44 protein-coding genes (2 of these 44 cut by a window edge) are annotated in these 57,671 nt (G+C 68.8%); 16 read left to right on the top strand and 28 right to left on the bottom strand.

Going from position 1 to position 57,671, the window contains the following annotated elements:
• On the bottom strand, positions 1-11,479 hold the 5' portion of the coding sequence (locus ASG37_RS06985; RefSeq protein WP_055757591.1) for an autotransporter outer membrane beta-barrel domain-containing protein. The gene continues 4,655 nt to the left of window position 1, outside the view; only the first 11,479 of its 16,134 coding nucleotides appear in the window; the start codon lies at positions 11,477-11,479; the stop codon falls past the left edge of the window.
• Positions 11,480-11,840: 361 nt separating this feature from the next.
• On the opposite strand from ASG37_RS06985, the gene ASG37_RS06980 reads away from it, so the two are divergent.
• Positions 11,841-12,839, top strand: coding sequence for an AraC family transcriptional regulator (locus ASG37_RS06980; RefSeq protein WP_055757589.1), 999 nt, complete (start codon positions 11,841-11,843; stop codon positions 12,837-12,839).
• A gap of 46 nt (positions 12,840-12,885) precedes the next feature.
• Here the strand turns inward: ASG37_RS06980 and ASG37_RS06975 are convergent, their stop codons facing one another.
• The 7 genes from ASG37_RS06975 to ASG37_RS06945 all read right to left on the bottom strand — a co-directional run bounded on the left by ASG37_RS06975 (position 12,886) and on the right by ASG37_RS06945 (position 21,852).
• A complete protein-coding gene (locus tag ASG37_RS06975; protein WP_055757587.1) occupies positions 12,886-13,236 on the bottom strand; it encodes a DUF6481 family protein in 351 nt (116 codons plus the stop codon).
• A 114-nt stretch (positions 13,237-13,350) separates the two neighbouring features.
• Positions 13,351-14,250, bottom strand: coding sequence for an SDR family NAD(P)-dependent oxidoreductase (locus ASG37_RS06970; protein WP_055757585.1), 900 nt, complete (start codon positions 14,248-14,250; stop codon positions 13,351-13,353).
• A gap of 20 nt (positions 14,251-14,270) precedes the next feature.
• A complete protein-coding gene (locus ASG37_RS06965; protein WP_055757583.1) occupies positions 14,271-15,845 on the bottom strand; it encodes an AMP-binding protein in 1,575 nt (524 codons plus the stop codon).
• Positions 15,836-17,467 carry a carboxylesterase/lipase family protein gene (locus ASG37_RS06960; RefSeq protein WP_055757581.1) on the bottom strand — a complete coding sequence of 544 codons (1,632 nt, stop codon included), beginning with the start codon at positions 17,465-17,467 and terminating at the stop codon, positions 15,836-15,838. The genes ASG37_RS06965 and ASG37_RS06960 overlap by 10 nt, the downstream gene beginning before the upstream one ends.
• The gene (locus ASG37_RS06955; protein WP_200909711.1) at positions 17,464-18,762 is read right to left on the bottom strand and encodes a spinster family MFS transporter; all 1,299 of its coding nucleotides are present in this window, start codon (positions 18,760-18,762) and stop codon (positions 17,464-17,466) included. Before ASG37_RS06955 ends, ASG37_RS06960 begins: the two co-directional genes overlap by 4 nt.
• A 3-nt stretch (positions 18,763-18,765) precedes the next feature.
• Entirely contained in the window at positions 18,766-21,081 is a 2,316-nt protein-coding gene (locus tag ASG37_RS06950; RefSeq protein WP_055757580.1) for a TonB-dependent receptor, read from the bottom strand.
• Positions 21,082-21,222: 141 nt separating this feature from the next.
• Complete coding sequence (locus ASG37_RS06945; protein ID WP_055758647.1) at positions 21,223-21,852, bottom strand: TetR/AcrR family transcriptional regulator; 630 nt, start codon at positions 21,850-21,852, stop codon at positions 21,223-21,225.
• A gap of 372 nt (positions 21,853-22,224) precedes the next feature.
• Between ASG37_RS06945 and ASG37_RS06940 the strand changes: the two genes are divergently transcribed.
• A complete protein-coding gene (locus ASG37_RS06940) occupies positions 22,225-22,521 on the top strand; it encodes a hypothetical protein (protein ID WP_156349060.1) in 297 nt (98 codons plus the stop codon).
• Between the two features lie 23 nt (positions 22,522-22,544).
• Complete coding sequence (locus ASG37_RS17630) at positions 22,545-22,778, top strand: hypothetical protein (RefSeq protein ID WP_156349059.1); 234 nt, start codon at positions 22,545-22,547, stop codon at positions 22,776-22,778.
• Positions 22,779-22,940: 162 nt separating this feature from the next.
• Here ASG37_RS17630 and ASG37_RS06935 read toward each other — a convergent pair whose 3' ends face one another.
• Positions 22,941-23,855 (bottom strand): LysR family transcriptional regulator, encoded by a 915-nt coding sequence (locus ASG37_RS06935; RefSeq protein WP_055757576.1) that lies wholly within the window; start codon positions 23,853-23,855, stop codon positions 22,941-22,943.
• A gap of 184 nt (positions 23,856-24,039) precedes the next feature.
• Between ASG37_RS06935 and ASG37_RS06930 the strand changes: the two genes are divergently transcribed.
• From ASG37_RS06930 to ASG37_RS06910, 5 genes are all read left to right on the top strand, one after another.
• Positions 24,040-24,345, top strand: coding sequence for a hypothetical protein (locus ASG37_RS06930; protein WP_055757574.1), 306 nt, complete (start codon positions 24,040-24,042; stop codon positions 24,343-24,345).
• A gap of 29 nt (positions 24,346-24,374) precedes the next feature.
• On the top strand, positions 24,375-25,289 hold the full coding sequence (locus ASG37_RS06925) for a pirin family protein (protein ID WP_055757572.1): 915 nt from the start codon (positions 24,375-24,377) through the stop codon (positions 25,287-25,289).
• Between the two features lie 26 nt (positions 25,290-25,315).
• Positions 25,316-25,924: an FMN-dependent NADH-azoreductase gene (locus tag ASG37_RS06920; RefSeq protein WP_055757569.1), complete on the top strand. Its 609-nt coding sequence runs from the start codon at positions 25,316-25,318 to the stop codon at positions 25,922-25,924.
• 16 nt (positions 25,925-25,940) lie between these two features.
• Positions 25,941-26,966, top strand: a complete 1,026-nt coding sequence (locus ASG37_RS06915; protein ID WP_055757567.1) for an Atu2307/SP_0267 family LLM class monooxygenase — start codon at positions 25,941-25,943, stop codon at positions 26,964-26,966.
• Positions 26,967-27,027: 61 nt separating this feature from the next.
• Entirely contained in the window at positions 27,028-27,765 is a 738-nt protein-coding gene (locus ASG37_RS06910; protein ID WP_055758646.1) for an SDR family NAD(P)-dependent oxidoreductase, read from the top strand.
• A gap of 21 nt (positions 27,766-27,786) precedes the next feature.
• Here the strand turns inward: ASG37_RS06910 and ASG37_RS06905 are convergent, their stop codons facing one another.
• Entirely contained in the window at positions 27,787-28,713 is a 927-nt protein-coding gene (locus tag ASG37_RS06905; protein WP_055757566.1) for a LysR family transcriptional regulator, read from the bottom strand.
• Between the two features lie 77 nt (positions 28,714-28,790).
• Between ASG37_RS06905 and ASG37_RS06900 the strand changes: the two genes are divergently transcribed.
• From ASG37_RS06900 to ASG37_RS06890, 3 genes are read left to right on the top strand one after another with little or no spacing between them, the layout of a single operon-like run.
• Positions 28,791-29,417, top strand: a complete 627-nt coding sequence (locus tag ASG37_RS06900; RefSeq protein WP_082448057.1) for a DsbA family protein — start codon at positions 28,791-28,793, stop codon at positions 29,415-29,417.
• Between the two features lie 31 nt (positions 29,418-29,448).
• Positions 29,449-30,264, top strand: a complete 816-nt coding sequence (locus ASG37_RS06895) for an MBL fold metallo-hydrolase (protein WP_055757562.1) — start codon at positions 29,449-29,451, stop codon at positions 30,262-30,264.
• 3 nt (positions 30,265-30,267) lie between these two features.
• Entirely contained in the window at positions 30,268-30,666 is a 399-nt protein-coding gene (locus tag ASG37_RS06890; RefSeq protein WP_055757560.1) for a nuclear transport factor 2 family protein, read from the top strand.
• A 54-nt stretch (positions 30,667-30,720) separates the two neighbouring features.
• Here the strand turns inward: ASG37_RS06890 and ASG37_RS06885 are convergent, their stop codons facing one another.
• The 12 genes from ASG37_RS06885 to ASG37_RS06830 all read right to left on the bottom strand — a co-directional run bounded on the left by ASG37_RS06885 (position 30,721) and on the right by ASG37_RS06830 (position 39,087).
• Positions 30,721-31,332 (bottom strand): NAD(P)-dependent oxidoreductase, encoded by a 612-nt coding sequence (locus ASG37_RS06885; RefSeq protein ID WP_055757558.1) that lies wholly within the window; start codon positions 31,330-31,332, stop codon positions 30,721-30,723.
• A 24-nt stretch (positions 31,333-31,356) separates the two neighbouring features.
• Positions 31,357-32,106: an SDR family oxidoreductase gene (locus ASG37_RS06880; protein ID WP_055757557.1), complete on the bottom strand. Its 750-nt coding sequence runs from the start codon at positions 32,104-32,106 to the stop codon at positions 31,357-31,359.
• Between the two features lie 10 nt (positions 32,107-32,116).
• Positions 32,117-32,677, bottom strand: coding sequence for a YceI family protein (locus ASG37_RS06875; protein WP_055757555.1), 561 nt, complete (start codon positions 32,675-32,677; stop codon positions 32,117-32,119).
• A 13-nt stretch (positions 32,678-32,690) separates the two neighbouring features.
• On the bottom strand, positions 32,691-33,290 hold the full coding sequence (locus ASG37_RS06870) for a cytochrome b (RefSeq protein ID WP_200909710.1): 600 nt from the start codon (positions 33,288-33,290) through the stop codon (positions 32,691-32,693).
• Positions 33,291-33,331: 41 nt separating this feature from the next.
• The gene (locus ASG37_RS06865) at positions 33,332-33,946 is read right to left on the bottom strand and encodes a YceI family protein (protein WP_055757553.1); all 615 of its coding nucleotides are present in this window, start codon (positions 33,944-33,946) and stop codon (positions 33,332-33,334) included.
• A gap of 207 nt (positions 33,947-34,153) precedes the next feature.
• On the bottom strand, positions 34,154-34,642 hold the full coding sequence (locus ASG37_RS06860; RefSeq protein WP_055757551.1) for a hypothetical protein: 489 nt from the start codon (positions 34,640-34,642) through the stop codon (positions 34,154-34,156).
• A 22-nt stretch (positions 34,643-34,664) separates the two neighbouring features.
• Positions 34,665-35,447 carry a 3-hydroxybutyrate dehydrogenase gene (locus ASG37_RS06855; protein ID WP_055757549.1) on the bottom strand — a complete coding sequence of 261 codons (783 nt, stop codon included), beginning with the start codon at positions 35,445-35,447 and terminating at the stop codon, positions 34,665-34,667.
• Positions 35,444-36,649: a DUF3734 domain-containing protein gene (locus tag ASG37_RS06850; protein WP_055757547.1), complete on the bottom strand. Its 1,206-nt coding sequence runs from the start codon at positions 36,647-36,649 to the stop codon at positions 35,444-35,446. The genes ASG37_RS06855 and ASG37_RS06850 overlap by 4 nt, the downstream gene beginning before the upstream one ends.
• A 4-nt stretch (positions 36,650-36,653) precedes the next feature.
• A complete protein-coding gene (locus tag ASG37_RS06845; protein ID WP_055757545.1) occupies positions 36,654-37,220 on the bottom strand; it encodes a carboxymuconolactone decarboxylase family protein in 567 nt (188 codons plus the stop codon).
• 130 nt (positions 37,221-37,350) lie between these two features.
• The gene (locus ASG37_RS06840) at positions 37,351-37,773 is read right to left on the bottom strand and encodes a nuclear transport factor 2 family protein (RefSeq protein WP_055757543.1); all 423 of its coding nucleotides are present in this window, start codon (positions 37,771-37,773) and stop codon (positions 37,351-37,353) included.
• Positions 37,774-37,856: 83 nt separating this feature from the next.
• Entirely contained in the window at positions 37,857-38,501 is a 645-nt protein-coding gene (locus ASG37_RS06835) for an NADPH-dependent F420 reductase (protein WP_055758640.1), read from the bottom strand.
• Between the two features lie 139 nt (positions 38,502-38,640).
• Positions 38,641-39,087: an Rrf2 family transcriptional regulator gene (locus ASG37_RS06830; RefSeq protein ID WP_055757541.1), complete on the bottom strand. Its 447-nt coding sequence runs from the start codon at positions 39,085-39,087 to the stop codon at positions 38,641-38,643.
• A gap of 479 nt (positions 39,088-39,566) precedes the next feature.
• Here ASG37_RS06830 and ASG37_RS06825 point away from each other — a divergent pair, with 479 nt between their 5' ends.
• Genes ASG37_RS06825 through ASG37_RS06815 form a run of 3 tightly spaced genes read left to right on the top strand, consistent with a single transcriptional unit; the run spans position 39,567 to position 47,296 of the window.
• Positions 39,567-42,482 (top strand): TonB-dependent receptor domain-containing protein, encoded by a 2,916-nt coding sequence (locus ASG37_RS06825; RefSeq protein WP_082448174.1) that lies wholly within the window; start codon positions 39,567-39,569, stop codon positions 42,480-42,482.
• A gap of 45 nt (positions 42,483-42,527) precedes the next feature.
• Positions 42,528-43,853, top strand: a complete 1,326-nt coding sequence (locus ASG37_RS06820) for a GntP family permease (RefSeq protein ID WP_055757539.1) — start codon at positions 42,528-42,530, stop codon at positions 43,851-43,853.
• Positions 43,850-47,296, top strand: a complete 3,447-nt coding sequence (locus tag ASG37_RS06815) for a glycoside hydrolase family 2 (protein WP_055757537.1) — start codon at positions 43,850-43,852, stop codon at positions 47,294-47,296. Before ASG37_RS06820 ends, ASG37_RS06815 begins: the two co-directional genes overlap by 4 nt.
• Before the next feature lie 41 nt (positions 47,297-47,337).
• Here ASG37_RS06815 and ASG37_RS06810 read toward each other — a convergent pair whose 3' ends face one another.
• A complete protein-coding gene (locus ASG37_RS06810; protein WP_055757535.1) occupies positions 47,338-47,586 on the bottom strand; it encodes a helix-turn-helix domain-containing protein in 249 nt (82 codons plus the stop codon).
• A 236-nt stretch (positions 47,587-47,822) separates the two neighbouring features.
• Between ASG37_RS06810 and ASG37_RS06805 the strand changes: the two genes are divergently transcribed.
• Positions 47,823-48,500 carry a FadR/GntR family transcriptional regulator gene (locus ASG37_RS06805; protein ID WP_055757533.1) on the top strand — a complete coding sequence of 226 codons (678 nt, stop codon included), beginning with the start codon at positions 47,823-47,825 and terminating at the stop codon, positions 48,498-48,500.
• Between the two features lie 77 nt (positions 48,501-48,577).
• Here the strand turns inward: ASG37_RS06805 and eutC are convergent, their stop codons facing one another.
• The 5 genes from eutC to ASG37_RS06780 are packed head-to-tail and all read right to left on the bottom strand — an operon-like array spanning position 48,578 to position 55,376.
• Entirely contained in the window at positions 48,578-49,330 is a 753-nt protein-coding gene (eutC, locus tag ASG37_RS06800) for an ethanolamine ammonia-lyase subunit EutC (RefSeq protein WP_055757531.1), read from the bottom strand.
• Positions 49,327-50,730 carry an ethanolamine ammonia-lyase subunit EutB gene (locus ASG37_RS06795; RefSeq protein ID WP_055757529.1) on the bottom strand — a complete coding sequence of 468 codons (1,404 nt, stop codon included), beginning with the start codon at positions 50,728-50,730 and terminating at the stop codon, positions 49,327-49,329. The genes eutC and ASG37_RS06795 overlap by 4 nt, the downstream gene beginning before the upstream one ends.
• Positions 50,730-51,617: a proline iminopeptidase-family hydrolase gene (locus ASG37_RS06790; RefSeq protein WP_055757527.1), complete on the bottom strand. Its 888-nt coding sequence runs from the start codon at positions 51,615-51,617 to the stop codon at positions 50,730-50,732. Before ASG37_RS06790 ends, ASG37_RS06795 begins: the two co-directional genes overlap by 1 nt.
• 43 nt (positions 51,618-51,660) lie before the next feature.
• Complete coding sequence (locus ASG37_RS06785) at positions 51,661-52,881, bottom strand: MFS transporter (RefSeq protein ID WP_156349058.1); 1,221 nt, start codon at positions 52,879-52,881, stop codon at positions 51,661-51,663.
• Complete coding sequence (locus ASG37_RS06780) at positions 52,878-55,376, bottom strand: S9 family peptidase (protein WP_055757523.1); 2,499 nt, start codon at positions 55,374-55,376, stop codon at positions 52,878-52,880. The genes ASG37_RS06785 and ASG37_RS06780 overlap by 4 nt, the downstream gene beginning before the upstream one ends.
• 129 nt (positions 55,377-55,505) lie before the next feature.
• Here ASG37_RS06780 and ASG37_RS06775 point away from each other — a divergent pair, with 129 nt between their 5' ends.
• Positions 55,506-57,671 carry the 5' portion of a TonB-dependent receptor plug domain-containing protein gene (locus tag ASG37_RS06775; RefSeq protein ID WP_082448055.1) on the top strand. It continues 708 nt past the right edge of the window, so the window shows 2,166 of its 2,874 coding nt (coding positions 1-2,166); its start codon is at positions 55,506-55,508; its stop codon lies beyond the right edge, outside the window.

Genomic DNA, 57,671 nt, shown 5'->3' with positions numbered 1-57,671 from the left:
TCCGGCCGCTGGTGACGATGTCCGCACGATTGTCGACATCGACCGTGCCGGCCAGGCCGCCCGCGCCGCCCTCCAGCCCGACCGACAGCGCGAAGCCCTGCTTGATCGCGGTATCGCCCGATCCATCCTTCGCCTCGCCGCCGACCACCGACGTACCGCTCAGGCCGCCCGCGCCACCAATCGACTGGGCGACGATGCCGTTGCTGTCGTTCCCGTCGACGACCAGCAGCCCGCTGGCCGTGACCGCGACATTGCCCGCGCGACCGCCCCGGCCGCCCTGACGGCCGATGCCGATCGACAGCAGGTTGTCGGCACCCACGACCGCACCGGTATTGAGCGCGACGTTCCCGCCGCCGCCCGCCATCGACTGCGCGACGATTGCGCTCGAACTGTTGCCCTTCGTCTGGATCGTGCCGTCATGGCGGACGGTCACGGTGTTCGACGTTCCGGCGTCGCCCGCCGCCCCGCCGACGGCAACGGCAAGGCCGTTGATCGTCGACGACTTGCCCGAATCGGGGGCACCCTTCGCCGCCTTCACGACGAGGATGCCCAGATTGACCGCGGCGTTGCCGCCGCCCTTGCCGATCGACTGGGCGAGGATGCCTTCGCTGGCCGCGCCGTTGGTCTGGATCGAACCGACATGGACGACGTTCACCCGCCCGGCATCGCCCGACGTGGCGCCGTCCCCGCCGACCTGGAACAGACCGCCGAACGACGTCCGCTCGGCGGGCGTCTGCGCGAAGCCGAGCGACAGGTTGGTCGCGGCGCTGCCGCCACCGCCGCCGATCGACTGGGCGACGAGCCCGGTCGAGGCGATGCCAAAGGTGTTGATGAGCGACCGGCTGATCGATCCGTCCTCGCGCAGCCCGCGAATGACGGTGACGTCGCCCGCGTCGCCGCCAACATCGCCGCTGCCGCCCACCGCGACGACCAGCGGGCTGTTCTTGAACGCGACCGTGCCGACGAAGTTGAAGCCGCCGTTGCCGCCACCGCCGCCGATCGACTGCGCCTTGATGCCGGTCGACATGCCCTGCTCGGCCCCGGCCGACAGCACGGCATTATTCTTGTCGTCGACCGTGACGACCGTGTTCATCAGGATGTCGCCGGTGCTTTCCACCCGGACGTCGCCCGCCTTGCTGCCGCGCCCGCCGCTGCCGCCGACGCCGATCGCGGCGGTGAAGGAATCGGACTGGCTGTTCCCGCCCTGGAGGCTGATCGCCGAGACGAAGCTCATGCCGCCGTTGCCGCCGCCGCCGGCGATGCTCTGCGCCAGCACGCCGGTGGAATTGAAGCCGTTCACGACGACCTGCCCGTGCTGATACGCCGTCACGTCGCCCGACGAATTGCCGACGCCGCCATCGCCGCCCATGCCGAACACGATGACCGGTTCGCGCCGAAGCGTTTTGAGACCGCCCGAGATGTTGATGCCGCCATTGCCGCCGCCGCCGCCCAGCGACTGCACCGCCAGCCCGCTCGACTGATAGCCGGTGGCGAACAGATCGGCATCGACCCGCGCGACGACCGCACGGCCGAAACCGCCACCGCTGCCGCTGCCGCCGATCCCGGCGACCACTTGCCCCTCGGTCGTGATCCCGCCCGAGACGTTCAACGCGCCGTCACCGCCGCCGCCGCCGATCGACGCGACATAGATCGCCGATTTCTGGTCGCCCGTGCCCTGCACCTGGATGCGCGGCCCCGATATTGCGCCGATGGTCGCGGTCACGTCGCCGGCATCGCCGCCCGCCCCGCCGAACCCGCCGATGCCCAGCACCAGCGCGCTGGCGTTGCCGTCCCCCTTGCTCGGCGCCAGCGCGATGCCGCCGCTGATGTTGATGCCGCCCGAACCGCCACCACCGCCGACCGACTTGACGACGATCCCGCTCGATCCGTTGCGCAAACTGGTCCTGGCACCGAAATCGACCACCTGGTCATCGGCCAGCGTCAGGTCCTCGGGATAGAAGGGCGTCGCCGCGTCGCTGCCCGCCGCCCACACGCTGTCGCGAATGGTGGCGTCGACCTTGCCGGCATTACCGCCAGCACCACCAAAGCCACCCACGCCGATCACGACGCTGGTGCCTTCGCCGTCGAGCGTGCCCGAAATACCGCCCGACACGTTCATGCCGCCCCGGCCGCCACCGCCGCCGATCGACTGCGCGACCACCCCGTCGGACGATGCCTTTTGCGTCACCGTCTGTCCGGTGCGGGTCAGCGTCACGTCGCCCGACGTGCCGCCGTCGCCACCGAAGCCGCCCACGCCCATCGCGACGCTGGTGCCCGCGCCCTTCGACGAGATCGCCAGCGTGCCGGACACGTTGATGCCGCCATCGCCGCCGCCGCCGCCCAGGCTGGTGGCGACCACGCCGGCCGCGCCGACGCCGTCGGTCCGGTACAGGCCGTCGACGCTCGCCGTCACCCGCTTCGCATCGCCGCCGCCGCCGCCGAAGCCACCGACGCCGATCCCGACCGAGGTGGAGCTGGAATCGCCCACCGAAACGCTGACGCCGCCGGTGACGTTCATCGCCCCGACCCCGCCGGCCCCGCCAAGGCTGAGGAACAGCGCGCCATACGCGCCGGCCCCGCTGGTCGACACCGACCCGCGCGTCGTCGCATCGACCGTTCCGGCATCGCCGCCGGTGCCGCCGAAGCCGCCCACGCCGATGCCGATATTGCCCGTGCCGCCCTTGCCGATGGCGACGCCGCCGGTGATGTTCATCCCGCCGGCACCGCCGCCGCCGCCCTGCGACTGGACGAGCAGGCCGTGCGCTTGCGCGCCGCTGGTCGTGATGCTGCCCAGCATCCGCGCGACCACGTTGCCGGCATCGCCACCGCCGCCGCCGAACCCGCCGAAGCCAAGGCCGAACGTGCCCGCCGCCGATGTGCCCATCGTCAGGCTGACGCCGCCGGTGACGTTGAAGCCGCCGATCCCGCCCGCGCCGCCGATGCTCTGGATCGCCGCGCCATAGGCATTGTTCCCGGTCGTCACGATGCCGCTGACCAGCGTAGCGTCGACCGTGCCGGCGTTGCCGCCCGCGCCGCCGAACCCGCCGACGCCGATCATGATATTGCCCGCGCCACCGCTCTTGGTGGCCGCCAGTCCGCCCGACACGTTGAAGCCGCCATTGCCGCCACCGCCGCCGACCGACTGGATCAGCGCGCCGCCGGCATCGACGCCGCCGGTCGCGATGTCGCCGTGGATGCGCGCCTTCACCGCACCGCCCACACCGGCGATACCGCCCGATCCACCCATGCCGAAGCCGAGATTGCCGGCGTCGTCCTTGGCGATCGCGACGCCGGCCGACACGTTGAAGCTGCCGTTGCCGCCCCCGCCGCCCAGCGACTGCGCGACGATCGCGGTCGATCCGTCGCCCGCCGTCGCCGCCGCGACCAGCGCGTTGGTCGGGTCGCTGCTGTGCTGGTTCACGTCCAGCGTCACGCTGCCGGCATCGCCGCCGCTGCCGCCCGATCCGCCGACGCCGATCGTGACGTTGCCCGCGCCGCTCTTGGCGAGCGCGATGCTGCCCGCCACATTGAAGCTGCCGTTGCCGCCGCCGCCGCCGACCGACTGGGCGAGGATGCCGATGCTGCCAGCCCCCGCCGTGGTCGTCCGGCCGGTGATGTCGCCGATGACGCTGCCGGCATCGCCGCCGCCGCCACCCGATCCGCCGATACCGATCGCAAGGCCGCCCGCGCCGGTCGCCGCGCCGCTGATCTGGCCGCTGATATTGAACGCGCCGTCACCGCCGCCGCCGCCCAGCGACTGGACGACGATGCCGCGCGATCCCGCGCCGGTCGTGTTGGCCGCGAACAGGTCCAGCCCGGGGACGATCACCCCCGAATTGACGCGCACCGCGGCATCGCCACCCTTGCCGCCGCCGCCGCCCGATCCGCCGACGCCCATCACGCCTGCGCCAGCACCCTTGCCGGCGAAGGACAGCGCGCCCGACACGTTGAAGCCGCCATTGCCGCCGCCGCCGCCGACCGACTGCACGACGATCGCATCGCTGCCCGCGCCGCGCGTGATCGTCTGTCCGGTGATCGATGCGGTCGCGAGGCCGCCGTCGCTCGCCTTGCCGCCCGATCCGCCCACGCCGAACGCGACGCCACCCGCGCCGGTGCCGGCGATCTGCACGATGCCGCTGATGTTGAACGCGCCATTGCCGCCGCCGCCGCCCATCGACTGCACCACGACGCCGCGCGCCTGATCGCCCGAGGTCAGCGCCGCGACCAGATCGCGCCGGCTGTCGCGGACCGTGGCGTTGATGATCGCCGATGCCGCCCCCGCCGCACCGCCGTCACCGCCCGACCCGCCGACGCCGATCGCCACCGTGCCGGCCCCCTTGCCGGCCAGCGAGATGCCGCCCGCCACGTTGAACGCACCGTCACCGCCGCCACCGCCGATCGATTGCGCCAGCACCGCGTCGCTCTTGAAGCCCTGCGTCAGCGTCGCGCCCTGCACGACCAGCGTCGCCCGGTCGCCCTTGCCGCCGCCGCCGCCCGAACCGCCGACCCCGATCGCGAGGCCGCCCGCGCCCTGGCCCGCGGCATTGAGCTGTCCGGTGACGTTGAACCCGCCGGTGCCGCCGCCGCCGCCCAGCGACTGCGCGACGATACCGCGCGACTCGCTGCCCTGCGTCGATGCCGCGATTAGGCCGTCAGACGGATCGACGATCCCGTAGTTGACCAGCAGGTCGACGGTGCTGCCATCGCCGCCCCTGCCACCGCTGCCGCCCATGCCGAAGCCGAAATTGCCGGCCCCCTGTTTGGCGATGGCGATGCCGCCGGTGATGTTCATCGCGCCCGACCCGCCGCCGCCGCCGACCGATTGCGCCAGCACCGCGTCGCTCGCCTTGCCGCTCGTCGCCGTCCGGCCGCTGATCGCCGCCGCCACCGCGCCGCCGCTGCCGCCGCCGCCGCCCGATCCGCCGATGCCGATGCCGATCGCCGCCGCGCCCTGTCCGGCAAGGCTCAGCCCGCCGGTAACGTTGAAGCCGCCGGTGCCACCGCCGCCGCCGATCGATTGGGCCAGCACACCGCCCGAACGGTCGCCGCCAGTGACGGCCGCCGCCACGTCGGTGTTGGTCGTGATCCCGGTGTTCAGCCGCAGGTCGACCGCGCCGGCATTGCCGCCGCCGCCGCCCGATCCGCCGATGCCGACGCCGATCGCCGCCGATCCGCCGCCCGCCAGCGCGATGCTGCCCGCGACGTTGAACCCGCCGCTGCCACCGCCGCCGCCGACCGACTGCGCCACCACGCCATGGCTGTCGGCCCCCAGCGTCTGCGTCATTCCCTGTACCGACAGGTCGACCGCCTTGCCGTCGCCGCCATCACCGCCGGCACCACCGATGCCAACTGCCACCGCCACGCCCAGCGCCGACGCGCCCGACAGTGCGCCGGACACGTTGAAGCCGCCATTGCCGCCGCCGCCGCCCAGCGACTGCGCAACGATGCCGCGCGACCCATCGCGTTCGGTCGATGCCGCAACCAGCGTAACGGCGGGCACGGCCACGCCCTGGTTGACGCCCAGCCGGACCGCGCCGGCATCGCCGCCGCCGCCGCCCGATCCGCCGATGCCGATCGCGACCGATCCCGATCCCCCCGCCGACAACGCCACGCCGGCCGCGACGTTGAAACCGCCCGAACCGCCACCGCCGCCAATCGATTGCGCAACCAGCGCGTCGCTGCCCGCGCCGGCCGTCGCCGTTCGCCCGGTCACGGTCGCGTCGATCCGTGCGCCGTCCCCGCCGCCGCCGCCCGATCCGCCGATGCCGAACGAGGCCGCTCCGGCCCCGCCCGAACCGATCGCGATCCCGCCGCTGACGTTGAACGCACCGCCGCCGCCACCGCCGCCCAGCGACTGGATCACGACGCCGCGCGATCCCGATGCCTGCGTCGTCGCGGCGAACAGCGCCGCATCGCTCGCATCGGCTCCGTCGTTCAATCGCAGGCGCACCGCGCCCGCCTGACCGCCCTTGCCGCCCGACCCGCCGATGCCGACGCTGCCGGTGCCGCCCACGCCGCCCGCGCCGATCGCCAGCGCGCCCGACACGTTGAAATCGCCATTGCCGCCGCCGCCGCCCAGCGACTGGATGACCACCGCGTCGCTGTTGACGCCGGTGGTCAGCGTCCGCCCCCGGATGGTGGCGTCGACCGAATAATCCTGATCGCGCAGCGCCATGCCCGGCGTCTCCGCGCCCGCCTTTCCGGCATCGCCGCCGTCACCACCCGATCCGCCGATGCCGACGCTCACCGCACCCGCGCCGCCGCCGCTCAGGCTGACGGCCGCACTGACGTTGAAGCCGCCGTTGCCGCCACCGCCGCCCAGCGATTGCGCGACGATCCCGCGCGATCCTTCGCCGGCCGTCGCCGCCGCGATCAACGTCGTCGCGGGGTTTGCCGCCGCCGCGTTGACGGCCAGCGTGACGCTCTCGCCCGAACCGCCCTTGCCGCCCGCGCCGCCGACGCCGACACTGACCGCCGCGTCACCGCCGCCGGCCAGCGCCAGCGTGCCCGAGATGTTGAACGCACCGTTGCCGCCGCCGCCGCCGACCGACTGCGCGATCACCGCGTCGCTCTTGGCCCCTTGCGTCGTCGTCCGGCCGCTGACCTTGGCGACGACCGCGCCCGATCCGGCACCGTCGCCGCCGATGCCGCCGACCCCGACCGCGATCGTCGCGCCGCCCGCGCCCGACAGCGTCGCGCCGCCGGTCACGTTGAAGCCGCCATTGCCGCCGCCGCCGCCGACCGATTGCGCGACGATGCCGCGCGACCCGTCGCCGACGGTCGTTGCGGCGACCAGCGCAGGATCACCCGCCGTCGCGTCTTCGTTGACCTCCAGCCGGACGGTGCCGCCGGCCCCGCCGCCGCCGCCCGCACCGCCGACGCCGAAGCCGATTGCCACCGCCGTCGTGCCGCCCGCCGCGATGCCGCCGGTGACGTTAAACGCGCCGTTGCCGCCACCGCCGCCCAGCGACTGCGCGACGATGCCATCGCTGTTCTTGCCACCGGTCACCGCCTCGCCCGTCACGCGCAGCGTGGTCGCCGCCGCGCCGCCACCGCCGCCGCCCGATCCGCCAAGGCCGAAGTTGAACGCGCCCGCGCCCATGCCGCCCGCTGCCAGCCCGCCCGCGATGTTGAACCCGCCGACGCCACCGCCACCACCGACCGATTGGGCGATCACGGCATGCGACATATCACGCTTGGTCGATACGCTGCCGATCACCGTCGCATCGACGACACCCCCGGCACCGCCGCCGCCGCCCGACCCGCCAAGGCCGACGCCGACCGCAGCACTTTGCCCCACGCCGATCGCGATCCCTGCGCCGATGTTGATTCCGCCGGTGCCGCCCGCCCCGCCGACCGACTGGGCGACGAACCCACTGGACTTCAGCCCCGCGGTCGTCACCGAATGGCCGACGGCGGTGACGGCGCCGCCGTCGCCGCCGCCACCGCCCGCGCCGCCGAAGCCGATCCCGATGCCGATGCCCGCCGTACCCGTCAGCGCCACGGCCGCCGCGACATTCAGGCCGCCGGCCCCGCCGCCGCCGCCGGTCGACTGGACCAGCACGCCGGTAGAATTGTCCCCCTGCGTCGTCACGGTCTGGTCGGCATAGCCCTCGACCTTACCGCCCTTGCCGCCCTTGCCGCCCGATCCGCCGAAGCCGAGCGAGAAACCGCCGCCGATCGCCGCGCTCGCCGTGATTCCGGCCGCGACGTTCAGCGCGCCGTTACCGCCGCCGCCACCGACGCTCTGCACCACCAGCCCCGACGAATCGGCATTGTAGGTCGCGATCGTCCCGCTGCTGCGACCGGTGACGATGCCGCCATCGCCGCCCAGCCCGCCCGCACCGCCGAAGCCGATCGACGCGCCGCCCGCCAGCGTGCCCGCCGCCGTCAGGTTGCCGCTGATGTTATAGCCGCCGTTGCCGCCGCCGCCGCCGGCCGACTGGACCAGCACGCCGGTCGATCGCTCACCGCGCGTCACCACGCCGCCGCCGACCGTGCCCTTGACCTCGCCGCCGCTGCCGCCACCAGCCCCGGCGCCGCCCAGACCGATCGCCACGCCGATCGCGACACGCCCGCCGCCGGCGATCGCGCCCGAGGTATTGGCCCCGCCGTTGCCGCCGCCACCGCCGACCGACTGGATGACGGCACCCGCCGAATCGCTGCCCGACCCGTCGACGTTGCCGGTGGCGATCGAGCCGTCGTACACGACGTCGACATCGCCGCCCGCGCCGCCGCCAGCACCGGTGCCACCCATGCCGAACGCGACGCCCAGCGCCGCGATCGATCCTGCCGCAACCGCGCTGGAGATGTTGTAGCCGCCGTTGCCGCCGCCGCCGCCGACCGACTGCGCCAGCAGCCCGGTCGAGAACATGCCCTGCGTGACGATCGATCCGCCGGTGGTCAGTTTGACGAAGCCGCCATCGCCGCCGCCGGCCCCCGATCCGCCGATGCCGACCGCGATCGCCGCGCCGTCGGCAGGCGTGACCGCGGTCGCGATCGAATAGCCGCCCGCCCCGCCGCCGCCGCCGACCGACTGCGCGTAAAAGCCTTCGCTGTTCGCGCCGGCGGTGAAGATGCGGACGTCGCCGGTGCCGCGCACCTCGCCGCCATCGCCGCCGCCCGATCCCGATCCGCCCAGCGCGACGCTGACCGCGCCGATGATGCCGCCGGTCGCCTGTACCGCGAAGCCGCCCGAACCGCCGCCACCGCCGACCGATTGCAGGAACACGCCGCGCGACCGCTCGCCCGCCGTCGTGATCGTCGGGTCGAGCAGCGTGGCGACGCCGCCGACGTCGATCGACTGTTGCGCGAAATTCAGCGTGGCGGTGCCGCCATCGCCGGCACCCGCGCCCGATCCGCCGATCGCGACGCCGGCGAACAGGCTGAGCGACGTGCTCGACCCGCCGTTTCCGCCGCCGCCACCGACCGACTGGGCGAACAGGCCGTGCGAATCATCGCCCCGGGTGACGATGCTGCCCGAACTGTCGACGGTGACGATGCCGCCACTGCCGCCACCGCCGCCCGACCCGCCGATCGCCAGCAGCATCGCGAAGCCGGTATCGCCGTCGATGCCGGTCGTCCCACCCTCGCCACCGCCGCCGCCGATCGATTGCGCCAGAATGCCGTGCGAACGGTTCCGGTTGGTCGTGATCGCGCCGCTGTTGCCGACGGTGACGTCGCCGCCCTGACTCGCCTTGCTGCCGCTGCCGCCAATTGCGGCCAGCCCCGACCCGTCGCCGCCGGTGCCGCCGCCACCACCGACCGACTGGGCGAGGATGCCGCGCGACAATTGTCCCCATGTCTGGATTTCGCCGGCATTGCGGACCGACACCGCACCGCCGATGCCGCCGCCGCCGCCCGATCCGCCCATCGCCACGACGCCGCCCGACGACGCGCCCGCGCCGCCGCCGCCGCCGACCGACTGGGCGAAGATACCGTCCGCGCCCAGCCCGCGCGTCGTGACGCTGCTCGCCTTCGTCGTCTCGACCCGGACCGTCTGGCCGTTGCCGGCGATCCCGCCGCTGCCGCCAAGCGCTACGACCCCGCCCGATGCCAGCGCGTTGCCGCCGCCACCGCCGACCGACTGGGCGAAGATGCCGCGCGCGTCGGTGCCGTCGCCATCCTTGCCGGTGACGATCGTCGCGCCCGACACGACGTCGACCATGCCGCCATTGCCGCCGACGCCGCCGGTCCCGCCCATGGTGAACACGCCGCCGGTCCCGAAGGCGGTGCCGCCCATCCCGCCGACCGATTGGGCAAAGACGCCGTACGCGCCTTCGCCACTGGTTTCGACATAGGCCCCGTCGTCCAGCGAGACCTTGGCCGTGCCGCCCGATCCGGCGGTGCCGCCGCTCGCGCCGAACGACACGATGCCCCCGGCGATCGCGCCGAGGCCGCCGCCGCCGCCGATCGACTGGCTCGACACGCCGAACGCGAAGTCGCCCGTCGTCACGATGACGCTGCCGGCCCCCGCGCTCGCCTCGGCCGTGCCGCCGTTGCCCGCCCCGCCGCCATCGCCGCCGAACGCGACCAGCCCGCCACCCGCGCCGGCATTGCCGCCGACGCCGCCGACCGACTGCGCCAGCACACCGTGCGCGGCTTCGCCGGCGGTGCGGATCCGCCCTTCGTTGCGGGCATAGGCGTTGCCGCCGTTACCGCCGACGCCGCCCTTGCCGCCGATCCCGACGATGCCATAGCTTTCGCCGCCGGTCCCGGCGCTGCCGCCCATGCTCTGCACGACCATGCCGGCCGCGCCCTTGCCATAGGTGAAAATGTCGCCGTAATTGTACCCCGACGCGACGCCGCCACTGGCCGCCGTCCCACCGCCGCCGCCGGTGCAACCGATATAGCAGCCGCCGCCCGACCCCGCCCGGCCCGCCGTGCTCTGCACCAGCATGCCATGGCTGTTCTCGCCATTGGTGACGACGTCGACGTAATTGTTGCCGCGAACCGTGCCGCCCGCACCCGCAGCACCACCCTGCGCCGCCGGGATGGTGCCATAGGCGGTGCCGCCCTCGCCGCCATTGCCGCCGGTGCTGACGATCGCGATGCCCGGACGCTTGTTGGCGATGGTGGTGACATCGCCATTGGTCGCATCGACCGTCGCGACGAACGTCGGGCCCGCCGCGCCGGCACCGCCGGGCTTGGGATCATAGGCGATCCGCGCGCAGCCGAGCGCCCCGAAGCACACCTCGACGCCGCCGCCATCGCGACCGTTGCCGCCATTGCCGCCCTGCCGGATGTCGGAGAACTGGCCGCGTTCACCCGTCGCCCTGGGCAATGTGAAACTGGTGGCGGAACCCTGGCCACCGCCCGCTGCGGGCGGCGTGTAGTTAACCGGTTTGACGACGGCGGTGGTCGACACCACGTCCGCCGCATCCTTGAGCGTGACGCCGGTGACGCGGCCATCGGTCAGCGACACGGCGGTCACGGTGTATGTCACCGTCTTGGTGCCCGTCGGCGTCGTGCTGGTATCGGGCACCGTCGCGGTAAAGACGTCGCCGACCGCCTGTGCCAGCAGGATGACGTTGTTCTTGTCGGTGCGGACCGAATGGTCGCCGATCAGCTCGATCACCGTTTCGGTGGTGCCCGTCTCCGGGTTGACGACCGAATCGCCCAATACCGGGGCGGCATAGGCGAATGCGGGCGCCGCACCGACGGTTGCCGCCGCCACGCCGCCCAGCGTCAGCGGCGCCAGTTGGCGCAGCAGCCGCTGCAATCGCCTGGCCTGCGTGGCGTTGCCGGAACGGACGTGACCCTGCCGGACGGGACCGGGCGTTCCCAACGCCTGATCCAGCCGTTCCAGCGCGGCCGCAAGCCGTCCGTCATCGTCCGCCAGCGACGGGCGGAGCAGGACGAGTTCGCGGCGGGCCAGCGACCGTTCGGCCGCCGTCAGTTTCGCGAAATCGAACTGGTCCATGAAGCGTTCGAGAACAACGGCGACTGCCGCCCGCGACACGGTGCGTTCCGAAATCATACTCTACCCCCGATACCCCGGCAGGATGATCGCCGTCGAACGAAACCCGTCATTCGCGAAGCAACATCGCCCTAATCCATCACCCATATCCGGTAGGGGCAAATTGACAATCGGCGTCGTGTTCCAAAAAATCGTTACGTCAGAGCATTTTGGAACAGTTGGGACGGCCGGCAATTCCATACGGGATTCTGTGTCGGACCATATCGGACACAATCGCCGGCATCATTTGCCAGGAACCCGCAAATCCCGATTTTTGCGCGTTGCAACATTGGCTTCCGAAGTAAAAGCCGTGGCACGGATAGCTTGCCCGGACCCGTTACTCGAACGATGACACGCGACGCGCAACAATACCGGGTCCGCAATGCACGATGATTCTCACGCCACGATCCCGAAGATCGTCATGGATTCCTCGGTTCTGCCGGAGGCCGAGCAGTTCGCCTATTGGGCGGCGCACTCGCGCGGCGCACGGTTGCGACCGCTTGCGCCGGGACCGTTTCTGGCGCGCGGCGATCTGTGGGACCTCGGCGGGTTGCAGATCACGCTGGTCGAGGTCGATCCGTTCGTGGCGATCCGCGATCAGATGCTCGTCAACGCGGTCGATGCCGATTATCTGCAACTCGTCCAGTTGCTCGAAGGCTCGATCACGTTCGAATCCGATGGCGAGACGACGCTCTTGGAAGCGCCCGTCTCCTTCCTGCGCGACTATGGCCGGCCCAGCACCGCGACCTCGACCCGTATCCGCTGCCTGATCCTGTATTTCGCGCGCGATTTCCTAGAGGAAACGGTCGGGCCGATCGACTTTCAGGGTGCGCTCGCCCCCGTTCCCGACCTGATGTTGCTTCAGACCATCGCGACCCGGATGATCCGGTTCTTTCCGGCGGCATCGGCCGACAGCGCGCCGCTCTATGCGACGATCCTGCGCGATCTTGCCGCCGCCGCGCTGCTGCGCGCCGGCATCCACCGGCGCACCGACCAGTTGTCGCTGCTCGCCATGGCGAAAAACTATGTCGCGGCGCAACCGCCCGGCACCTTGTCGGTCGCGGGCATCACCGCCGCGCTCGGCATCTCGCGCTCGGTCGTCTATCGGTTGTTCGAGCGGGACGGCGGACTGCTCGCCTATGACCGGATGCGCCGCCTGCGGGCGGTCCACCGGGCGATGTCCAATCCGCTGAACGGCAGCACCCTGGTCGAGCTGGCCGCACGCTACGGCTTTCGCGATCAGGCAGCACTTTCCCGAAGCTTTCGCAAGGCGTTCGGATCGGCACCAAGCGACCTGGGCCACGGCCACGCCGCGATCCTGTCGTCGACGGCCAGTGCCATACCCGACCGGATCCGACACGCGCTCGACAGTATCGATTAGCGGGGTTCAGCCATGCGACCGCATCGGCAGCAACCCCGCCGGCGTGTTATTTGCGGGCCTTGCGCGCGGCATAGCGGGCGTCGCGTGCCGCCTTCAGCTCGGCTGCGGTAGGCACCTTCGGACGCTTCGCCTTGATGGCTTCCGCTTCGGCGAGGGCAGCGGCTTCGGCCTCCGCTGCGGCTTGTGCAGCTTGCGCCTTGGCCAGTTCGATCGCCGCCTGCTTCGCGGCCTGGCGCTCGGCCTGCGCGGCCTCCCGCGCCTGACGCGCGGCCTGGCGTGCAGCTACATCGGCGGGGTCCGGCTCGGGCCGTTCGCGATATTGCTTCAACGCCTGTAGTTTGGCCGCTCGGGCAGCAGCAGTGCGCTCATTGAAATCAGGGGTTTTGAATGCCGGCATCAATACGTTCCATTGCAGGGGCGACTCTGCCCCCGGGCCGTATATAAGGCGCAACGGCGTCGACGAAAGAGACAACCGAACACAGGCCTGCTTCGGCGACAGTATATGCCGCGATCATCCAACACTTGCGGCGGCACACCGCGATGCTGCATTCCGCGCGCTGACGACTTCGCGCTCCGCCTGAAAAAATCCGTATTCGGGGACGGTTTCGCCGTTCCGGTCGCGAACCTCGTCCCAGCGTTCGATCAATCGATCGGCCGCATGGGGGCCGTCACCGATATAGACACCATCGGTGAGGGTGACGTTGGCGACGGCGAAATGTCCGCCGCCCGCGCACAGGATCGCGCGCGTCGGTGCGACATCGCCGGTCAGCGCCAGCAACCCGTTGCTGACCAGTGCCGGGTCGAGCCGGGCAAGGCTGTCGTCGGGCAGCACGCCATGCGTCATCTGCGTCGCGGCGGTCGGGGCCAGCGCGTTGACGCGGATGTCGTATTTCGCGCCCTCGATCGCCAGCGTCTGCATCAGCCCGACCAGCGCCATCTTGGCGGCACCGTAGTTCGCCTGCCCGAAATTGCCGTACAGCCCGGACGACGACGTCGTCATGACGATCCGGCCATGCCGCTGTTCGCGCATCGGGTCCCACACCGCCTTCGAACAGATCGCCGCGCCCATCAGGTGGACGTCGATCACGGTCCGGAAATCGGCCATCGTCATCTTGGCAAAGCTCCTGTCGCGCAGGATGCCGGCGTTGTTGACGAGGATGTCGACCCGCCCCCACCGCGCCAGCACCGCGCCCACACCCTCGCCGATCGCCCCCTCGTCGCTCACCGATCCGGCCAGCGCCATCGCCGCCCCGCCGCCATCGCGGATTTCCTGCGCGACCGCTTCGGCCTGCTGCGGCGACACGTCGTTGACCACGATCCGCGCACCATGCCGCGCGAGGAACAGCGCATGCGTCCGGCCCAGCCCGCCGCCGGCACCGGTAACGATCGCGACCCGATCCTGAAGCTGCATCCTGTCATCCTTTCCAAAGTTCATTGGCCATGCTCGGCACGCAGCCGCAGCTTGTCGATCTTGCCGGTCGCGGCCAGCGGCATGGCGGGCAGGCGTACGACCGCGTCGGGAATCCACCATGGCGCCACCCGCCCGCGCAGCGTCGCCAGCAGCGCCTCGTCGCGGATGTCCTCCCCGTCGCGCAGTTCGACGACCAGAATCGGCCGCTCGCCCCATTTGACGTCGCTGCGCCCGATCACCGCCGCCATCGACACTTGCGGCAACGCGCCGACCACGCCCTCGATCTCGGCCGGGTTGATCCATTCGCCGCCCGATTTGATGAGATCCTTGGCGCGACCGGTGATGAACAGGCTGCCGTCCCGGCCGATCCGCGCCAGATCGCCGGTCGCGAACCAGCCCGCCGCATCGGTCGCCGGCGCCGCATGGCCGAAATAACGGTCGACCACCGCCGCGCCGCGCACCTGCAAATGCCCTTCCACCTCGCGCTGTTCGGGCAGGGCGACGCCATCGGCATCGGTCAGCAACAGGTCGATCCCGATCGCCGGCCGGCCGGACGATGCCGCCTGCCGGTCGGCGTCGCCGGGCGGGGCGAAGGTGCCGGCGGGCGACAGCTCGGTCATGCCCCAGCTCGTCTGCACGGTCACGCCCAGCCGCCGTTCGAGCCGCTCCATCAGCGCAGGGGGCATCGGTGCGCCGCCGACGATGATCCGCTTCAGGCTCGGCACCTCGCCACCGACGCTGTCGAGATGCTCGACCAGCCCCAGCCACACCGTCGGCACCCCGACCGCGATCGTCACCCCTTCGGCGGCGATCAGCCGGGCGAGGCTCGCGCCGTCGGTCGTCCGCCCGGGCAGCACCAGCGTCGCGCCGACCGCCGGCACCGCGAACGGCAGCCCCCACGCATTGGCATGGAACATCGGCACCGCCGCCAGCACCCGGTCGGCGGCGGTGATCGCCATCACATCGGCCTGCAAACTGCGCAACGTATGCAGGAAACAGGCGCGATGGGTATAGGTCACGCCCTTGGGCCGCCCGGTCGTGCCCGAGGTGAAGCACAGCCCCGACGGCATCCGCTCGTCGAACCCGCCCCATATCGCCGACGCCCCCGGCTCGACCAGCGTGTCGAGCGCGTCGACCGCCGCCGGCCCGTCGATCGCCAGCAATGCCGGCGGGTGGTCGAGCAACGCCGCCGCCGCCTGCGCCAATGGGACCAGGTCGGCGCTCACCACCATGATCCTCGCCTGCGACTGGTCGAGCATGTCGGCCAGTTGCGCGGGCGTCAGCCGGGGGTTGAGCGTGTGGCACACAGCGCCGATCCCCATGATCGCATACCACGTTTCGACATGCGCCCGGCTGTTCCATGCCAGCGTGGCGACATGGTCGCCAAGGCCGATCCCCTTGGCGATCAGCGCCGCCGAGATCGCCCGCGACCGCCGCTCCAGTTCGGCATAGCCGATGCGCTGCACCGACCCGTCGGGCGTGGCGGCGACCACTTCGGCATGGGGGTGCCATTTGCCGGCATGGGTCAGGAAGCGGTCGAGCGTCAACGGGAAATCCTGCATCGCCCCCGGCATCACCTCGGCGGTCATCGGCATGCCTCCGTCCCGGCGAGCACCGGCGAGGCGACGCCGACATTCCAGTTCCACGGCTGATCGCCCGCCGCGCGGCGACGACAGGTCGCGGCTTCGTGCAGCGCGTACATGTTGGGGAACAGGTACGCGCCCGGGCGCGGCTGGCCCGCGAACGCCATGAACCGCGCGCCTTCGCCATATGCCGGCCATGCCGGCGCATCCTTGGCCTTCGGCACGCCGGTCTTGGCGAACGATGTCCAATAGCCGATCATCGCCGCCGACAGCGCCCGCTCGCGCGGAGTGTCGGGCACGACCGGCCACGACGGCGGCATGTCGCGCGCGGTGCCGAACACATAGGGGATTTCGGCGGCGTGGAAGGCGTGCAGCCCGTTGTCGTCGGCCGCCGGGTAGCCATGGTCGAAATAATAGAGATAGGCGTCCTGCCCGGCCGCCGTCTGGCGCAGCGCGAGCCGGGTCGAGGTCCAGCCGTACATCGCGTCGCGCGTCGTCGCCAGCATCGACTCCGCCATCGTCGCGGCGGGATACAGCTTCAGGAACGGCGCGGCGAGATCGCCATAGCGCGCACTGATCGTCGCGACATAGGCTTGCGCGTCGGCCGGGGCCGGCGGCAACAGGAACCGCAGCGAGCGGATTTCGCCGGCGTTGAACCCGGTCAGGATCGGCACCTTCGCCTGTTCGCCGCGATCGAACGTCTCGACCAGTTGCCGCCGCAGCCACACGCCATCGACGCTGCCCCACGGAATATAGCCCGACGCCGCCGCCTTCTGCACCAGCGTCGCCGCCGGCATCGCGCGCAGCGCGGCAAGGTTGCCCGCCCCAACCGCCGCCGCAACGCGCACGCCCTCGGCCTCCGCCGATGGCGTGCCGTGCGCGGTCGCGCGCAGTTCGGGGGTCGAGATCATATAGGCACTTTGCGCGATCGCCTTGTGGAACAGGCCGCGTGCCGCCGGCGACGCCATCAGATACAGGGTGCTGAGCGCGCCCGCCGACTCGCCCGCCAGCGTGACATTGGCGGGATCGCCGCCGAAACCGGCGATATTGCGCTGGACCCAGCGCAGCGCCGCGACCTGATCCATCAGCCCGTAATTGCCCGACAGGCGCTGTTCGTTTTCCGCGCTCAGCGCGGGATGCGCCAGATAGCCGAGCACGCCGAGGCGATAGTTGATCGACACGACCACCAGCCCCTGTTCGGCGAGCTTTCGTCCGTCGAACATCGCCTCATGACCATAGCCCGCGATCAGCGACCCGCCATGCACCCACACGAACACCGGATGGTTGCCCGGCCTGCGCGGTCGCCAGACGTTGAGCGCGAGGCAATTCTCGCTCATCCGGCGCGGCGGATCGGCATAGATGCTGCCCATGCGCGGTGCGGGCTGGACACAGGCATCGGCGAACTCGGTCGCCTTGCGGATGTCGCTCCACTCGGCCGCCGGCACCGGTGCGCGCCAGCGCAGCTCGCCGACCGGTGCCTTGGCGAAGGGGATGCCGCGAAACACATCGGTTTCGCCGAGGCGGACCCCCTCGACCCTGCCCGCCGGCAGGGTGGCGACCGGGCCGGCGGCGACCGCCGCACCGGTCGTCAGCAGCGCGGCGATCGCCGCGCCGAATGCGAAAGCGCGCGTCATGCGACCTCTCCGGCAAGCGTCTCGCGACCGATCGCCCGGGCGAGCGCGAGGAACAGCAGCACCGCCACCGCATAGAAGGGGAGCAGCGTGTAGAACGCCATCTGCAACGGCCTGGCATGCCCCGCGCTCGCGAACCAGTCGCTCGCCGCGCCGAGATAGGTGGGACCAAGGCCGAGGCCGATCAGGTTCATGACCAGCAGCAGCAGCGCGCCGGCCATCACCCGCTGCGCGGGCGGCACCGATTCCTGCACGAACGCGACGGCGGGCGAGAGGTAGAAATAATTGAGCCCCATCGGCAGCACCAGCAGCACCATCGCCAACTGCCACCCCGGCGCGGCGATGAATCCGGCGAAAAACGGCGCGGCGACGACCAGCGCGACGGCGGGGATATAGGCATAGGCCCGCCGGTCGCGCGGCACGAAGCGATCGACCATCCGCCCGGCGAGGAAGATGCCGCCGCCCATCGAAACCAGCACCAGCAGCGCGTACCACACCGCGACCTCGTTCAGCGTCATCCCCTTTTCTTCCATCAGGAACAGGGTGATGAAATTGGCGGCGGCATAGGTGATGAACTGGTTGGCGCCGGTGGCGAGCGCGGTGAGCAGCAGCACGCGACGGGTGAAGAACATGCGACAGGTCGGCCAGAACGGCGCGCGTTCGGTGGCGATGCCGCTCGCTCCGTCCAGTCCGCCGCGCTTGGGCTCGCGGACCGTCAGGAATACGACGATCGCGGTCGCGACGCCGACGATGCCCAGCGCCATGAAGGCGTCGCGCCAGCTATAGGCGGCGGCGATCGACGCGCCGAACGCCACGCCCAGCGCGTTGCCGATCGGCGGCCCCAGATTATAGAAGCCAAGCGCGGTGCCGCGCGTGCCGGGGCGGAAATAGTCGGAGATGATCGCATAGGACGGCGGCACGCCTCCCGCTTCGCCGACCCCGACCATCATCCGCGCGCCCGCCAACTGGCCGTAGTTGCCGGCAAGACCACAGGCGGCGGTCGCCGCGCTCCATAATGCGCAGGCAAGCGCCACGACCCGCACCCGGTTGCTGCGATCGGCGAACCACGCCACCGGAATCGACAACACGCAATAGAACAGCGCGAAATACAGCCCGCTTATCAGCCCGATCTGGCCATGCGTCAGGCCCAGTTCGTCGCGGATCGGCTTGGCGAGGATCGCCAGCAACTGTCGGTCGAGGAAATTCAGCACATAGACGAAGCACAGGATGGCAAGCACGAACCACGCGCGGCGGTTGGCGGGCGGCACGGCGGCACCGGCCGCAGCGATCGTCGCCACCGCTCAGAGGCCCTTTGCCAGACGGATGCCGATCGTGCGCGGGCGCAGCGTTCCGAACCGGCTCGCGAAAAAGGCTTCCGGGTGGATGTACGTCACCGAATGATCGTCGGTGAGGTTCTCGACATAGAGCTGCCCGAACCAGTCGCCATGGCGCAGCCCGGCGGCAAGGTTCAGGTTCACATATTCGTCGGTTTCGCCAAAGGTCGGCAGGCGCGCGCGCGGATTGCCCGGCACGTTCGGGAACGAGCTGTTGTACGACCCGACATATTGCGCGTTGACCGCGACGCTGGCGTTCCACTCGGGCGCCACGTCGAAGCCGTAGGTGATCGACGACGATCCCTGCAACCGCGGGGCCGACAGCCGGTGGCCGAGCACCGCGCCCGAAATCGCCGCCTCCGCCGCCGTGAGTTGGGTGATCTTCGCATCGTTATAGGCGACGTTGAGGCCGAGGAGGAAGCCGGTGGCCGGGATCACGCCCATCTCGACCTCGAACCCCTTGCTGCGCGCCGCGCCGACGTTGGCGGCGAACTGCACCGAATCCGAGATGCGATTGGCCTGGACCTGGATGTTGCTCCAGTCGATGACATAGGCGGCGGCGTTGATCGTCACCCGTCCGTCGAGCCACCGTCCCTTTGCGCCGACCTCGTAACTCTTCAGGTCGTCCGACGAAGCCCCGTCGGGAATCACCAGATCGCTCGGATTGACCGTGCTAACCCGTCCGGCGAACGCATTGACCACCGGCCCGCGATACCCGGTCGCGAACGTCGCATAGGTCGTGATGTGGTCGACCGGCTTGAAGCTCGCGCTCGCCTTGTACGACGGCTTCGATCCCCGCGCCTCGCGTCCGGTCGCCTCGGCGTACGGCGTCAGCGTCAACGGCCCGCGCCGCCCGGTCAGCGCGGCGACGAAATAATTGCTGCTGTACCCGCCCGCCTCGGTAAAGGCCTGCGCGGTGATCCGGCCATAGCGCATGCCCCCGGTCAGCCAGAATCGGGGCGAGAAGCGATAGGTCACTTCGCCGAAACCGGCCAGTTCGCGGTTGTTCTGATAGGTATATTGCTTCTGATAATATTGATCTGGCAGCCCGGTGATCCCGCGCGCCTGCAGGAACGGCAACGACGAGCGGTAGAAGAAATCGACGTCGCGACGACGATCGAGATAGAAGCCGCCGAGCACGAATTGCAGCGGCCCGTCGAAGCTGGAGGCAAGCCGCGTTTCCTGCACGAACACCTTGTCATAGGCATTGGCGTCGAGGCCGAACGCGATCGCGCCGCCGAAGGTATTGGCGAGGTCGGCGTAGAATTTCTGGTCGAAATCCGAATAGGTGCTCGAACTGGTCAGCCGCGCGAAATCGAAGTCATAGTCGATCGTCGCATTCAGGATCGTCTGAACGCCGGTGAAGCGATCGGGCTGATCCGACACGCGCTTTTCGCGACCCAGCGACGGACTGGTCAGCGACGAATCCTTGGGATCGCTGTTCTCGTAGGAGGCGAGCAGGCGGACCGACAGCCGGTCGGTCGGCTTGGCGAGCAGGATGACGCGACCGCCATAATCGATCAGCGTGTTGGAATTCTTCACCCCGGTCCCGACATTGTCGAGATAGCCTTCCTCGTCGCGGTAGAAACCGACCGCGCGCACCGCCAGCCTGTCCTCGACGATCGGCATGTTGACCATCGCGTTGTAGCGCTGGCGGAAACTGTCCTTGCCGGTCAGGCCCAGATCGACCACCGCCGCGGTATCGACGTCGTTGAGGTCGGGGCTTTTGGTCAGGATGCGCATCGCCCCCGACAGCGATCCCGATCCGAACAGCGTGCCCTGCGGTCCGCGCAGGAATTCGACGCGCTCGACATCGAACAGATTGGGGTCGACCACGGTCGTGTTGCCGATCGTCGAGACCGGCAGTTCGTCGATATAGATCGCGACCGTGCTTTGCAGATTCGCGCCATAGCCGTTGGTGGCGATGCCGCGCACCGTGAAGTTGTTGAAATTCTGGGTCGGGCGATTGAGCACCACGCCCGGCGTTTCGCGGGCGATCCCTTCGAACCCGACGATGCCCTTGCGGGTCATCTCGCCCTGCCCGAACGCGGTGACGCTGATCGGCACGTCCTGGATGCGTTCCTCGCGGCGGGTCGCGGTGACGACGATCTCGGCGGCGGGATCGTCGATGTCCGCCGGGGCACGACCGGTGCGTGCCGTCTGGCCCGACGGGTCGGACGTCCGTTCGCCCGACGGCGGGGCACCGTCCTGCGCATGGGCCGACGACACCGACATGACGGCAAGGGCGCCGGCGCATGCCGACGCATACAGGGAAACCCGCATGCTCACTCTCCTGAGCGAAGCCGGCTGTTCGCGCCGGTCCTCGATCAGCCGATCATCGCAGGTCCGGCGGCAATGTCAACGTTCACTATCGCGACCGTTAGTATTATTGCAGCGCCTGTCGCCATGAGGATATTTGCCGCTCTACAGCGACGTGGGGCCATCGCTGATCGCGCGGAAACCGGCGGCCATGAAGCGCGCCATGCGCTGTTTCACCGCGACGAAATCCTCCGACCGGCACAGCCCGCCCGACAATTTGTCGATTCGCCCGGTCCGGGCCAGCGTCAGCATCAGCGAGCCGGTCACGAAGTGATAGCCCCAAAAAATATCGGTCCGGCTGCAATGCGGCATCGCGCGCTGGAGAATGTCGATCAGCCGCAGGACCACCGGATCGAAATAATCGTCCATCAACTCCGCGCCCCATTCGGGCGTGTTGGCGACCTGCGCACCCAGCGCCGCATAGTTGCGCCACCCCGCCCCGCCCTGGATATACAGGTCGAGATCGGTATCGAGGAACGCCTGCAACACGCCCTCCACGGTCGGGGCATCGCCCGCGGCGCGTTCATAATCGTCCAGCGCGCGCATCCGCGTCTCGCTGGTGACGACCGCGCGACGGGCGAACACCCGGTCGAACAGCTCTTTCTTGTCGCGGAAATAATAGCTCAGCAGCGTGCGATGCACGCCGACCTGCTGCGCCACATCGGCCAGCGTTACGCCGTACAGGCCGTGTTTCGAAAACAGCGCCTCGGCCACGTCGAGGATCTGTTCGATCATATCGGCACGTTGTTCGGCCTTGCGCGAGGCGCGTTGGGTCGGTTTGGCGGTCGTCACGCCCCTGTCCTGTCAGTACCGCCGATCCGTCGTCAAGCGGCGCTGGCCATCCGCGCCGCCCGGCTCGCGCTTCGGCGACACCATCCCGCACCTTGTCCAACGCTGCCACCCCGCCGCCAACTAGTCGAAAATATCGAACGTATCTTTCGATCTTATTCGTCTGTTTCGATCGAAGGGATTGACCCATTTCGGTCCTGCACCGACGGCCAGCCCGACTGGCGGAAAGGGACCTTCATCATGGCGTTTCTCGATCTCGCACGCGATCTTCCCCGTTCCGCCCTTGCGGACGTCGCGATCCCGCCGCGTTCCGCGACCGTGCCGCTCGTCGCCCCGATCGAGCGCCAGGTGATCCTGGCCGCGAGGGGCGACAGCCGCCGGAGCCTGCGCGCGCCGGGCCGGATCGACCGGGCATTGGGGTGGCTGTTCGGCTGGAAGCCGGCCAACCGCCTTGCCGACCCGCGGCTGGAAGCGCTGCGGCGGTATGTCGTGATGGCCCGGCTGCGCGGCGACCGGTTGCCGATCGAGGAAACCGCCCGCCTGATCGCCGCCGGCTTCGTGCGCGGCGCGATCGACGAAATCCGCCGGATGGTCCCGGTTCGCAGCGCCTGCTGATACCTGCGTCGAGGAGTGAGACAATGCGTGCGATTCCCCTTCAGGCTACGCCACGACATCGCCATCGGCCGGGCGACATCGACCCCGTTCCGTTGATCGCCAATGTCCTTTGCCTCGTCGCCGCGCTGGGCGCCGCCATCGGCATCTATCGCTGGATGCTGGACGTCCTTGGCGATCCGATACCGGCGGCGATCGTCACGCTCATCGTTGCGATGGCAATGCTTGTCCTTACGAACGGGAAAGCGCGCCGGCGGTGACATTGGCCGCTCCTTGCGATGGTGCCCGGCATCGGAACGTCGCAGGCGACGCAAGGCAACGATGGCCGAACGCGATCGATCGGCCGGGCGCGGCGTGTCCGTACAGGCGATCCTGATCCTGAAGCCCGCCTGAAACCGCGCCGGTGCGCGTTTCCAGACAGCCTATCTCATCGATACTGCGTCCGGCGTCTGCGTCCTGAGCCGCTCGATCAGCCACGCCGCGGCAGGACCGGGCAGGGTGTCGCTGCGGTGGATCGCGTGCATCGCATAATCGCCGGACGGCGCGTCGGGCATGTCGAGCAGCACCAGCCGCCCCGCCACCAGATCGTCGCGCACCATCGGTTCGGGCATATAGCCCCAGCCAATCCCGGCGGCGAGCAGCATGTGCTTCGACGCCACGTCCGCCAGCCGCCACGTCCGGCTGCTCATCACCGCGAAATCGCGCCCCTCGGTCAGCGGCGACCGGTCGGTCAGCACGAGCTGGATATGCGCGCGCCCGGCCCCCGGCGGGTTGCGCCCGGCCAGCGCCAGCGGATGCGTCGCCGCCGCGACCGGCACCAGCCGCACCGCGCCGATCGCGATCCGCTCGATCCCGTCCATCGTATCCAGCGGCCCGCTGACGCCGATGCTCGCGCGGCGGGTCATCACCAGTTGCGTCACCGCGCCCAGCGTCTCGATCGACAGGTGCAGCGAGACCGTAGGAAAGGTCGCGAAGAACGCGGTCAGCGCATCGACCACCCGCTCCTTGGGCAGAAACGTGTCGAGGACGACGTGCAGTTCGGATTCCAGCCCCTGCAACAGCCCCTTCGTCTTGGCGCGCAGCGCGTCGATGCCGCTCCCCACCAGCCGCGCCTCGCCCAGCACCATCCGCCCGGCGTCGGTCAGTTGCGGCTTGCGCGTCGATTCGCGGTCGAACAGCCGCACGCCCAGTTGCGCCTCAAGATTGGCGATCGTGTAGCTGATGACCGAGGTCGCGCGGTTCAGCTTGCGCGCCGCGCCCGCGAAGCTGCCCACATCGACCACCGTCACAAGCACGCGCAACTGATCCAGCGTCGGGATGCCGGGTTCCGAACTCATGGTGCCTCCATCCTGTACCGCGCGTGGCGCAGGCCGGATTAGGCGATCGGCCCCGCGCCGCCAAGTGCGGCCATGCCAAACATGTCGATTTCATCGAACGAACCGATCGAAACTTGGCCGGTTTTTGCGAATGCCGTGCCGGCATATCTCGGGGTCAACGCAACGCACCACACCGGATCGTCCCATGACCCGCCAGCCCGACCTGCCGCCCCTGACCACCACCGAATGGTCCACCGTCGCCGCCGCGCTGGCGCTGGACGAAGATGCGCCGGTGCCGTTGTTCGCCACGGTCACGCGGATGGTGCGTACGGTCCTCACCGGCAAGGCGCCGGCGGCAGCGCCGGTCGATCCGCGCACCGCCGCGATCCGCGCCTTCCTGCAAGACACGCGGCGCTTCCGCCGCCCGGCCGATGCGATCGCGCCGACGCTGATCGCGCACGGCTTCAACCCGCATCAAGTTGCCGCGCTGGCGGCACTGTCGATCCACTGATCCCCGATCCTTTCCACCGGAGACCCCCGATGACCTTCGCCTCCCAGACCGGTCCGGTCGAACAGATCATCCTGCCCGCCACGCGCGACCTTGGCGACTTCTCGGTCCGCCGTGCGCTGCCGTCGGCGAAGCGGCGGATGGTCGGGCCGTTCGTGTTCCTCGATGCGTTCGGCCCGGTCGTGCTCGGCCCCGGCCAGGGCGCCGACACCCGCCCGCATCCGCATATCGGGCTGAGCACGCTGACCTATCTGATCGCGGGCGAGAGCGAGCATCGCGACAGCGCGGGTTATGCGCAGACGATCCGCCCCGGCGAGGTCAATCTAATGACCGCGGGTCGCGGCATCGTCCATTCCGAACGCAGCGGACCCGAAGCCCGGGCGCGGACCGAAACGATGTTCGGGTTCCAGGCGTGGCTCGGCCTGCCGCAAGCGCTGGAGGAAACCGATCCCGGGTTCCAGCATGTCGCGGCGGGCGACGTTCCGGTCCTGAGCGATACCGGCCTCGAACTGCGTCTGCTCGCGGGCAGCTTCGGCGGACGGACCGCCCCGACCCGGCTGTTCTCCGACACGCTCTATGCCGATGTCATATTGCAGGCGGGGCGGCGGTTCGCGGTCGACAGCCGCCACATCGAACGCGCGGTCTATGTCGTCGAGGGCCGGATCGCGGTTCAGGGCCAGACCGGCAGCTTCGGCAAGGACGAACTAGTCGTGTTCCGCCCCGGTGCGGAGATCGTCCTCCACGCCGACGGCCCCACCCGGCTGATGCTGATGGGCGGCGAGCCGCTCGACGGGCCGCGCCACATCTTCTGGAACTTCGTCTCCAGCCGGCAGGACCGCATCGACCAGGCCGCCGACGACTGGCGCCACCGCCGCTTCCCCGGCGTGCCCGGTGACGAAGTCGACTTCATTCCCCTCCCCGAAACGCCGCTGCGCCGCGCCGCCTGATCCACCTTCTTCAAAGGACCCACGCCATGAACATCCTGCACATCGATTCGAGCATCCTCGGCGCCTATTCGGCCAGCCGCCAGTTGTCCGCCGCCACGGTGGCGCAACTGACCGCCGGCCGCGACGACCTGCACGTCACCTATCGCGATGTCGCCGCCGACCCGATCCCGCATCTGTCGGGTGGCTATCTGGCGGCGCTGCGAAGCGCGGAGGCGGATCACACGCCCGAGGTGCAGGCCGATATTGCGCTGGGCGCGGCGGTGCTGGAGGAATTTCTTGCCGCCGACATCGTCGTGATCGGTGCCGGCCTCTACAATTTCGGGATGCCCAGCCAGTTGAAGGCGTGGATCGACCGTATCCTCGTCGCCGGCAAGACGTTCAACTATATCGACGGCAAGCCGGTCGGGCTGGTGCCGGGCAAGCGCATCCTCCTGACGATCGCGCGCGGCGGCGTCTACAGCGGCGACTCGCCGATCGCGTCGTTCGAACATACCGAGACGCATCTGAAGACCGCGTTCGGCTTCATCGGCCTGACCGCCGAGGCGATCGTCGCCGAAGGCCTGTCGGTCGGCCCGGACCAGCGCGCGGCCGGGATGGCGCAGGCCGAGGCGGCGATCGCCGCGCTGACCGCCTGATCGGGAGGGACACATCATGGAAATCGGCATCGACAGTTTCGCCGCCACCTCCGCCGCGCTGGGGGAGGAGCCGCCGATCTCGGACGCGGACCGCATGGCGTTCCTGCTCGATGAGATCGTCGCGGCGGACCGCGCCGGGCTGGACGTGTTCGGCGTCGGCGAACACCACCGCGCCGACTATCTCGACAGCGCGACCGCGGTGATCCTCGCCGCCGCGGCGGCGCGGACGCAGACGATCCGGCTGACCAGCGCGGTCACCGTGCTGAGCGCCGCCGATCCGGTGCGCGTGTTCCAGGAGTTCGCGACGCTCGACCTGATCTCGCGCGGCCGGGCCGAAATGGTGGTCGGGCGCGGATCGTCGGTCGAGGCCTATCCGCTGTTCGGGTTCGACCTGAACGATTACGATGCGCTGTTCGCCGAGAAGCTCGACCTGCTGCTCAGGGTCCGCGAGCGCGCCGGCATCCACTGGTCGGGCAAATTCCGCGCGTCGCTCGGCGGACAGGGCATCTATCCGCGCCCGCAACAACCGGTGCTGCCGGTCTGGCTCGGCGTCGGCGGTACGCCGCAGTCGTTCGTGCGCGCCGGCACGCTCGGCCTGCCGTTGATGATCGCGATCATCGGCGGGGAGATCGCGCGCTTCCGCCCGCTGGTCGACCTGTATCGCCGCGCCGGGGCGGCGGCGGGGCACGCGCCGGAGGTGCTGAAGGTCGGGGTCCACGCATTGGGCTTCGTCGCCGACAGCGATGGCGCGGCGCGCGACGCCTTCTTCCCCGGCTGGCAATATATGTTCACCAAGGTCGGCGCGGAGCGCGGCTGGCCGCCGGCGACCCGCGCGCAATACGACCAGATGACCGGGCCGCGCGGCGCCTTCCTGATCGGCAGCCCCGACACGGTGGTCGCGCAGTTGCAGCAGGCCGACCGCGATCTGGGCGGCATCGACCGGGTGACGTTCCAGATGAGTTCGGCCGCGCGCGACCAGCCGGCGATGCTGCGCTCGATCGAGCTGCTCGGGCAGGCGGTGCGACCACGGCTGCACGGTTAGCGCGTTTTCCGATCGCTTCGACCGTTCCGAACGATCTCCCCTCGCCTTGAAGGAACATATGATGAAACCAAGCCACGAAGGTCGCGTCGCCATCGTCACCGGTGCCGCGCGCGGCATCGGCCAGGCGATCGCCATCCAGCTCGCCGAGCGCGGCGCCAGGCTCGTCCTGCTGGATAGGGAGGCGGCGCATGAAACCGCCGCGCTAATCGGCAGCGAAACGCTGATCGCCACCGCAGACGTGTCGTCGCCGGCGGACTGGGAACGCATCGACCAGCAGGTCCGTGCCAGGTTCGGCCGGACCGACATCGTCGTCAACAACGCGGGCATCGGCGCGCCCAAGGCGATCGACGATCTCGACTATGCGACGTGGCAGCGGATGTTCCGGATCAATCTCGACTCCCATTTCTTCAGCGCGAAGCAGTTCGTGCCACAGATGCGCGCGAACGGCTGGGGCCGTTTCGTCAACATATCGTCCAACTCGATCGGCCTCGCGATCACGGGCATGAGCCATTACATGGCGTCGAAGATGGGGGTGATTGGCTTCGTGCGCGGGCTGGCCAACGACGTCGCCGATTCGGGCATCACCGTGAACGCGATCCTGCCGGCGATCACGAACACCCGGTTGACGCAGGACATGCCCGAGGAAGCCAAACGCCAGACCTGGCAGCATCAGGCCATCAAGCGGTTCGCCGAGCCGTCCGACATCGCGGGATCGGTCTGTTTCCTGACCAGCGACGATGCCGCCTTCATCACCGGACAGGCGCTTCCGGTCGATGGCGGGCAGTACAAGATTTCCTGAGTCCCTGCCGCCCGGCCGGCGTCAGCGCCGCCGTTCGCGCTCGGCCAGGATGTCGAGGAACGCGGTGACGCGCGCGGGGCGGAAGCGCGTCCCCGGCATCACCGCATGGACGCCGCCGCGATCGAGCTGCCAGCCGGGCAGCAGCCGCACCAGCCGTCCGCTCGCCAGATCGCCCGCCACCGCGAAATCGGGCAGGATCGCGAGTCCCGCCCCGTCGCGCGCCGCCTGCAGCACGCCGATCGTCGCGCTGATCGCCAGCGTCGTCGCGAAGCGCACCGCCTGCGCCGCGCCACTATCCGACCGGAACGTCCAGCCGAGCGGATCGCCGAGGTTGCTGTTGGCGACGAACGGCAGCGCCGCGAGGTCCGCGGGCGTCGCGTCCGGCGCGACCCCATGGTCCGGGCCGGCGACCAGCACCTGCCCGAACGTCCCGATCCGCCGCGCGCGAAGCGCGCTGTCGGTCAGCCAGCCGACCCGGATCGCGAGTTCGATGTCGCTGCCGACCGGATCGAGCGTCGCATCGCTCAGCACCAGATCGACGGTACAGGCCGGGAAGCGTTCGCGGAATACGGCGATGGCCGGCACCACCATCGCGACGCCGTAATCGAGCGGCGCGGTCAGCCGCAACAGCCCAGTCGGCGCGCCGTCCCCCGCCACCAGCCCGTCGAACGCCGCCTGCGCTTCCGACAGGATCCGGGCGCAGCGTTCGTAGAAGATCCGCCCTTCCTCGGTCGGCCGGACGCTGCGGGTCGTGCGGACCAGCAGCGTGGTTTCGAACGCCTGTTCCAGCCGGGCGACCTGGCTGCTGACCACCGCCTTGGTGATTCCCAGCCGCGCGGCCGCAGCGGTGAACGACCCGGTTTCGACCACCTCGGCGAAATAGGCGAGCCGTTTCAGGTTGTTGATGCCGTGATTGGCGGCAGCGCGTGGATTGTATGCTGCTGGCATATGGTGATGGATAGATCGTCGATCTAGCGCCGGCAATCGGTTGCGCGCATATCTCCACCAGCATGGAGAACCGTCACATGACGACCCGTTTCCTTTATCTCTTCGACCCGATGTGCGGCTGGTGCTACGGCGCATCGGATGCCATCGCGACGCTGGCCGCGCAGCCCGGCGCGGCGGTCGAGCCGCTGCCCACCGGCCTGTTCGCCGGTGCGGGCGCACGGACGCTCGACCGGGGCATGGCGACGCACATCCTGACCAGCGACCGTGCGATCGGCGCCGCCACCGGCGCGACGTTCGGCGACGCCTATCGCGCGCGCATCACCGGCGGCGACGACGTGCGGCTCGACAGTGGCCCCGCGACGCTGGCGCTGACCGCGGTCGCGCGCACCGCGCCCGACCGCGAACTCGCGCTGCTCGGCCTGATCCAGCGCGCGCGCTATCGCGACGGGCGGAATATTGCCGACACCGGCGTGCTGGCGGACCTGCTGCGCGCCGCCGGGCTGGAGCCGGCGGCGGTCGCACTGGTCGCGGACGCGCCCGACCTGCGCGCCGCCACTCGCCAGCGGCTGGAGCGCGCCGGCTCGATCCTGCGCGCGCACGGCCTGCGCGGCGTCCCCGCACTGTTGCGGATCGACGGCGACACGCTGACCCCGATCGACACGAACCTTCTGTACCGCGACCCGTTGTCGCTTCTCGCCGCCTGACCCGCTTTCACATCCTCACCGGAGACAGACCATGACCGACACCCTCCACTGGCAATCCTTTCCCGCCGGCGAGCACGGCTTCTTCCGCGCGCCGGTGCTGCTGTGGGGCGCGACCGAGGCGGTGCTGGTGGATGGCGGCTTCACCCTGCCCGACGGACGCGCGCTGGCGGAGGCAATCGCCGCGACGGGGCGGACGCTGACCACCATCTATATCAGCCAGAGCGACCCCGATTATTATTTCAGCCTGGCACCGATCAAGGCGGCGTTCCCCGACGCGCGCGTGCTGGCCGCGCCCGAGACGATCGCCGCGATCGAGGCGAACGTCGAGAAGAAGCTCGCGACCTGGGGGCCGCAGCTCGGTGACAACGGGCCGAAGACGCTGGACGATGTGGTCATGCCGACGCCGTTCGCCGACACCGCGCTGACCGTCGATGGCGAGCGGGTCGAGATCGTCGCCGCCGACGGCCTCGCCAACCGGCGGTATCTGTGGGTGCCGTCGCTGTCGGCGATCGTCGGCGGGGTGCTGGTGTTCTCGGGCGTCCATGTCTGGACCGCCGACACCAACAGCGCGGCGGGGCGCGCCGCGTGGATCGCGCAGCTCGACGCGATGCTGGCGCGGGATCCCGCGGTCGTGGTGCCGGGGCACATGACCCCCGACGCGCCGACCGGGGCGGCCGCGCTGACCTACACCCGCGATTACCTGCGCGCGTTCGAGGAGGAACTGGCCAAGCAGCCCGACAGCGCGACGCTGATCGCGGCGATGACCGCGCGCTATCCCGATGCCGGAATGGGCGTGGCGTTGCAGGTCGGCGCGAAGGTCGCGACCGGCGAAATGGCGTGGGGTTGAACCATGGCGAGCAACAAGGACATCATCCGCGCCACCTATGAAGGCTCATCCGAGGAAAACGGCGCGAACCTGAAGGCCGCGCTGGCGCCGCACGCGACCTGGACCGAGGCGGCGGGGTTCCCCTATGCCGGCACCTATGTCGGCTACGACGCGATCGTTGCGGGCGTGTTCCACCGGCTCGGCACCGAGTGGGAGGGGTACAAGGCCGAGGTCCACACCTATCTGGAGGACGGCGACCGCGTCGCGGCGTTCGGCGTCTATTCGGGAACGTACCGCGCCACCGGCAAGGCGATGACCGCGACCTTCGCACACCTCTATCGGCTGGAGGGCGGCAGGATCGTGACGATGGAGCAATATGTCGACAGCGCGACCGTGATGGCGGCGCTGTCGCCGGATCGCTGAGGGGCGGACCGGCGGCCGCGATGCCGCCGGTCGCCTGTCGTATCGGCCGCCCGTTCAATACCCGACCGTAAAGCGCTGCCGGACATGCGCGGGGCGTTCGATCTCGTCGACCAGCGCGATGGCGTAATCCTCGAACGAGATGCTCGAACCCCCGTCGTTCGTAAGCAGCGTGTCCTTGCCCAGCCGGAACACGCCGGTCCGCTCGCCCGCGACGAACATCGCGGAGGGGGACAGGAACGTCCACTCCAGCTCCGTCTCGCCGCGCAGCAGGTCGAGGAAAGCCGCGCCCGCGCTCGCCTCCGCCCTGTACGCCTCGGGGAAGTCGGGCGAGTCGATCAGGCGGACGCCGGGCGCGACCTCCAGGCTGCCGGCGCCGCCGACCACCAGATAGCGCTTCACCCCCGACGCCCGGACCGCGCCGATCAGCGCGGCGGGATCGGTGACGGAGAAATGCACCGAGCTGACCACCGCGTCATGTCCGCGCAACAGCGCCGCCAGCGCGCCGCCATCGGCCACGTCGCCGCGCTGCGCGGTGACGTTCGGCAGCGCCGCGATCTTGTCCGGGTGGCGCGCGATCGCGGTGACGTGATGCCCGCGGTCGGACAATTCCTGCAGGATGCGCGAGCCGGCCTGTCCCGATGCGCCGATGAGTGCGACCTTCGTCATGATGTCAGTCCTTGTGGTTGAAAATCAGTGCGCCGCGCCGTTCAGCCGCTCCAGCGTCGCCGCGAACCGGTCGTCGCGCCCGGCGAAGCGCAGGGGATGGACGCGCTGGACGAGGATCTCGGCCGGGGTCGGCTCCTGTGCGAACAGCGCCAGCACCTCGTCGGCGAAGTCGTCGAGCGGCTGATAGCCCTCGCGCGTCGACTGGCCGGGGGTGAGTTCGGTCTGCACCGCGGGCGGGGCCAGTTCGATCACCTCGACCTTGCCCGCCAGCGCATGGCGCAGCGACACGGTATAGGAGTGCATCGCCGCCTTGGTCGCCGAATAGGTTGGCGTCGTCACCAGCGGCACGAACGCGAGGCCCGAGGTGACGTTGACCACCAGCCCGTCGCCGCGTGCGACCAGATGGTCGATCAGCGCGTCGGTCATCCGGATCGGGCCGAGCAGGTTGGTGGCGATCGTCGCCGCCGCATCGGTCAGGTCGCGCGCGGTGTCGAGCGGCTCGACACGCATGATGCCGGCATTGTTGATAAGGACGTTCAGCGCGGGGAAGCGCGCGGTCAGGTCCCGCGCGAACGCCGCGATCGCGGCGGGATCGTCCGCGTCGAGCGTCGTCGTGTGGATGTTCCCGCGCCCTGCCGCCGCGTCGTCGAGCGCGGCCTGTCGCCGCCCGGCGATGATGACGGTATCGCCACGGTCGTGGAACCGGTGCGCCAGCGCCGCGCCGATGCCCGATCCGCCACCGGTGATGAGGATGGTGTTGCCGCTCTGCTTCATGACGAAGTCCTCACCCTGCCTTGCGGGCATGGATCGCGATGTTGATCCTCACGTTCGCCGCGACCGAATCCGGGCTGGCGAACTGTCCCTGCCCGACGCCGAACCACCGCCGGTCGATCGTCAGCGTGCCCCGCATCTGCGCGACATTGCCGGCGATCACGAGCTGGAACGGCAGCACCACCGGCCGCGCGACGCCGCGGATCGTCAGCGTGCCCGCCGCCTGGTAGCGGTTGCCGCCGAGGTTCTTGAACGCCTTCGATGCGAAGGTCGCGCGCGGGAACGCCTTGACGTTGAACCAGTCGGGCGTCGGCAGCGATTGATCGCGCGAGGCGTCGCCGGTGGTGGCCGACGCGGTGTCGATCACGGCGGTCACGCTCGATCCGGGCAGGTTGGCGGGATCGAACGCGATCCGCGCGTCGAAGCGTTTGAAGCTGCCGTTGATCGCCTGCCCGCCCATGCTGGCGACGAAGCCGACCTGCGATCGGGTCTTGTCGATCGTCCACGACGGGGCGGGCGCGGCGACCGCCGGGGCGGCGATCAGGGCGATGGCGGCGAGAGGAAGGTAACGCATGGGAGAGGCTCCTTCAGAGCGAATGGGGCGTGCTGCGCAGGCCCGGCACCATCCGGCCGAGGACCCCGTCGCGCGCGATGAACTGATGCTTGAGCGCGGCGGCGACGTGCAGCGCGATCAACGCCGCGCCGCCCAGCGCGAGGTACAGGTGGATATTGCCGCCGACCGCCTCGACCCGCGCCTTGCCGGCAGCGTCCATCGCATGGAGGAAGCCGATATGCGGCCACGGGATGGTTTTCCACAACAGGGTCGGGATGTTGTACGGGCTGACCGACACCATCGCCCACCCGGTCAGCGGCATGCCGATCATCAGCGTATAGAAAAACCAGTGGGTGGCATTCGCGACCCGGTGCTCCCACGGCTTCATCGGTGCGACCGACGGCGGCGGCGGGTTGAGCAGCCGCCACGCCAGCCGCGCCACGCTGAGCACCAGCACGGTGATGCCGATCGACTTGTGCAGTTGGAACATCGCGAACTGGTCCATGCCAGTCAGATACCCCATCCGCCAGCCGAGCAGCAGATTGGCGAGGATCAGCACGGCGATCACCCAGTGAAGCAGGATGGCGACGACGGAGTAGCGGGTGCGCATGGCGAGGCTTTCGAGCTGGCCCACCCCGACCGGCCGCGCCGGACGGGGTAGGGTTGAACGGGAAATCAGGATTTCAGTTCGAACGCGGCGCTGATCGTCAACGTCGTCTCGTCACTAACGAGGGGAGCGTATTTGCTGACGCCGAACTCGGTCCGCTTGATGACGCCGGTTGCCTTGAAACCCAGCGTATAGGCCTTGCTCATCGGGTTGGTGGCCGCGGCGTTGAACGTCGCCTTCAGCACGACCGGCCTGGTCACGCCGTGCAGCGTCAGCTTGCCCGCGACGTTGGCGGTCGCAGGGCCGGTCCGCGTCACCCCGGTCGACACGAAGCGCATGGTCGGAAACTTCGCCGCGTCGAGCCAGTCGGCGCTCACTAGTTCCTTGTCGAGTGTCGCGTTGGTGGTCGATACCGTCGCCACCGGCACGGTCACGTCGAGTTTCGTGGTCGCGAGGTTCTTCGGATCGATCGTCAGCGTGCCCGTCGCACCGGGGAAGGTGCCGAAGAATTCGTTGATGCCGAAGTGGTTCACACCGAACCGGACCAGCGTGTGATAGGTTTCGACGGTGTAGGTGCCCGCCTTCACCGTGGCGGGGGCGGCGGCAGGCGCGGTCTGCGCGATGGTGGCCGATGCGGCGGCGAGCGCAACCATCGACAGCGCTGCGGTGATGACATGCTTCATGACTATTCCCCTTCATCCGGCCCGCCGTCCGATCGCGGAACCGTTGCTGCACCTCAAATGATCGTTCGGCTGCGTCCCGACCACCCGATTAGTTTCGACCGATAGGTTCGATATAATCGAATGGTGTCGGCATCCGCCGGTGCCGGCGTGTTCGGGGACGGGCCATCCGATGACCGAGGCCATGCGGCACCGGGGGAACGGCACCCGTCAGATATGGCGCTGCAACCGCCCGATCATCGGCGCTATGTCAGCGCAATGTCGCTGGAAGACGTCGAACGCCTCGGCCATCGCGACGGCATGACGGGCCACCTCGCTTTCCTTGTCCTGGCTTTCATCGATGAGGAAATCGAGCGTGATCGCCAGCCGGGTCATCAGGTCGTGCAGTTGGAACCGAAGCTCGTCGTCGCCGACCTCGAACATCGCCTCGCGGTTGCGCTCGTATAATTCGACCTCGCGGCGCGCGGACCGGATCAGGCGCATCGTCAGCCGCCCGAACGGATCGCCCCGATCATGGACGTCGTTGAGCAGGACGACGACATGCTGCAGCGAGGCGAGCACCTCGCGCCCGATCGTTGCCGCGAACCGCGCGCGGCGACGTTGCTCGACCCTCGCGGCCAACCGGCCGGAAATGAACCCGCCGGTGGTCGCGAGGATCGCGCCGACCGTGACGCTGAGGAGTGGCAGATACGGGGTCATCGCGTCGCGACCGACAGGCTGGTCACTGCATGAACCATCCGTGGCTGACCACGATCGACTGCCCGGTCAGCGCGTTCGTCGGGAAACCGGCGAGGAATACCGCCGTTTCCGCGACATCGTCGACGGTCGTGAACTCGCCGTCGACCGTTTCCTTCAGCATCACGTCGCGGATCACCGCGTCCTCGCTGATGCCCAGTGCCCTGGCCTGTTCCGGAATCTGCTTTTCCACCAGCGGGGTGCGGACGAAGCCGGGGCAGATGACGTTGGCGCGGACACCATGTTCGGCACCCTCTTTGGCGACGACCTTGGCCAGTCCGATCAGCCCGTGCTTGGCGGTCACATAGGGGCCTTTCAGCTTCGATGCCTCCTTCGAATGGACCGACCCCATGTAGAGGATGCTGCCGCCGCGTCCCTGCGCATACATGTGGCGCAGACAGGCGCGTGTCGTCAGGAAGGCACCGTCAAGATGGATGGCGAGCAGCTTCTTCCAGTCGGCGAAGGCGAACTGGTCGATCGGCGCGACGATCTGGATACCGGCGTTCGACACCAGCACGTCGATTCCGCCGAACCGGGCGGCGACCGCCTCGATACCGGCGTCGACCTGCGCTTCGTCGGTGACGTTCATCGCGACGCCCATCGCACGGGTGCCATCGGGGTCGAACTCCAGCGCGGTGGCATTCGCCGCGTCGATGTCCAGGTCGGCGATCGCGACCTTCGCGCCCGCCTCGAGGAAGCGCTTGGCAATATCCTTGCCGATGCCGCTGGCGGCGCCAGTGATGACGGCGACCTTGTCCTGAAGAGTCATGTCGGATCTTTCGCTGTTGCGGAACGGGGCTGCGCCCCGGCCCGGGGGGTCAGGAAATCATGGACCGCGACGCCGGGCGGCTCGGTCGGCGGCACGAGTATTTCGGGATGCGCGAGCGTGGTCAGCGCATTCTCGTATCCGGTGCGCCAGTGATCCTCCATCGTCTGGCGCGAGAATTCATAATCCTTCGAATCACCCTCGTACGTCGGCGAGCGGTAGACGAGCTGGACGATGCTGTACGCGGCCGGGTCCGATGCCGCGGCCAGCAACTGCGCCTCGGGACTGTTCTTCAGCGCGTCCGGCAGATGGTTGAACAGCGTGTTGAACGCCGCGCGATAGGTCTGCAGTTCGCGGAACGTGTCGGTCGCGGCCCGCGTGCGACTGGAAAACTGGATTTCCTTCATCCGCACCGCGACCGAGGCGAGATCGCGCGGCACGAGACCCGCCGCGCTCCACAGGTCGACCTGAAAGATCAGCGTGTCGAGATCGGAGGGCGCGGACAGCACCCAGTCGAGCGGCGTGTTGGACACCATGCCGCCGTCCCAATATTGCTCGCCGTCGATCTCCACCGCCGGAAACCCCGGCGGCAGCGCGCCCGACGCCATGACATGGTCGGCGCGGATCGTGTCGGTGGCATTGTCGAAATAGGCGAAGTTGGCGGTGCGGACGTTCACCGCGCCGACGCTGAAGCGCATGTCGCGCGAATTGATCCGGTCGAAATCGATCAGCCGCTCCAGCGTCGAACGCAGGGCGCTGGTATCGTACCAACTGGTCGCGCCAGCGGTGCCGGCGGTCTGAAACGGCGGCGGGGGAAAGCGCGGCGCGAAAAAGCCGGGCACGCCGTTCATCACCGTTCCGCCCGCCGCGATCTGGTTCACCCAGCCGCGAACATGATGGTCATGGACCAGATGCGGCATCCAGTCCGCCCAGCCGCTCGACCCGCCCGACACCCCTTCCCAGAAGGCGCGCAATCGATCGATCCGGTGTTCGCGGGCGTTGCCGGCAATGATCGCGCTGTTGATCGCGCCGATCGAGATGCCCGCGACCCAGGTCGGTTCGATCCCGTGTTCCGACAACGCCTGATAGACGCCAGCCTGATAGGCACCGAGCGCACCGCCCCCCTGCAACAGCAGCGCGATGCTCGGGAACGGCGTCGCCGTGGCGCAGGCGGTGGCGGCCGGCGCGCGCGTCCCGTGCCGCATGCCCCTACTCACGTTCGGGCACCGGGACATTGAAGCCGTTGAGCGTCGTCGAGACGAGGCTGTACAACCCGACGAGATAGATCAGCTCGCTGGTGCCATGCTGGCCGAAGGTCTGCACCGCCAGGCGGTAGAGCGGTTCGGGCAGGACGCCGCCACGGACGAGCGCATAGGCGAAGTCGTACGCGATGCTTTCGTCGGGCGCGAAGTCGGTCGGCTTCACGCCGGCGACCAGCGTCGCGAGCCGTTCGAGCGTCATGCCGTTCCGCTCCGCGACCGCGATATGCGCATAGATTTCGTACGCGGCATCGAAGCGCGCCCCGACGACGAGAATGGCGACCTGCCGGACATTGTCGGGCAGGCTGGCCTCGGCGGTCATCGCCAGCGTCAGGTCCCAGATCGCCTTGCCGATCCGCGGCTCGTGAAGCCAGGGATTCCACGGACCCATCAACGCCCCGTCGTCGCGTTCGACCAGGAAGGCATTGAAGTTGCCGGCGATCCCCTTTCGCATATCGTCATAGAGCGGCCGCTGTTCGGACGTCAGGTCGCTCGGCGGGATCAGGGGAAGTCGCATGAAACGGATCCTTTCACAAACACCCCGACCATCGCCGATGCCGCGTTGGCGCAGCGTGACCCGGGCGTGAAGCTTCGGTCATCATCGGCACCGGCGACGACGCATCGCGCCGCCGCCGGTGCTGTCGCGATCAGCCGCCGAAGCTGGCGCCGCTCATCGCCGTCATGAACGCCTGCGGATTCCAATATTCCCGATAGCTGACGATCCGTCCATCGCGGAACGTGACGAAGGTCGCATAGCGCATCTCGTACGGATTGCCGTTCGACAGAACCTTGCCCGAGGCGCTCCATTCGGCGATCGCGACGTCGGGATCGTCGGTGGTGTAGATCTTGAGCGTCGGCAGCGATTTGATGTCGATCGCGTCGGGATAGCCGCGCAGATATTCATACAGCGCCGCCTTGCCCTCGATCCGCGCAGGTGAACCGTCGGGCGCGAACGGGAATTCGGCGACGACGTCGTCGGCGCACAGGTCGGACCAGCCCTTCATGTCGTGGGCGAGGAAGGTGTCGAGGCTCTTGCGAAGCCGTTGGGCGGCGGTCGGGGTCGTGGTCATGGGGACTATCCTTGCGGGGTACGGGGGGCGCCCATCGTCATGCCGCCGCGCTGCGACGACGCGATGACGACGGGCAAGGCCGGTCAGATGCGGACGAAGTTGTGCGTGGCAAGCGGCCCGAACGGCAGCGAGGCGAGCGGGCCGCCGACATCGAGCGTCCCCAGATCGACCGGCAGGAAACCGGTCGCCTCTAGGATCGCGCGGACCTGCGCCTTGGCGTCGGCATCGTCGCCCGAATAGAACAGCACGCGCTGGCCGCCGGCGGCTTCGGGATGCGGCAGGACGTTGACGTCGAGATGGTTGAACGCCTTTACCAGCCGCGCACCGGGCACCAGATCGGCGACGATCGCGCTCGAATGGCGATCACCGATGTCGACCGCCTTGATGCCATAGGCGGCCAGCGGATTGCCCGGATCGTTCGCCTCGGGCGACGCCGGATCGAGGAACAGGACGGGATTGGTGCCGTCGATGACGATGCGGTTGTTCCAGTCGGGCAGACCGGCCAGCACGTCCTCCAGCGCGACCCACGGCATCGCCAGCACGACGATGTCGGCGGCGGCGGCCTCGGCGACCGTGCCGGCGGTGATCGTGCCGCCGAGGTCGGCGACGAGATCCCGGAGCGATTCCGGGCCGCGCTTGTTCGCGATGATCGCCGACTGCCCCTTGTTGGCAAGGGCGCGCGCGACGTTGGAACCCAGAGCGCCCGAACCGATGATACCGATGGTCATGATGAAATCCTTCTTGTCACCGGGGTTGCATGGAATGACGGAACGATGCCCCGGCACCGGCCCGTCAGCGCGCCGATGCCGGCACGCCTATAATGTCGATATGTCGCTGATACTATGACATATCAGGCAAAAACCGATGTCACCACCGCAGCGGAATGGTGAACTTGCCGAGCCGTGCGACCTCGGCGGCGACCTGTTCGATCGTCACTTCGGCCAACACGTCCTCCATCGCCTGGCGCGCCTTGTCGAGCGTGGGGCGCAGCGCCTCCTGGATATTCCCGCCGACCGAACAGCCGGCAAGCGGCGGCAGGCGATGGAACGTGAACAATTCCGTATCCTCGACAGCGCGGTACACATCCAGAAGCCGGATCTGTGCTGCTGGCTTGGCCAGCAACGCGCCGCCGCCCGATCCCATTTGCGAGGACGTCAACCCGGCCTGTCCCAGTCGCGACAGCAGGCCCCGGATCACGACCGCGCCGGTATTGGCGGAATGCGCCAGATCTTCCGACCGCATCGGCGCATCATCGCCCACCGCAAGCGCGGCGAGAACATGGACGGCGACGACGAAACGACTGCTGGTTGGCATAGGCTGAACCCTCTGTGTGTCACCGTCACTATGACATATAATCCGGGTCGTCAACGGCTTTTTTGCGATCGGGGCTCCCGTCGTCGCGGTTCCGGTTGCAACCGGACCAGAAACCCTTCCGCCGCCGGTGCCGGACCATTCCAGACCGGGGCGAATCGGGCGCGTGCAACGCCGTTTCATCCAGATACGCCATATCGTTCAGTGCCTTAACCGCCCGAGGTCGAACATCGACCATAAGGCCGTCGACAAGGTCCATGCCCGGGATCAACACTGGGAGCACAGTCGACGGCCGAGGGTGTCGACGGATGGAGCGCAAGGCCGATGGGCAACAGGTCCGCGGCCGCTTCCGCCATGCCCTCGTCGCGTCCAACGACATATATTCACGGGGGGATACTGTGCTCGACAAGGCGAAACAAACGCGGTCCGTTCACGGATTGAGGCAGACAGCGAGCGGCACCGCGCTGGCGATCACCCTGTTGATGGCCGGGGTCGCCCATGCGCAGACGGTCGCGCCGCCGGCCGTGGACCAGCCGGCGACCGACCAGACCGACGCCGACACCCCCGCCGCCGATATTGTCGTCACCGGATCGCGCATCACCGCGAGCGGCTTCACCGCGCCGACCCCGACGCAGGTGATCGGCGAGGCCGATATTGCCCGTTCGGCCCAGCCCAACATCTTCAACGCCATCACCCAGTTGCCGTCGCTGATGGGCAGCACCGGCCGCGCGGTCGGCGTGGCCACCACGTCGAGCGGGACGCAGGGGCTGAGCTCGTTCTCGCTGCGCGGCCTGGGCGCGATCCGCACGCTGACGCTGCTCGACGGCCAGCGCTTCGTCGGCGCCAACGTCACCGGCGTGCCCGACGTCAGCCAGTTCCCGCAACTGCTGGTCCAGCGGGTGGACGTGGTGAACGGCGGTGCATCCGCTTCCTACGGATCGGACGCGATCGGCGGCGTCATCAATTTCGTCACCGACAAGCGGTTCACCGGGTTCAAGGCCAATCTCGAAGGCGGCGTCACCACCTATGGCGACGATGCCAGCGTCACCGCGCAGGCGGCATGGGGCGGCAGCTTCCTCGAAGACCGGCTGCATGTCGTCGTCAGCGGCGAATATGGCCGCGAGGGCGGGGTGCCCAATCCCGGCTTCGGCATCACCGGCGCCAACGGCCGCGACTGGTATGTATCGCCCGCGTTTCAGGTCCGCAGCATCGCGGGCACGCCCGCCGGCCAGCCCCAGATTTCGGTCATCCAGAATGCGCAGCAGTTCCAATATGCCAAATACGGCCTGATTACCTCGGGTCCGTTGCAGGGCACGGCGTTCGGCCTCAACGGCGCGCCATTCGCGTTCCAGTACGGATCGAACGGCACGCCGACCGGCACCGGTGCCGTGACCAACTGCATCACGCCGTTCTGCGTGGGCGGCGACACCAGCGGCGTGGTCGGCGCGGGTACGACGCTGGCATCGAAGCTGGAACGCCTCGTCGGCTATATCCGGACCGGCTACGACGTCGCGGCGGACAACGAGATCTATGCCACGTTCAACGCCGCGCAGGTCCGTTCGGAAAATTCGCCGAACGCTGGTGCGGCCAAGAACGCCAATCTGACGATCCAGTGTTCCAATCCGTTCGTGCCCGCATCGATCCAGGCAGCCTGCGTCACGAACAACATCACCAGTTTCCAGTTCGGCACCAGCCTCGCCAACTTCCCCGATTTCATCTCGGTCAAGCCCAAGCGGACCAATCTGCGCGGCGTGATCGGCGCGACCGGCAAGTTTCCCGCGCTCGGCACCCGGTGGAGCTATGACGCCTATTACGAATATGGCCACAACTACACCGATCTGCACGTCTCCAACATCTCGCTGAACCCGCGTTTCAACGCCGCGATCCAGGCCGTCCGCGCGGCCGACGGCTCGATCGTGTGCGCCAGCGCGGCGGCGCGCGCGTCGGGTTGCGTACCGTTCAACGTCATCGGCAACGTAACCAACAGCCAGGCCGCGCTCGATTACATCATCCCCAAGGTCGGGCCGTTCCAGCACACCTGGTCGAGCCAGCACGCCGCCAGCGCCAGCATCAACGGCCAGCCCGCATCGACCTGGGCCGGCCCGATCTCGCTGGCGTTCGGCTACGAATATCGTCGCGAATGGTACAAGGTCCGCTCGGACCCCTATGGCAACGGCATCTATCCCGAATCGCCCAACAGCGCCGACTATCCGGCCGATCCGCTGATGAACACCGTATCGGGCAACAACTGGTATGCCGGCAACTATCATTCGGGCGGCGGCAAGTACGACGTGCATGAAGGGTTCGCCGAAGTCGATGTGCCGGTGCTCGATTCGGACGATCTGGGTCGGGCGAACCTGAACGCCGCGATCCGCGAGACGCATTACAGCACGTCGGGCTGGATCGCGAGCTGGAAGGTGGGCGGCACCTGGGAGACGCCGGTCGAGGGCGTGCGGCTGCGCGCCGTCACCTCGCGCGACGTGCGCGCGCCCAACCTGTCGGAGCTGTTCGCCGCCCCCGCGATCACCAACAACGTCGTCAACGATCCGCGCGTCGCCGGCGGCCGCACGGTGACGGTGACGCAGACCAACCTCGGCAACCCCGGCCTGCGCCCCGAAGTCGGCCGCAACACCACCGGCGGCATCGTCGTGTCGGGCAGCAACTGGCTGCCCGGCTTCAACGCCTCGATCGATTATTACAGCATCAAGGTGAAGAACGTCGTCTCCGCCTTCGCCGGGCAGCAGCAGGTCGACCTGTGCCTGGTCAGCAGGATCCAGCAATTCTGCAACTCGATCTTCCTCGACAGCAACCAGCCGAACGGCAATTTCGTCAACGTGCAGGCGTTCAACCTCGCATCGATCTATACCAACGGCTTCGATATGGAGGCGAGCTATCGCCGGCCGCTCAGCGGCATCGGCCTGCCCGGCACCTTCACGCTGCGCGCGCTGGCGACGCATGTGATCCATTATCGCAGCACGTCGGGCATTCCCGGCACGATCTCGACCGAGCTGGCGGGCGTGAACCAGGGATCGATCCCCGACTGGAAGATCCTGGGCGTGCAGAGCTGGGATACCGACCGGTTCAGCCTGTCGCTCACCGAACGCTGGTTCAGCGACGGCGTGTACAGCAACGAATTCGTCGAATGCCGGTCGAACTGCCCGGCGCCGACCGCGATCCATCCGACGATCGACACCAACCACATGGCCGGCGCCTTCTATCTCGATGCCGGCGGGTCGTACAATGTGACCAGCCGGTTCACCGCCTATTTCAAGATCGACAACCTGCTGAACCGGTCGCCCGAACCGTCGCCGCAGACCAACGTCACCTATGGCTTCAATCCGCTGCTGTACGACGTCCTTGGCCGTACCTTCCGCGCCGGGTTGCGCTATGGCTTCTGATGCGGAACGGACCGCGGGGGATGCCATGATGAACGGACCGACGACATGACGCTGCTGACGATCGCGGCGGTCATCGCCCTGCTCGTGGTGCTGGTGGTGGCGGTACGCATCCCCCCGTTCGTGGCGTTCATCGTCACCGCGCTGGTCGCCGCGATCCTGCTCGGCATACCCCTGGCGGCGATCCCGGCGACGATCGAGAAGGGCATCGGCGACATGCTGGGGCCGCTCGCGGCGATCGTGGTGCTGGGCGCGGTGTTCGGCAAGCTGGTCGCCGACAGCGGCGCGGCGCAGCGGATCGCCGAAACGCTGGTCGCATTGCTCGGCGAAAAACGGTTGCCGCTGGCGATGGCGGCGACCGGGTTCGTCGTCGGCATCCCGTTGTTCTACAACGTCGGCTTCGTCCTGATGGTGCCGCTGATCTTCTCGGTCGTGCGGCGGACGGGGTTGCCCGCGGTCTATGTCGGCATTCCGCTGCTGGCGGGCATGTCGATCGCGCACGGCTTCCTGCCGCCGCACCCCTCGCCCGCCGCGCTGGTGCCGCTGTTCGGGGCCGATATGGGACTGACGCTGATCTACGGCCTGATCGTCGGCGTTCCGACGCTCGCCATCGCCGGGCCGCTGTTCGCGCGGACGCTGCGGCATATCCGCGCGGTGCCGGCCCCGCTGTTCGCGACACCGGCGGGCGACGACCTGCCGCTGCCCGGTGCCGCGCGCAGCATCGCCTGCGCGCTGCTGCCGGTGGTGCTTATCGCCGGCGCGACCGGGCTGGCCCATCTGTCGCTGCCCCCCGGGGCGCATGCCGTCGTCACCTTCACCGGCAGTCCGCTCGTCGTGCTGCTGCTCTCGATCGTCGTCGCGCTGCTCGCGCTGCGATCGGCCCGGGGAATATCGCTTGCGCAGGGCATGGAAGGATTCGTCGTCGCGATCCGCGACATCGCGCCGATCCTGCTCATCATTGCAGGCGCGGGCGCCTTGAAACAGGTATTGATCGCCAGCGGGGCCGATGTCGCGCTGACCGGTGGCCTGTCGGGCCTGCCGGTGCCGCCGCTCGTCACCGGCTGGCTGGTCGCCTGCATCATCCGCATCGCGCTGGGATCGGCGACGGTCGCCGGGCTGACCGCCGCCAGCCTCGTCCATCCGCTGGCGACAGCGGCGGGGACCGATCCCAATCTGATGGTGCTGGCGATCGGCGCGGGCAGCCTGATGTGCAGCCACGTCAATGATTCGGGTTTCTGGATGTTCAAGGAATATTTCGGGCTGTCGCTGCGCGACACGTTCCGGTCGTGGTCGCTGATGGAAACGCTGGTCGGTATCTTTGGCCTCGTGTTCGTCCTGCTGCTCGACATGGCGCTCAGGGGGATTGCGTCATGAAGACGATGGGGAGCGCGATCCTGCTGTCGCTGCTGGCGGGGACGGCGGCGGCGCAACAGGTCGACTGGCCCTCGCCACGCCTCGCCCGGCCGAAGATGGATGTGATCGGCCCCTATGACGCGGTGTTCATCGCCGGGGCCGATACGATCGCCCGCCCGGCGCAGGGCTATGCCGAGGGAGAGACGCTGCCCGCCAGCCCGCAATGGACGCTGAGCGCATGGATCAGGCCCGCGCGTATCACCGCCGGTCGCGCGATCGTCGGCGGTATCGGCCCGGCCGCCGGGCCGCGCTCGCGTGCGCTGGCGCTGGTCGACGGGCGGGCCGCGCTGCTGGTCGGCGACACGCTCGTCCGGGGCGGGCCGGTGCTGGCCGCCGGTCGCTGGCATCACCTGATCGCCATCGGCGACGGCGACCGCATCCGCCTGCTGCTCGACGGTCGCGAGGTCGCGGCCGGGCGGGCGGCGATCGAGCCGGCGCCCGCGCTCGTCACGATCGGGCCGCGCCTGCCCGGCCTGCCGTTCTTCACCGGCCATGTCGCCGCGCTGACCTTCACACCGAAGGTGCCAACTCCCGCCGAAATCGCCACGGCGGCGCGTGCCATCCCCGACGAGGCGCTGATCCGGTTCGAGGATGCCAGCCCCACTTGGCCGCTGACCGTGCGCAACCAATATGGCGAGGCGGTACCGCAACGCGCGTGGACGCTTCCCACGGGCAACGCGCCCTTTTCGCCGCCACGGGCGATCCCCGTCCCATCCGCCGCCGCGCTCGTCCCGGCGGGCGGCGGGCGGTTTAGCGTCAACGGATGGCGCATGGCCGAAGGACCCACGGTCGCCGCCGGTGGCCCCGCGCTGTCGACCCCCGGTTTCGACGCCGCGCGCTGGCACGTCGCGACCGTGCCGGGCACCGCGCTCACCACGCTGGTCGATCGCGGCGTCTATCCCGATCCGGGCATCGGGCTGAACAACATGGCGATTCCCGAACGCTTGGCGCGGCAGGATTACTGGTATCGCACCGAATTCGTGCCGCCCGCCGATCTGGCGGGCAAGCGGCTGACGCTGCGCTTCGACGGCATCAACTATGCCGCCGAGATCTGGGTCAACGGCACGGCGGCCGGGACGATCAAGGGCGCCTTCATCCGCGGCGCGTTCGACGTGACCGACATGCTGGTGCCGGGACGCAGCAACGCCGTCGCGGTGCGCGTCTCGCCGCCGCCGCACCCGGGCATCCCGCACGAACAGTCGATGACCGCCGGTCGCGGCGAGAACGGCGGCGCGATGATGATCGACGGGCCGACCTTTACCGCATCCGAAGGCTGGGACTGGATTCCCGCCGTCCGCGACCGCAACACCGGATTGTGGCAGGGCGTCGAACTGGTCGCCACCGGCACCCTGACGCTGGGCGATCCGCAGGTCGTGACGACGCTGCCGAACGGCGACACCAGCGTCGCCGATGTCGCAATCGCGGTGCCGGTCACGAACCACGGGCCGGTGCCGCTCGACACGACCATCCGCGCCACGTTCGACGACGTCACCGTGACCCGAGCGGTGCGCGTTCCCCCGGCGGCGACGGTGACGGTCGCGCTGACGCCCGCGAGCCACCCCGCGCTTCGCGTCGCCAATCCACGGCTGTGGTGGCCGAACGGCTATGGCGATCCGACGCTGCACGACCTGCATCTGGGCATTACCGGTCCGAACGGCCTGTCGGACGAGGCGCGGGTGCGCTTTGGGATGCGGCAGGTAACGTACGAACTGTCGTCGCTCGACAGCCACGGCGATTTGCGCCGGATCGAGGTCGACCTCGCCCGTGCCCGCCACCTGGGTACGCCGGTCATCGACGAACGCCATGCCGGGCTGCGCAAGGTGCCCGGCGGCTGGGCCAATTCGCTGTTCCCCGGTGCCGAACGATCGCCGGCGGTACGGACCATCACCGGCGACGAGGGCCTGTCGCCGCACCTCGTGCTGCGGGTCAACGGTGTCCGCATCGCCGGGCGCGGCGGCAACTGGGGCATGGACGACATGCGCAAGCGGGTCGGGCACGACCGGCTGGACCCCTATTTCCGGCTGCACCGCGATGCGGGAATGAACATCATCCGCAACTGGATGGGGCAGAGCACCGAAGCCAGCTTCTACGACCTTGCCGACCGCTACGGCATCATGATCCTGAACGATTTCTGGGAATCGACGCAGGACAACAACGCCGAGGCGGAGGACGTGCCGCTGTTCCTCGCCAATGCGCGCGACACGGTGCGGCGGTTCCGCAACCACCCCTCGATCGTGATGTGGATCGGCCGCAACGAAGGCGTGCCGCAACCGATCCTGCAGACCGCGTTGCAGGACATGGTGTGGGCCGAGGACGGCACCCGCATGTACAAGGGCAATTCGCGGATCATCAATTTCGCCGGGTCCGGCCCGTACAACTGGCGCGAGCCCGCCGGGTATTTCACCGATTTCGCCAGGGGTTTCGCGGTGGAGGTCGGCACCTACAGCTTTCCCACGCTGGAGGCATGGCAGCGGGCGGTGCCCGCTGCGGACCGGTGGCCGATCAACGACACCTGGGCCTATCACGACTGGCATCAGGAGCGTGCCGTCGCCGTGACCAGCTTCATGGACGCGATGGCGACCCGTTTCGGCCCCGCCACCGATCTCGCCGATTTCGAGCGCAAGGCGCAGATGCTGAACTATGAATCGCACCGCGCGATCTTCGAGGGAATGAACGCCGGCCTGTGGAAGACCAACAGCGCGCGGATGCTGTGGATGTCGCACCCGGCGTGGCCGTCGACCGACTTCCAGATTTATTCCTCCGACTATGACACGCATGGCTCGTTCTACGGCACCAGAAAGGGTGCGGAGCCGGTCCATGTGCAGATGAACCTGCCCGACCGCCGGGTCGTGATGGTCAATACGACCCGCACACCGCTGACCGGGGTTCTGGTGCGCGCGCGGATCGTCGGCCTCGACAATCGCGAATGGTCGGTGAAGGAGCGACGGATCGACGTGCCCGCCAACGGCATCGTCGATGCGTTCCTCCTCGATCCGGCGGCGGCCGGCACGGCGCCGGTCCTCGTCCGGCTGGAGGCGGAACGCACCGACGGGACGCGGCTGTCCGACAATTTCTATTGGGATGCCGCCAGCCCCGCCGCGCTGCGTGCGCTCGTCGCGATGCCGGCGGGCATGGTCACGGCACGGGCGACGCCGGGGATGGCGGGGGACGAACGCAGCATCACGATCGATCTGGCCAACACCGGCCGGGTTGCGGTGCTGCAGACCAAGCTGACCCTGTTCGATACCGCCGGACAACAGATACTGCCGGCCTATTTCACCGACAATTATGTGTCGCTGCTGCCCGGCGAGACGCGACAGGTGAGCGTTCGATATTCGGCGGCGCGCGGCCCGGCACGGGTGCGCCTGCGCGGCTGGAACCTCGCGCCCGCCGACGTGCCGTGATCGGGTTCACCCGACAGGGGTATCGCGACGACGATAAGCGTTCAGTCGTACAGGCGCGCGGGGGACGCGGCGATCGCCCGTGCCGCCTGCGCGACCTGCGCGCGGTTGCTGACCTGAAGCCGGCGCATCAGTTGCGTCATATGCGCTTTGACGGTTGATTCGGCGATACCCAGATCATAGGCGATCTGCTTGTTGAGGAGGCCCGAATGCACGCCCTGCATGATCCTGACCTGCCGCGGCGTCAGCGGCGGAGCGGGCGTGACGCGGTATTTTTTCGCGATGGCGGCCATATGGTTCGGACGTACCGGCACGGCGTCTCTCCTCCTCCGAAAACTGCCGATGGTGTGACGGCATCCGGTGCCGCCCCCATCGATCCTGTCATGCCAATCCGGGCAACCAGTGACCGTCTGTCTGACAGATTTCGGTATACTGCCAGTTGTCTTGACCAATCAAGAGGGATTCAGGCGGCCATGTCGCGATTTTGGTCAGACAGATTTCACGGTGGCCGACTGCGGCATTCCGTACCATGAGCGACAGCCGGCTTACCGATCGCGCCTATGCCGCGATCGTCGGGATCATCATCGACAACAACCTTCAGGTCGGCGACCGGTTGCCGTCCGAAAACCGGCTGGGCGAGCAGTTCGGCATGTCGCGGCCGATCGTGCGCGAGGCGCTGGTACGGCTCGGATCGGACGGCATCACCCTGTCGCGGCGCGGTGCCGGTTCCTATGTCAAGCGGCGGCCGTCGCCCCGGCTGGGCGCGCACATCCCGCTGGCCGGGCTGGCGGCGACGCTCGGCACGTACGAAGTGCGTCTGGTGCTCGAAGCCGAGGCGGCACGCCTTGCGGCGCAGCGGCGGTCGGACGAATCGATGGTCATTCTGGAAGAACGGTTGCGCGCGCTGCGTGCGGCGCTGCTGTCGGACGGTCCGGCGCATGACGAGGACTGGCAGTTGCACCGCGCCATCATCGAGGCGACGGGCAATACCGCTTTCCTGTCGGTGTTCGACCATCTGTACGACGACGTGTCGCGCATTCTGAAAGCCGGTGTCGACATCTCCCGCACGCGCCCGCCCCGCGCGATCGAGGCGATGATGGCCGAGCATGAGGCGATCGTCGAGGCGATCCGGGCGCAGGACCCCGACGACGCCGCGCTCGCCATGCGCTGGCATCTGAGCCAAGGGCGCAAGCGATTGATGCCGTGACATAAAATACCTTGTCGATAGCGCGGGCTGACGCTGGTGCCGCCGCCGCCGGACCACGGCGGCGGCACCAGCGGACGTCACCTGTCGCCGGTCACCAGACCCGACTGGCGCAGATCCTTCAGGGCCACGCCGCTCCCGCCACGCCGCCGCGCCTCGCGCAGCAGCCAGACGATCGTGTCGCGGGCGTCGGCATGGGACAGGCCGTGCGGCGGGCGGATGTTCGACACGCAATTGCGGTCGCTGTCGTGCCGGCCGACCATTGGTGCCCAGGTGAGATAGGCGCCGAGGCTGTCGGGCGAGCTGAGGCCCGGCCGCTCGCCGATCAGGACCAGCACCATCGCCGCGTCCAGCGCCGCGCCGATCGCATCGCCCAGCGCCACCCGCCCCTGTCGCGCGATCACCGGCACGGCGATCCGCCAGTCGGCCAGCGCGGCCATGACCAGCGTCGCCACCGCCGCGCCATGCGCGTGCAACGCCGCGGCCGACAGCCCGTCGGCGAGCACGATCGCCAGATCGCATCCCTCTTGCCGCTGCGCCGCCAGCGCGGCCGCCGACGCCGGGGCAAGGCGGCGCCCCAGATCGGGGCGGGTCAGATAGGCGGCACGATCGGGCGCGCCGCTGTCCACCACCACCGCCGACCCGCCGAGCGCGGCGGTGACGGCGGCGACGTCGAGCGGGGTGTGGACCGCGTCCCTCGCGCGGGCATGGTCGAGCTGGAACGCCAGCATCGCCGCCGTCGGCATCCCCCGTCCGGCGCGACCGAGGCCGATCCGCGCCTGCGTCGACCGGGGGCCATGCGCGACCGGATCACGGGCGGCATCGTCGCTCACGGTCGGCCCGCGCGATCGGCATCGAACAGCAGCGGCAGCCGCGCCGCGCCATCGGCCAGCGTGGCGCAGGCCGGCGCGCCCGCCGCATCGACCAGTCCCATCGACCGCAGCCACCCGGCGAATTCGGGGGCCGGCCCCTGCCCCAGCAGATGGCGGGCATAGAGCGCGTCGTGAAAGCTGGTCGATTGATAGTTCAGCATCACATCGTCCGATCCGGGCACGCCCATCACGAAATTGACCCCGGCGACGCCGAGCAGCGTCAACAGCGTGTCCATGTCGTCCTGGTCCGCCTCGGCATGATTGGTGTAGCAGATGTCCACCCCCATCGGCAGGCCCAGCAGCTTGCCGCAGAAATGATCCTCCAGCCCGGCACGGACGATCTGCTTGCCGTCGTAGAGATATTCCGGGCCGATGAAGCCCACCACGCTGTTGACCAGAAACGGGTCGAACGCGCGGGCGACGGCATAGGCGCGGGCCTCCGTCGTCTGTTGATCGACGCCGTGATGCGCCTCGGCCGACAGCGCCGATCCCTGCCCCGTCTCGAAATACATCACCTGCGAACCGATCGTGCCCCGGTTCAGCGCGCGTGCGGCATCCAGCCCTTCGGCGAGCAGGGCAAGGGTGATGCCGAACCCGGTGTTCGCCGCCTGCGATCCGGCGATCGACTGGAACAGCAGGTCCACCGGCGCGCCGCGTTCGATGGCGGCGATGCCGGTGGTGATGTGCGCCAGCACGCAGCTTTGCGTCGGGATCGCATAGCGGTCGCGCACGCCGTCGATCAGGTGCAGCAGCTCGATCATCGCCGCCGGATCGTCGCGCGCCGGATTGATGCCGATCATCGCATCGCCACAGCCCATCAACAGCCCGTCGAGCATCGCCGCCGCGATGCCGGCGGGGTCGTCGGTCGGGTGGTTGGGCTGCAACCGCACGCCCAGCGTGCCCGACTGTCCCATGGTATTGCGGAACCGGGTGACGACGCGGATCTTCGCGGCGATCGCGATCAGATCCTGATTGCGGCACAGCTTCGACACCGCCGCCGCCATTTCGGGGGTGATCCCCGCCGCGACGGCGGCGATCGTCGCGCCATCGGTTTCGTCGGCCAGCAGCCATTCGCGAAACCCGCCGACGCTCAGATGCGCGATCGGGGCGAACGCGGCGGCATCGTGCCGGTCGACGATCAGCCGCGTGACCTCATCGACCTCGTACGGCACCACCGCATCGGTCAGGAACGCGGTGAGCGGCAGGTCGGCCAGCACATGCCGCGCCGCGACCCGTTCGGTGGCGTCGCGCGCGGCGACGCCGGCCAGTACGTCGCCCGAGCGATGGGGAGAGGCGGCGGCCAGCAACGCGGCCAGACCATCGAATCGATAGCGCGTGCCGCCAAGGTCCACCGCCAGCATCACCGCGCGCGCGCCACCGACGTCAGGAAATCGATCAGCACCGCGAAATACGCCTCGGGTTCCTCATAGAAGGGCATGTGCGAGCTGTTGGGAAACACATGGATGCGCGAATCGGGCAGCGCGCGGTGCATCCGTTCCGAACACGCCGGGGTCAGTTCGTCATGCACCCCGGTCAGCACCAGCGCGGGGGCGGCGATGGCGCCCATCGCCGGTATCCGGTTCCAGTCGGTCATGTTGCCGGTAAAGGTGAACTCGTTCGGCCCCTGCATCGTGTGATAGGGGCCGGTGTTCCAGTCGGCGAGCGCGGTGACGAGCGGTTCGGGCCATGTCTTCAACCGGCAGACATGGCGATAGTTCAGGATGGTCATCGCCGCCTGATATTCGGGATGGTCCATCGTCCCCGCCGCTTCGTGCGCGGCCATCATCGTCACCGTTTCGGTGCCCAGCCCCAGCTTCAGCCGCTTGAGTTCGGCCACCAGATGCGGGATGTCGCACGCGCCGTTGGCCAGGATCAGGCTGGCGATCCGGTCGGGATGGGTCAGGGCATATTCGGTGCCGAGCCACGTTCCCCAGCTATGGCCGAGGAAATGGACCCGGTCGACGCCGAACGCCGCGCGAACCTCGTCCGCCTCCGCGACATAGCGCGCCAGCGTCCACAGCGCGGGATCGGTCGGGCGGTCGGATGCGCCGCACCCCAGTTGGTCCCAGGTGACGACGCGAAATCCCGCCGCCACCAGCCGGGCGTGCGGCGCGCGCAGATACAGGCTCGGCAGACCCGGGCCGCCATTGGCGAGCATCACCGTTTCGGCCCCCTCGCCGTACCTATAGCCGGTAACGCGGTGGCCGTCCGACAGGGGAATGTCGACGATAACAGGCTCGAAGGTCATCGGCGGAGACTCCGGCGAAGGGACGGGCAAGGGTGCGCGCGCATCATCGCGCGGGCAAGGGGGTGATCGCGGTAGCCCGACGCCGCGCGCGCCAGACCAGCACGACCGGCAGCAGCAACAGGCACGCCAGCAGCGACGCCCCGGCATCGGTCGTCAGCATCGCGTGCAGCCCGCCGCGGTCATAGGCCTGTCCGTCGAGCGCCTGCATATAGGCGATCGGCAGGCAAGTCGCCGCCTGGAGGAACGCGAACTGGGTGGCGGCCAGCGGATTATCCTCGCCGATGCTGCGGAACACGATGGTGCTTTCGACCGCGAAGGCCGCCGCCTGAAAGATGTTCTGCCCGATCAGCGCCAGCGCGAACACCGCCGGGGTATGCGGCAGCGCGGAGAGCGACAGGGTGAAACAGGCGCCGGTCGCGCCGATCGCGAGATAGATGAACAGCGGTTCGATGCGCCGGACCAGCGCCGGCACGAACAGCGTGCCGAGGATCGCCGAAGCGGTGACGCCGATGCCGGCGACGACCGACACGAAGCGTTCCGACGCGCCGAATTCACCGCCCAGCCCGCCAAGGCTGTTGGTCAGCGCGAAGGAGGCGGCGGGCAGGCAGAACAGGAACAGCGTGCGCCGGACGACGGGGCGACGGATCAGCAGCCCCAGTTCGCGCAGCAGCGTGGCATAGCTTTCGCGCGCGCCGCGCCGGGTGCCCGCCGGCGCCGGAATCCATGCCAGCAACACCATCGGCAGGGCGATAGCGATCGCGCAGGCCAACGGCCCGACGACCGGCGGCAGGCCGCGCAGCAGCGTCATGAACAGGATCGCGCCGATCCCGAACCCGGCGACGTTGCCGACGGTAAAGCTCGCCGCCAGTCGCCCTTCCTGCCCCTTCGGCACGATCGTGCCCAGCCATCCGCCGAGCGCGTTGTAATAGAGATTGGCCGCCAGAAAGCCGGTCACGAGCAACGGCGTCAGCACTTCGGGCGAACCCAGATTGCGCATCGCCACGAAGGCGATGACGGCGGCGAGCAGCCCGAAGCAGATCGCATAGGCGCGACGGCTGAAGCGCACATCGAGGATCGGCGCGACCAGGAACCCGCAGAACGTCGGGACCAGCGCCAGCGCGGTGATCGACGCGATCGTCACCTGCGCCACGCCGCGCGCCGCCAGCAATTGCGGCACCGTCATCAGGCACAATGCGCCATAGGCACCGAAGGTCAGGTTCGCGAGGCCCATCAGCGCCACGGGCAGCGTGCGTCGCGCGGTCATCGCGCACCCGCCGTCGCGGTGGCGGGTGCCGGCTGCGCGAAGGGCGGCGGGGCCGCGACCGGCGGCGCGAACGGCGGCGGTGCCTCGTCGAGCAGGTTGCGGACGAAATAGTCGCGCATCTTGCGCCAGTAGAACGGCCGGTTCGGCCGGTGCGAGCTGTTGGGCAGGATCAGCAGGTCGACATCGCGTCCCGATTGGATCAGCGCATCGGCAAGCCGCATGGTTTCGGTGACCGGCACATTGTCGTCGATGTCGCCATGCCCGAGCAGCAGCTTGCCGCGCAGATTGCCCGCGACCGACAGGTTGGAATTGCGGTCCCATGTCGCCTGGTCGGCATAGCCCATCGACACTTCGGGCCACCATGCCTTGTCGAGCCGCAGTTCGTGGTTGCCCGCCCATGCCACCGCGACCTTGTAGAATGCCGGGCGGCGTAGCACGAACCGCGCGGCGTCATAGCCGCCCGCCGACCCGCCATAGACCCCCACCCGGCTCACATCCATATAGGGGTAGCGCGCCGCCATCTGGCGGATCAGCGCGATATGATCGTCCAGCCCGACCTCGCCCAGATTGCGATAGGCGGGCAGGCGGAACGCTTGTCCCCGCCGCGACGTGCCGGTGCCGTCGACCGACACGACGATCGCGCCCACCTGCGCCAGCGACGCCTGTCGCGCCGCGACCGCGCCGGTCCATGTCGTCGGCACCTGCGTCGTGGTCGGGCCGGTATAGACTTCCTCGATCACCGGATAGGACCGGGTGGGATCGAACCCGACCGGTCGCCAGATCATGCCGTAGATCGGCGTGCGCCCGTCGGCGGCCACCCCCCGGAACGTCTCGGGCATCACGAAGCCGGTGGCGCGCAGCGCGCTGTCGTCGGCGCGCGCCAGTTCGGCCACGATCCGCCCGTCCGCCGCGTCGCGCACCACGGTGCGGGTGGGAATGGTGGGAGCGGACATCGCGTCGACCATCCATCTGCCGTCCTTCGACACGGCGACGTCATGGTCGAGCGGTTCGGGGGTCAGCAGCACCGGCGGCGACGCGCCGTCGCTGCCGACGCGATAGGCGGCCCGGTAATAGGGATTGCGATCCCCCTCGCGCCCGACCCCGGTCAGCAGGATGCTGCCGCGCTTCGCATCGACATGCTCGATGCCGATCACTTCCCATGCGCCGGTCGTCAGCGCGGTGCCGCCATCGGGCGCATCGGGCTTCACCAGATAGAGTTGCGCCCAGCCGCTGCGTTCGGACACGCTGAGCACCCCGCCCAGTTCGGGCGCGGCGCGAAAGAAGCTGCTCGTCACCGTCACCAGCGGGCGCACCGCCTCGCGCGCGATCATCCGCGCCGCGCCGGTTTCCGGATCGGCGCGATAGACGAGGACCTGGCCATAGCCGCGCTCGGTCCACGCCATCTGCGGCTTGCCGTCGTGCCAGCCCAGATCGGGCGGTATCGGATAGAGGATCGATTCGGACGGGATCGCCAGCGGCACCAGCCGCGCCCGCCGCCGCTTGAGCGCGCGTTCGACATCGACCGCGAAGCGCGTCGCCTGCGGCAGTTTCTCGGCCCCCGCCAGCGGATAGATATATTGGAACGAGCGCGGGTAGAAACTGCCCGGCGGGTTTTCCTGCGTGATGCTCAGTTTCTTCACGCCGCGCGTGTCGAGCCGCCACGTCACGATGGTGCGGCTGTCGGGCGACCATGCGACCGATACCGGCATGACCGGGTCTTCGGTCCCCGCCTTCAATATGTCGGCCAGTTGCGGGATGCTGCGGCCATAGGGTTGCTCGCGCGTGCCGTCGGTGGTCAGCGCCACCTCGCGCTTCGATCGGCGATCTCGGGCGAAGAGGTTGAAGTCGCGCGCCACGATCTCGAACCGGCCATCGGGCGATACCGCGCCCTCGCCGTCGGGCGCGCCGGTCGCCGCTTCGGCCAGCGTGCCGTCGGGCGCCAGTTGCCAGCGTTTGTCGAACGCGCCGAACCGCAACACGCCCTTGGCCGACTCGAATACCGGGTCCTCGATCGACAGTTCTTCGGCATCGACCGGTTTGGCGATCGCCGCCGCCAGCAACCGCGCCAGCGTCGCCTCGTCGGTCAGCGGGGCAAGGGTTCCGGTCGCCAGTTCGAGCCGCCGCAAGGTGCGGCGTCCCGGAACGCCGGTCCAGTAGAGCAGGAACCGGCTGTCGTCGGTAAAGGTCGCGCGGACATCGCCATCGGCGAACAGCGCGTTGGCCGCCGGACGCTGGAACCGGTCGGCCAGCGCATAGCGTTCGGCGATCGACGCCACGGGTCGCGGCGCCCCGGCCGTCGCGCGGACGCCGCTGCCCGATGGCCGCGCCGGTGCCATGGTCGCCGTCGCGAGCGCCAGTCCGCCCAGTGCCGTCCCGCACAGCGTCCGCGCCATTGCCTGATACCCGCCGCCTGTCACCGTCTTGATCCCCTTCGCCACGTCGCATGATCCGATCTTGCACCCCTTCGTCGGGGCATGGATATTGCGTTGCACCATATTCCTATTGACATAAATACAGTTATGTATTCTGTATACGAAATACATCTGGGGGACAATATGAATAGGAAAGCGACGTTTCGATATGCCTTGTTGCTCGGGGGAGCGACCGTAGGAACCTTGCCGACGATGGCGCTGGCACAGGCGCTGCCGGTCGCCGACGACAAGGCGACGGTCGACGACAAGGCGGGCGAGCAGGGGGAAATTCTCGTCACCGGATCGCGCATCCGCCGCATCGCAGCAGACAGCCCGTCGCCCGTCGCGGTCGTCGATGCCGACCAGATCCGGGCGACCGGCGCGACGCAGATCACCGATGTTATCAACCAGTTGCCAGCGCTGGCGATCACCCAGACCAACCAGACGAGCAACCTTGCCGGCAATGCCGGCGTCAACGCGCTCGACCTGCGTGGCATGGGGACGCAGCGGACGCTGGTGCTGGTCGATGGCCGCCGGCAGGTGCCGTCGATTCCCGGCACGTCGGCGGTCGATCTGTCGAACCTTCCCGCCAGCCTGATCGAACGGGTCGAGGTCGTGACCGGCGGTGCCTCGGCGCTCTATGGTGCCGACGCCGTCGCGGGCGTCGCCAACTTCATCACCAAGCGCGATTTCCAGGGGGTCGACGCCAACCTGCGCTACGGGGCGTCGACCCGGGGCGACATGGACATCTACAGCATGGACCTGACCGCCGGGCGCAATTTCGCCGACGGTCGAGGCAATGTGACGCTCTACGGCTTCTATGAAGAACAGCCGGGATCGATCACCGGTGCCGACCGGCCGTGGACGGCGGGCGGCTATCCCTTCTACACCCGGCAGCGCTCGGGCCAGAAATATTACATTACCGACGACAACCAGAACATCTATTCGTCGAATTCGCCGCAGGTGGTTCTGGGCAACAAGCTGTTCGCGATCAATCCCGACGGGTCGCTGCGCGCGCCGCAACTGGGATCGAAGGGGTTCACCAACGCGACGCCGGTGACGATCTCGAACACCAACAACGAAGCGCTCGGCACGCTCATCACCAATTCGGGCGGCGAATATCATGGCCGGTACGATGGCTGGTATCTCTCGGTTCCCAGCGAGCGCTTCTCGACCCGGGTGAGCGGCAATTTCGAAGTGTCGCCCGCGCTCAAGCTGTTCGCCAACGCATCGCTGTCGCAGAACCGGTCGGAGGGGTCCTATGCGCCGCTGACCGCCTTCGGATCGGATGCGGTGCCGGCCGACAGCCCGTTCATCACCCCGGCGATCCTTGCGGCGAACGGCGGCGCACTGCCCGCCGGCGGGCTGTATTTCGCGCGGCGGGTAATGGAAGTCGGCACCCCCGTCACCGTCTATCGCCGCCAGACGTTCCAGAGCGCCTTCGGTGCGCAGGGGGATTTCCGCCTGCTCGCCCATGACTGGAATTATTCGGGCTATTATTCCTACGGCGTCACCGAACAACAGGTGCGCGACGTCAATTCCACCTCCTATCGCCGGTGGTATCAGGGGCTGAACTCGACGCGCGGCGCCAATGGTCAGGCGGTGTGCCGCAGCACGCTGACCAACCCCGGCAACGGCTGCGTCGCGATCAACCCGCTGCTCCCGCTGACGCAGCAGATGATCGATTACATCCAGTATTCGTCGAGCTGGGCACGATCGGTGATGAAGCAGCAGGTGGTGTCGGGCTATGTCTCGGGCGGCCTGTTCGACCTGCCCGGTGGCGCGGTGGAAGCGGTGGTCGGTGCCGAATATCGCAAGGAAAGCAACGATATTGGCATCCAGGCCGAATATGATCCGACCAGCAGCCGCTATGATCCGACGCTCGGCGTCACCGCGACGCCGCTGGTCGGGAAATACGACGTCAAGGAAGTCTACGGCGAACTGCACGTACCCATATTGAAGGACGTGCCGGGCTTCCGCTCGCTGTCGGTCGACGGCGCGGTGCGGCTGTCGGATTACAGCACCGCCGGCAAGACCACGACGTACAAGATCGGCGGCGAATGGGCACCGTTCCGCGACATCCGCTTCCGCGCGACCTATGGCCAGGCGGTGCGCGCGCCGAACATCGGCGAACTCTACACCGCCAGCAGCATCGGCGGCATGTGGATCACCGATCCGTGCCAGAACTGGAACATCGTCAACCGGACCGACAAGACGCAATATACCGCCGCGAACTGCGCAACGATCAAACCCGGCGATACCAAGACCTACTGGGTCTACCGTGACATCATCTCGAAGGGGAACCTCGACCTCAAGCCCGAAACCGCGCGGACGCTGACCGTGGGGACGGTGCTGCAACCGCACTTCATCCCCGGCCTG

This window comes from Sphingomonas sp. Leaf407, assembly GCF_001425385.1.
Lineage (GTDB): Bacteria > Pseudomonadota > Alphaproteobacteria > Sphingomonadales > Sphingomonadaceae > Sphingomonas.
The sequence above is the reverse complement of the archived record's forward strand: the minus strand, read 5'-3'. Positions and strand labels throughout refer to the sequence as shown.

Bases quoted from the DNA above. Each gene is read 5' to 3' on its own strand.
- ASG37_RS06860 (WP_055757551.1), bottom strand. From the start codon at position 34,642: ATGACCCCGTATCTGCCACTCCTCAGCGTCACGGTCGGCGCGATCCTC.
- ASG37_RS06890 (WP_055757560.1), top strand. From the start codon at position 30,268: ATGGCGAGCAACAAGGACATCATCCGCGCCACCTATGAAGGCTCATCC.
- ASG37_RS06840 (WP_055757543.1), bottom strand. From the start codon at position 37,773: ATGACCACGACCCCGACCGCCGCCCAACGGCTTCGCAAGAGCCTCGAC.
- ASG37_RS06825 (WP_082448174.1), top strand. From the start codon at position 39,567: ATGGCCGGGGTCGCCCATGCGCAGACGGTCGCGCCGCCGGCCGTGGAC.
- ASG37_RS06930 (WP_055757574.1), top strand. From the start codon at position 24,040: ATGACCCGCCAGCCCGACCTGCCGCCCCTGACCACCACCGAATGGTCC.
- ASG37_RS06905 (WP_055757566.1), bottom strand. From the start codon at position 28,713: ATGCCAGCAGCATACAATCCACGCGCTGCCGCCAATCACGGCATCAAC.
- ASG37_RS06895 (WP_055757562.1), top strand. From the start codon at position 29,449: ATGACCGACACCCTCCACTGGCAATCCTTTCCCGCCGGCGAGCACGGC.
- ASG37_RS06850 (WP_055757547.1), bottom strand. From the start codon at position 36,649: ATGCGGCACGGGACGCGCGCGCCGGCCGCCACCGCCTGCGCCACGGCG.
- ASG37_RS06880 (WP_055757557.1), bottom strand. From the start codon at position 32,106: ATGAAGCAGAGCGGCAACACCATCCTCATCACCGGTGGCGGATCGGGC.
- ASG37_RS17630 (WP_156349059.1), top strand. From the start codon at position 22,545: ATGCGTGCGATTCCCCTTCAGGCTACGCCACGACATCGCCATCGGCCG.
- ASG37_RS06790 (WP_055757527.1), bottom strand. From the start codon at position 51,617: ATGACCTTCGAGCCTGTTATCGTCGACATTCCCCTGTCGGACGGCCAC.
- ASG37_RS06855 (WP_055757549.1), bottom strand. From the start codon at position 35,447: ATGACTCTTCAGGACAAGGTCGCCGTCATCACTGGCGCCGCCAGCGGC.
- ASG37_RS06970 (WP_055757585.1), bottom strand. From the start codon at position 14,250: ATGCAGCTTCAGGATCGGGTCGCGATCGTTACCGGTGCCGGCGGCGGG.
- ASG37_RS06965 (WP_055757583.1), bottom strand. From the start codon at position 15,845: ATGCCGATGACCGCCGAGGTGATGCCGGGGGCGATGCAGGATTTCCCG.
- ASG37_RS06960 (WP_055757581.1), bottom strand. From the start codon at position 17,467: ATGACGCGCGCTTTCGCATTCGGCGCGGCGATCGCCGCGCTGCTGACG.
- ASG37_RS06920 (WP_055757569.1), top strand. From the start codon at position 25,316: ATGAACATCCTGCACATCGATTCGAGCATCCTCGGCGCCTATTCGGCC.
- ASG37_RS06980 (WP_055757589.1), top strand. From the start codon at position 11,841: ATGCACGATGATTCTCACGCCACGATCCCGAAGATCGTCATGGATTCC.
- ASG37_RS06830 (WP_055757541.1), bottom strand. From the start codon at position 39,087: ATGCCAACCAGCAGTCGTTTCGTCGTCGCCGTCCATGTTCTCGCCGCG.
- ASG37_RS06815 (WP_055757537.1), top strand. From the start codon at position 43,850: ATGAAGACGATGGGGAGCGCGATCCTGCTGTCGCTGCTGGCGGGGACG.
- ASG37_RS06900 (WP_082448057.1), top strand. From the start codon at position 28,791: ATGACGACCCGTTTCCTTTATCTCTTCGACCCGATGTGCGGCTGGTGC.
- ASG37_RS06945 (WP_055758647.1), bottom strand. From the start codon at position 21,852: ATGATCGAACAGATCCTCGACGTGGCCGAGGCGCTGTTTTCGAAACAC.
- ASG37_RS06915 (WP_055757567.1), top strand. From the start codon at position 25,941: ATGGAAATCGGCATCGACAGTTTCGCCGCCACCTCCGCCGCGCTGGGG.
- ASG37_RS06845 (WP_055757545.1), bottom strand. From the start codon at position 37,220: ATGCGACTTCCCCTGATCCCGCCGAGCGACCTGACGTCCGAACAGCGG.
- ASG37_RS06820 (WP_055757539.1), top strand. From the start codon at position 42,528: ATGACGCTGCTGACGATCGCGGCGGTCATCGCCCTGCTCGTGGTGCTG.
- ASG37_RS06910 (WP_055758646.1), top strand. From the start codon at position 27,028: ATGAAACCAAGCCACGAAGGTCGCGTCGCCATCGTCACCGGTGCCGCG.
- ASG37_RS06795 (WP_055757529.1), bottom strand. From the start codon at position 50,730: ATGCTGGCGGTGGACCTTGGCGGCACGCGCTATCGATTCGATGGTCTG.
- ASG37_RS06950 (WP_055757580.1), bottom strand. From the start codon at position 21,081: ATGCGGGTTTCCCTGTATGCGTCGGCATGCGCCGGCGCCCTTGCCGTC.
- ASG37_RS06865 (WP_055757553.1), bottom strand. From the start codon at position 33,946: ATGAAGCATGTCATCACCGCAGCGCTGTCGATGGTTGCGCTCGCCGCC.
- ASG37_RS06885 (WP_055757558.1), bottom strand. From the start codon at position 31,332: ATGACGAAGGTCGCACTCATCGGCGCATCGGGACAGGCCGGCTCGCGC.
- ASG37_RS06975 (WP_055757587.1), bottom strand. From the start codon at position 13,236: ATGCCGGCATTCAAAACCCCTGATTTCAATGAGCGCACTGCTGCTGCC.
- ASG37_RS06810 (WP_055757535.1), bottom strand. From the start codon at position 47,586: ATGGCCGCCATCGCGAAAAAATACCGCGTCACGCCCGCTCCGCCGCTG.
- ASG37_RS06835 (WP_055758640.1), bottom strand. From the start codon at position 38,501: ATGACCATCGGTATCATCGGTTCGGGCGCTCTGGGTTCCAACGTCGCG.
- ASG37_RS06785 (WP_156349058.1), bottom strand. From the start codon at position 52,881: ATGACCGCGCGACGCACGCTGCCCGTGGCGCTGATGGGCCTCGCGAAC.
- ASG37_RS06875 (WP_055757555.1), bottom strand. From the start codon at position 32,677: ATGCGTTACCTTCCTCTCGCCGCCATCGCCCTGATCGCCGCCCCGGCG.
- ASG37_RS06925 (WP_055757572.1), top strand. From the start codon at position 24,375: ATGACCTTCGCCTCCCAGACCGGTCCGGTCGAACAGATCATCCTGCCC.
- ASG37_RS06780 (WP_055757523.1), bottom strand. From the start codon at position 55,376: ATGGTGCAACGCAATATCCATGCCCCGACGAAGGGGTGCAAGATCGGA.
- ASG37_RS06935 (WP_055757576.1), bottom strand. From the start codon at position 23,855: ATGAGTTCGGAACCCGGCATCCCGACGCTGGATCAGTTGCGCGTGCTT.
- ASG37_RS06805 (WP_055757533.1), top strand. From the start codon at position 47,823: ATGAGCGACAGCCGGCTTACCGATCGCGCCTATGCCGCGATCGTCGGG.